This is a genomic window from Paragemmobacter ruber (assembly GCF_009908315.1).
Lineage (GTDB): Bacteria > Pseudomonadota > Alphaproteobacteria > Rhodobacterales > Rhodobacteraceae > Paragemmobacter > Paragemmobacter ruber.
Genome location: NZ_JAAATW010000003.1, coordinates 728,650 through 784,632 on the forward strand (window position 1 = coordinate 728,650; position 55,983 = coordinate 784,632).

Sequence of the window (55,983 nt, forward strand, 5' to 3'; positions counted from 1 at the left end):
CGCGGCTATGACAGCGCCGGGATCGCCACGGTGAATGGCGGACGGCTGGACCGCCGCCGCGCGGTCGGAAAGCTGGTGAACCTGTCGGATCTTCTGGTGCATGAGCCGCTCGCCGGGAAGGCGGGCATCGGACATACCCGCTGGGCCACACATGGGGCGGCAACGGTTACCAATGCCCATCCCCACCGTGCGGGGCCGGTGGCAGTGGTCCATAACGGGATCATCGAGAACTTCCGCGAGCTGCGCGAGGAACTGGCGGCGGCGGGCTATGTGCAGGAAAGCCAGACGGACACCGAAACTATCGCCCTGCTGGCGCAGATGCACATGGCGCGCGGGATGACCCCGGTCGAGGCCGCGCGCGAGACGTTGAAGCGGCTGCACGGGGCCTTTGCGCTGTGCTTCCTGTTCGATGGCGAGGATGACCTGATGATCGCCGCCCGCAAGGGCAGCCCGCTGGCCATAGGCCATGGCAAGGGCGAGATGTTCGTGGGATCGGATGCCATCGCGCTGGCGCCCATGACCGACCGGATCACCTATCTGGAAGAGGGCGACTGGGCCGTAATCACCCGCGCAGGGGCCGAGATTTTCGATGCCGCCGACCGCCGCGCCAACCGTGCCGAGACGCGCATCCAGATTGATCAGGCCCGGGTGGAGAAGGCGGGCTACAAGCATTTCATGGCGAAGGAGATCGCCGAACAGCCCGTGGTGATCGCGGACGCGCTGAAGCATTATACCGGCGGCGGCGTGAACCCCGCCCTGCATCTGCCTGAAGGCGTTGACTTTTCCGGCGTGGACCGGATCACGATGGTGGCCTGCGGCACGGCGTCATTCGCCTGCCATGTTGCGAAATACTGGTTCGAACAGATCGCGGGGCTGCCTGCGGAAATCGACATCGCGTCCGAATTCCGCTATCGCGAACCGCCCCTGTCGGACAAATCCTGGGCGATCTTTGTCAGCCAATCGGGGGAGACGGCGGATACCCTTGCCGCGCTGCGCTATGCCAAGGAGCGGGTGGCGAAGGTCGTGTCGGTGGTGAATGTGCCGACATCGTCGATCGCGCGGGAAAGCGACCTGAGCCTGCCCATTCTGGCGGGGGTGGAGGTGGGGGTCGCTTCAACCAAGGCCTTCACCTGCCAGCTGACGGTGCTGGCGCTGCTGGCGATCAAGGCAGGGCTCGACCGGGGGCGGCTGGATGCGGAGGCGGCGCGGGAACTGCTGGGCGCCTTGCGCAATCTGCCGGGCCTGATGAACCACGCGCTGGCGCTGTCGGCCCCCATCGCGGCGATTGCCGAGGAACTGGCCGAGGCGCAGGATGTGCTGTTCCTCGGGCGTGGGGCGATGTATCCGCTGGCGCTGGAAGGGGCACTGAAACTGAAGGAAATCAGTTACATACATGCCGAAGGCTATGCGTCGGGCGAGTTGAAGCATGGCCCCATCGCGCTGATTGACGCGCGCGTGCCGGTGATCGTGCTGGCCCCGCGCGACGGGCTGTTCGACAAGACCGTGTCGAACATGCAGGAGGTGATGGCGCGGCATGGCAAGGTGCTGCTGATCTCGGACGCGGCGGGGGTGGCCGAGGCGGGTGCGGGGACCTGGCGGACGTTGACCCTGCCCGAGGTGCCGGCGGCCTTTGCCCCGATCCTTTATGCCGTTCCGGCGCAGCTTCTGGCCTATCACACGGCGATCGCGAAGGGCACGGATGTGGACCAGCCGCGCAATCTGGCGAAATCGGTGACCGTCGAATGAAAAAGGCGGTGGAATGATAGACACGGCGCTGGCGCGGATGGAGGCTTTGGCCGATGCGGGCAAGGCCGCCGAAATGGCGGCCTATCACAAGGTTTCCCGGCGATATCTTGGGGTTACGGTGCCGCAGGTGGAGGAACTGGTCGCCGAATGGCGGGCCGGGCTGGACGTGGAGGGGCGCGTCGCGCTGGCGGCAGGGCTGTGGGACAGCGGCATCCACGAGGCGATGGTGGCGGCGGCGAAGCTGCTGACGCAGGCGCGCATCCGGCCGGACGGGGCGGTGTGGGATCTGATCGCGGGCTGGAGCCTTGGCTTTGAGGGCTGGGCGGTGGCGGATCACGCGACGAGCGCCGGGCAGAAGCGGCTGGTGGCGGAGCCTGCGCGGATCGAGGTGGTTGCGGGCTGGACGGGCAGTACCAACATGTGGACGCGGCGCGCGGCGCTGATCATCACCCTGCCCTATGCAAAGATGAATTTCCCGAAGGAACAAGACCTTGCGATCCGCGAGCGGGCGCTGGGATGGGCGGCGGACTATGTGGCGGACCGCGACTGGTTCATCCAGAAGGCGGTAGCCTGGTGGGTGCGTGACCTGTCAAAGCACGATGCCGCGCGGGCGCGGGCGTTCCTCGACGGCCCCGGGGCGGGGTTGAAGGCCTTTGCCCGGAAGGAAGCGGGACGCCACCTCTGAGCGGTGCGCGGGGTGGTTCGCCGCCGGCGGTTCCCCCCGGACCCCCAGGGTATTTTTGCCAAGATGAAGGGGCTTGGACGCGGGGGCGTTAACCTTAATGCGGGGTTGCAGGATTAGACGCGGGTTGGCCTGCGGTGTTTTCAATGGCGCGCGCTGGGGAGGCGCGGGATATGCGACGAAAGAGTGATGCAGGAAAGCGGAAAGCGGGTGCGTCCTGCCTTGCGAGGGCGACGCGGAGTTCTTAACACTGTGTCATGGATGCGCGCCCTGCCCCGCTGATCGACCCTTTTGCCCGACCGATTTCCTATCTGCGGGTGTCGGTGACGGATCGCTGCGATTTCCGCTGTGTCTATTGCATGGCGGAGAACATGACCTTCCTGCCCAAGGCGGATCTTCTGTCGCTGGAGGAGTTGGACCGGCTGTGTTCGGCCTTCGTGCGGCTGGGGGTGGAAAAGTTGCGGATCACCGGGGGCGAGCCCCTTGTGCGCAAGGGGATCATGACGTTTTTCCGCGCCATGTCGCGGCATCTGGAAAGCGGCGCGCTGCGGGAGCTGACGCTGACCACGAACGGATCGCAGCTGCGCAAGCATGCCGCCGAATTGGCCGCCTGCGGGGTGCGGCGGATCAATGTGTCGCTCGACACGCTGGATGATGCGAAGTTCGCGCGGATCACCCGTTGGGGGCGGCTGGCGCAGGTGATGGACGGGATTGCCGCCGCGAAAGAGGCCGGGCTGCGGGTGAAGATCAATGCCGTGGCCCTGAAAGGGTTCAACGAAGACGAGCTTTTTCAGATGGTTGACTGGTGCGCCGCCGAGGGGCACGACCTGACCTTCATCGAGGTGATGCCGATGGGGGATCTGGGGAATGAGGACCGGCTGGATCAGTACTGGTCGCTCAAGGACTTGCGCGCGCGGCTGGCGGAGCGCTTCACGCTGACCGATCTGGCCGAGCGGACGGGGGGGCCTGCGCGCTATGTCCGGCTGGGCGAGACGGGCTCGAGGGTGGGGTTCATCACGCCGCTCACGCATAATTTCTGCGAAAGCTGCAACCGGGTGCGGCTGACCTGCACGGGCGAGTTGTACATGTGCCTTGGTCAGGAGGACATGGCCGATCTGCGCGCGCCGCTGCGCGCGAGCGCGGATGACGCGGTGGTGGAGGCGGCGATTCGGGCGGCCATCGCGCGCAAGCCCAAGGGCCATGATTTCGACTATTCCCGCGCCCGGGTGCAGGGGACGATGTCGCGGCATATGAGCCATACGGGCGGTTGAGGGGCGGGCGGTTGAGCGGCGGAGCCAAGCCCTTGGGAACGCAGCATTAACCCCTCGATTTCGGTGGTTCCGGATGTGCCGTAACGCGTGCCGTTGCGCGTGCAGAAGGATGTGCAGACGCGCGCCAGGGAGAGGCATCATTAACTTTTCCCCGTTACGGACAGGCTGTCGCATGGGGCAGCCGGTCGCATACCCCTCGAATCCCGCAAGAGGCACCCTAGATGGGGGAGGAAAGGAAAAGGTGCATCATGGATACCCTGTTACTCTCACGCATCCAGTTCGCGGCCAACATTTCGTTCCACATCCTCTTCCCGACGATCACCATCGCCCTGGGGTGGGTGCTTTTGTTCTTCAAGCTGCGGTTCAACCGCACGGGAGAGCGGAAGTGGATGGATCTTTACATGTTCTGGGTGAAGGTCTTCGCCCTGTCCTTCGCGCTGGGTGTCGTGTCAGGGATCACCATGTCGTTCCAGTTCGGCACGAATTGGCCGGGCTTCATGGAAACGGTGGGCAACATCGCGGGCCCGCTGCTGGCCTATGAGGTGCTGACGGCCTTTTTCCTTGAGGCGGTCTTTCTTGGGATCATGCTGTTCGGGGCAAGCCGGGTGCCCGGCTGGCTGCATACGACGGCGACCTTCCTTGTTGCCTTCGGCACGACGATGAGCGCATTCTGGATCCTTGTCCTGAACAGCTGGATGCACACGCCTGCAGGCCATGAGGTGGTGGATGGCGTGGTCGTCGCACGGGATTGGTGGGCGATCATCTTCAACCCGTCCATGCCCTATCGCCTGGCGCATATGCTCTTGGCCAGCGGGTTGACGGTGGCCTTCCTGATCGCGGGTCTGTCGGCCTATCGCTGGCTGCGCGGTGACCGCGCGCCCGCCACGGCGACAGGCCTGCGCGTCGGCGTGATGCTGGGCGCGGTGCTGATCCCCATCCAGATCCTCGCAGGGGACATGCACGGGCTGAACACGCTGGAACATCAACCGCAGAAAGTGGCGGCAATGGAGGGCAACTGGGAGACGCAGGGCAACGTGCCGCTGCTGCTGTTCGCCCTGCCGGATGAAGACACGCGCAGCAACGCCTTCGAGATCGGGATCCCGTCGATGGCATCCGTCATCCTGAAGCATGATCCTGCGGGCGTGGTGCCGGGCCTGAACGATTTCGTGGCGGAGGATGGCACGGTGATGCACCCGCCGGTGGCGCCTGTCTTCTGGTCCTTCCGCGTGATGGTGGGCGTGGGCATGTTGATGCTGGTTGTCGCTTGGGCCGGGGCCTTCCTGATGTGGCGGCGCGGGGCGGAAAGCCTGCCGCGGCCCTATCTGTGGGGTCTGACGGGGATGACCTTTGCCGGATGGGTGGCCACGCTGGCCGGTTGGTACACGACCGAGATCGGCCGTCAGCCCTGGCTGGTGCAGGGGGTGCTGACCGTGGAACAGGCGGTGGGTGACATCGCGAGCGGGATGGTGCTGTCGACCCTGCTTGCCTACATGGCCATCTATGTGGCGCTGCTGGCGGCCTACATCGGGGTGCTGTTCCACCTCGCACGGCGGGGCGGGGTTCTGTATGAACCCGTGTCCAGCCCCGGCATGCAGCCGGCGGAGTGACGGGCGATGTTTGATCCGGTTGTCCTGCCCTTCATCTTTGCCGCGCTGATGGGCGTGTCGATCCTGCTCTATGTCGTGCTGGACGGGTTCGATCTGGGGGTGGGCCTGTTGTTCCCCTTCGCCGATGAGGCGGAGCGGGATCGGATGATCGCCTCGATCGGGCCGTTCTGGGATGCCAACGAGACATGGCTGGTGCTGGCGATCGGGCTGCTGCTGGTGGCCTTTCCGGTGGCGCATGGCGACATCCTGACGGCGCTTTACCTGCCAGTCGCCGTGATGCTGATCGGGCTGATCCTGCGCGGGGTGGCGTTTGAGTTCCGCGCCAAGGCGCCCTTGGGGCATAAACGGCCCTGGGATGTGGCCTTCTGGGCAGGGTCGTCGATGACGGCGCTTTCGCAGGGCTTCATGCTGGGCATGTATATCATGGGCCTGCAATGGACATGGCCCACAGTGGCCTTTGCCACGCTGACGGCCGGCGCACTTGCCGTTGCCTATTCCTTCATCGGGGCGGGCTGGATTATCCTGAAGACCGACGGCGCCTTGCAGCGCAAGGCGGTGGACTGGGCCAAGGGCGGCATCTGGGGCGTTGTGCTGGGCATGGGGGCGGTATCGGCGGCGACGCCGCTGGTGTCGCAGCGCATCTTCGACAAGTGGTTCAGCTTCCCCGAGGTGGCGCTGCTGGCGCCGCTGCCGCTGTTGTCGGGGGCCTTGGTGGTATCGCTGTGGTGGGCGCTGCGCCGCCTGCCGATGGAGGGGGACCGCTTTGCCTGGTACCCGTTCGTGGGGGCGACCGCGCTGATGGTGCTGGGGTTTGGCGGCATGGCCTACAGCTTTTACCCCTATATCGTGCCTGAACAGCTGACGATCTGGGAAGCGGCATCCAGCACGGAGGCGCTGTCGATCATCCTTGTGGGCACGCTTTTCGTGCTGCCGGTGATCCTTGGCTATACGGTGCTGGCCTATTTCATCTTCCGCGGCAAGGCCACGAAGCTGAGCTACGACTAGACACCTGCCCGAACGGCCGCGATGGCGATGGCGGCAGGAAGCGCCTGAATGAACAGGATCCGGCGAGAGGCGGTGGCGGCCCCGTAAAGGCCCGCAACAAACACGCAGCCAAGGAAGAACAGCGCAAGGGGGCGGCCAGCGCCCCCTGCCCCTTCGATCAGCGCCCAGAACAGGCCCGCGGCGAGAAACCCATTGTAGAGCCCCTGATTGGCGGCCAGAACCTTGGTCGCACGGGCGAAATCCTCGGTGGTGCCAAAGGCGCGGCGGGTGCGGGGATGCTCCCAGCGGAACATCTCAAGCAGCATGATATAGACATGCAGCGCCCCGATGGCGGCGGTCAGCCCGGCGCCGATCATGCGGCGGGCATCCGCGCCTCGACCATGCCCGCATACCAGCTGGCGCCGAAGGGGATGACGTTGTCATCGAACGTATAGGCCGGGTGGTGAACCATGGCCGTGTCGCCATTGCCCACGAAGATATAGGCGCCGGGGCGTTCGTTGAGCATGAAGCTGAAATCCTCGGCCCCCATCAGGGGGGCGGTGTCGGGGTCCACCTGACCCGAGATCTGGCGCGCCACCTCGACCGCATAATCGGTGTTCTCGGGCGCGTTGACGGTGACGGGATAGCCGCGGGCATAATGCACCTCGGCCCGCGCGCCCAGGGCGAGGGCCGTGCCAGAGGCCACCTCGGACAGGCGGCGTTCGACGAAATCCTGAACCGCAGGATCCATGGTGCGGACGGTGCCTTTCATCTTCACCACCTGCGGGATCACGTTATGGGCGGTGCTGTCGGTTTCGACCGTGCAGACAGAAACGACGACCTGTTTCAGCGGGTCCACGTTGCGGCTGGCAATGGTCTGCAACGCCACGATGATATGGGCGGCGACCACGGTGGTGTCGATGCAGTCATGCGGCTTGGCGGCGTGGCCGCCCTTGCCGGTGACCACGATTTCGAACTGGTCGGCGGCGGCCATCAGCGCGCCCTTGCGGATGGCGAATTTTCCCACAGGGATGCCGGGCATGTTGTGCATGCCGTAAACTTCCTGGATCCCCCAGCGGTCCATCATGCCATCGGCCACCATCTCGCGCCCGCCGCCGCCGCCCTCTTCGGCGGGCTGGAAGATCACGACGGTCGTTCCATCGAAATTCCGCGTCTCGGCCAGATATTTGGCCGCGCCCAGCAGCATCGCGGTATGGCCGTCATGGCCGCAGGCGTGCATCTTGCCGGGGATCGTGGACGCATAGGGAAGCCCGGTCTGTTCCTTGATCGGCAGCGCGTCCATGTCGGCGCGCAGGCCCACGACGCGGCCCGCCGTATCGGTCTTGCCCCGGATCACGCCCACCACGCCGGTGCGGCCGATGCCTTCCACCACCTCGTCACAGCCGAAAGAGCGCAGCAGTTCGGCCACGCGCGCCGCCGTGCGGTGGACATCAAACAGCAGTTCGGGATGTGCGTGGAAATCGTGGCGCCAGGCGGTAATCTCGGGCAGCAGTTCGGCGAAGCGGTTCTTGACGGGCATGGCGGTCTCCTTTCCTGCCAGCCTAGCCCGTGGCGGGCCGGGTGCAAGCGCGATCAGCCAAAGCGGCGGCGGGCGTCCATCGCAAGGCCGGTGCCGACCGATCCCAGCATGTCGCCGGTGGCGAGCCTTGCCGCAGGCAGCGCCGCGGCCAGCGTGGCGCGCAAGAGGGGCATCTGCGATGACCCGCCGGTGAGGAAGGCGGTGGCGATGCGGTCCGGGGTCAGGCCTGCGGCGGCCACCGTGTCGTCGATCAGCGTGCGGATGCGGGCCACGGGCGCGGCGACGGCGGCCTCGAACCGGTCGCGCCGGGCCACGGGGTTCGGCCCGCCGGTGAGGGTGGACAGCGACAGACGCGCGGCGTCATCGCCCGAGAGGGCGATCTTGGCGCCTTCCACCTGCATGGCCAGCGCATGGCCGTGGCGATGGGCCAGAACATGCCGCATCCGCGCCAGCCGTTCGGGATGGTCGGCCTCTTGCCACAGCGCCTTGATGTCGGCGGCGATGCGGGGCGTGTAAAGCGTGTTGATCCGGTGCCATGTCGCCAGATCCTGCCAGTAATGGCGCGGCATGGTCCCCTGCCCGCCCCGCGTGGTGGACAGATAGCCCAGATGCGGCATGACCTCGGCCAGCGACAGCAGGCGGTCGAAATCCGTGCCACCCACGCGGATCCCGCCATTGGCAAGGATATCCGCCGCCCGATCCGCCGCCCGGGCGCGGTCGGGCGACAGGCGCAGCACCGATATGTCGGAGGTGCCGCCGCCGATGTCGAAGACCAGCACGATCTCTTCGGCGCTCAGCCGCTGTTCATAGTCCAGCGCGGCGGCGACGGGTTCGAACTGAAACTCCACCTCGCGGAAGCCGCAGGCGCGGGCGATCTCTTCCAGCACGGCCTGCGCGGCAGCATCGCCCGCCGGATCATCATCGACGAAATGGACAGGCCGCCCGAAGACCGCCTGGGTCAGCCCCGGCTGCGCCGCGTCCAGACCCTGCCGCAGATGGGCGATGAACCGCTGCAGGATGTCGCGAAAGGCCACCGCCCGCCCCCCTACGGCGGTGCGTTCCTGCACCAGCCCCGATCCCAGCGTGGATTTGAGCCCCCGCATCAGGCGGCCCTCCTCGCCCTCCAGATAGGCGGCCATGGCTGCGCGGCCGAAGACGGGCGCCCCCTCATCTGGAAAGAACACGGCCGAGGGCAGCGTGACCTGATCCCCTTCCAGCGCGATCAGCCGCGCGCCATCGGCATCGGCAAGCCCGACGGTGGAGTTGGAGGTGCCAAAGTCGATCCCTGCGAATGCCATCACCCTGCCCCCCTGATCAGGCCGCGCGACCTAGCCCGGCACCGTCGCGAAGTAAAGCGGAACCAAGCCCCTTCATCTTGGTCCAAATACCCCGGGGGTTTGGGGGTGGAACCCCCATCAGCCGAGCCAAGCGCGCAGGCGCGCAGGCGAGACAAAAGACTTGCGCAAGCCCCCTTGGTGGCGCGCTCCATCTGGCTACAGCGACGGGCCGGGAACGAGGGTGGATCCGTCGGTGAAGCGCGACAGGCGGAAGCGGCGCAGGTCGTGGCCGGGGTCGTGACCTGCCACCAGATCGGCCACCACCCGGCCCATGCCGGGGCCGATGCCAAAGCCATGGCCGCTCATCCCCGTGGCGATGGTCAGGCCGGGGATCGCGGCCACCCGGTCCACCACGGGCACCACATCGGGCATGGTGTCGATCATCCCGCCCCAGGCCGCGCGCAGGCGCGGGCGGCCCAGCCCCGGGAAGGCCTGTGCGAAGAAGGCCTGCACTTTGGCGATCCTGTCCATGTTGGGCGCGGGATTGAGGACGCGGGTCCGCTCGAAAGGCGAGACGTCATCCCCGCCCCAGCGGCGCGGGGTTCCCCAAGCATCGGGATATCCCGCAGGCGCCATCGGGCGAAAGCCGGTAGAGCGGAAATCCTTTTTCAGGACGGGCAGATAGGTGCCAAAGTTGCGAAAGGCATCAGGGCCGATCCAGAAATCATGCCCCGATCCCGGCGCGATGGAATAGCCGCCATCGGCGCGGCGGCGGAAGGCGAAATCGTCGTCGCAGGCATTGCCGGGGAAGATCTCGGCCATGGGTTCGGTCGCCGCGACCGAGGCGAGGACGGAAAGCTGCGGGATCGCCACGCCCTCGGCGCGCAGGAACAGCGCCGACCACGCGCCGCCCGCCACCACCACCTGATCGCAGGCAATGCGGCCCTGTTCGGTGAATACCCCCGTCACGCGGCCCGCCTGCACATCCAGCCGCCGCACGGCGCAGTTCTCCACGATCACCGCCCCGCGCGCGGCGGCACCCGTCGCCAGCAGGGGCACCGATTGCCACGGCTCGCCCCGCGCGTCCGATGGCGTGTGCAGCGCGCCGACCCAGGCCTTGGCCGACCCTTTCAGCCGCTCTGCCACCGCGCCGCCCGACATCATGTGGCTGTCCACGCCATGGGGGCGCGCCTCGGCAAGCCATGCCGCGAACCGGCCCATCTCGGCCTCGGTCTTGGCCAGATAGAGCACGCCCTCCTGCCGGAAGCCCAAGGCTTCGCCGAATTCCTGTGCGAGCGATTTCCAGATGCGCAAGGATTCCATCATGATGGGCAATTCGCCCATGTCGCGGCCCTGCTGGCGGATCCAGCCCCAGTTGCGGCTGGATTGTTCGCCCGCGATGCGGCCCTTTTCGCAGAGCGTGACCTTCAGGCCCCGCTCGGCCAGAAACCATGCCGTCATCACCCCGATCACGCCGCCGCCCAGCACCACAACGTCGCAGGCGGCGGGCGGGGGCCCGGGAAAGCGGAGGGGCGAGGCTTCCGAGATCGGGAAACGCATCATCGGGCCAGTTCCTCCACCAGTCTTTGCATGAAGCGGTGGCCCGCCTGGAATTCCGACAGGGCCAGCCATTCATCTGCCTGATGGGCCTGCGCGATATCGCCGGGGCCGCAGATGGCGGCGGAATAGCCCGCCTCCTGAAACTGGCCGGCTTCGGTGCCATAGGACACGACGCCGGCGGCATTGTCGCCGGTCAGGCGGCGGACCAGCGCCTCGGCCTCGCCCCCCGGTTCGGGGGTCAGCGCGGGGACACCAAAGAAACGGTCCAGATGGATGGCGGCCTCGGGGCGGATCGCCTGCATCGCGGCCTCTATCCGGGCCACTTCCGCGATGAAGGCCTGCGCGTGGGTTTCCACTTCTTCCCCCGGCACGACGCGCATTTCCAGCGCAAAGCGGCAATCGGCGGCGGTGATGTTATGGGCGGTGCCGCCCGCGATCATGCCCACATGCAGCGTGGTGAAGGGCGGATCAAAGGCCAGCGCCTGCGGGCTGCGCGGGGCGGCCTGAATGGCGGCGTTGCGGTCATTGGCCCACTGGATCAGCCGCGCGCCTTCCATGATGGCCGACACGCCATAGGGCAGGAGCGAGGAATGGACCTCGAACCCCTTCACATGGACATGAAAGCCCGTGCCACCCTTGTGGCCGTTGATCACCTTCATCAGCGACGGCTCGCCGATGATGGCGGCGGCGCCTTTCGGCAGCACGCCTTGCATGGCGGCGATCATGGGGGGGGCACCGGTGCAGCCCACCTCTTCATCGTAGCTGAGCGCGATCTGCAGCGGGCGCTTCACGCCGCGCTGATGCGCCTCGACCAGCGCCCAGAGCGCGAGGGCATCGAATCCCTTCATGTCGCAGGTGCCGCGCCCGTAGAGGCGGCCGTCGCGTTCCGTCACCGTCCATGGGTCAGAGGTCCAGGTCTGCCCATCCACCGGCACCACATCCGTATGGCCGGACAGCACCACCGCCCCCTCTTCCCACGGCCCGACATGGGCGAACAGCGCGGCTTTCCGCCGATCCTCGTTCCAGTGGCGATGCGACATGATGCCGTGCGAGGCGAGGTAATCCTCGACCCAGTCCACGAGCGGCAGGTTGCTGTCCCGGCTGACGGTGGGAAATTTGACCAGATGATCAAGTATTTGCCGGGGAGAGAGGGTGGGTGCGGCGGGCATATGCGGCTTTCCTGATTGCTTTGCGCAGGTTGGCGGCTGTTCTTCGGGCGGTCAAGGCATCCGCCACTGACGCAAGGTCATGCCGAACAAGCGGCTTGCGGGATTGCGCAAAATCTCTAACACTCTGCCTCAGTCGCCGGGCATCCGCACCGATCCAAGATCGGGCCGCATCGGAAAAACAAGAATAAACACATGACCTTGGGGGGTCTTTATATGCCCGATGGGGCGGAACCTGTCCTCGATGTGCGGGGTCTCAAGACCGTTTTCAAAACGCGCGGCGGCGAAGTTCATGCCGTGAATTCCGTGAGCTTCCATCTGCGCCCGGGCGAGCTTTTGGGCGTGGTGGGGGAAAGCGGATCGGGCAAGTCGGTCACCATGATGTCGCTGATCGGGCTGTTGCCTTCGCCCCCGGCCGAGGTGCGGGCGGGCGAGGTGCTGTTGGGGGGGCGCGACCTGCTGAAGCTGTCGCCGCGCGATCTGCAGGCGGTGCGGGGCGCGAAGGTGGGCTTTGTGTTCCAAGACCCGATGACAAGCCTGAACCCCGTCTTCACCGTGGGCAACCAGATCATGGAGCCCCTGATCAAGCATATGGGGATGACCAAGCCGCAGGCCGAGCAGCGCGCGGCAGAGCTTTTGGCGCTGGTGGGGATTCCGGATGCGAAGAAGCGGCTGAAATCCTATCCGCATCAGTTTTCGGGCGGGATGCGGCAGCGGGTGATGATCGCCATCGCGTTGGCCTGTGATCCGGATGTTCTGATCGCGGATGAGCCGACGACGGCGCTGGATGTGACGATTCAGGCGCAGATCATCGAATTGGTGAAGGATCTGCGCCAGAAGCTGGGCATGGCCATCGTCTGGATCACCCATGATCTGGGGGTGATCGCGGGCATCGCGGACCGGGTGATGGTGATGTATGGCGGCCAGGTGGTGGAGCAGGCCCCGGTGCGGGAATTGTTCACCAATCCCCGGCACCCCTATACCCGCGCGCTGCTGAAAACCGTGCCATCGCTGACCGGCGAACGCGCGGCGCGGCTGGAGGTGATCCAAGGCCAGCCGCCGCTTTTGCTGGGGGCGCCGGTGGCCTGCCCGTTCCGGGCGCGCTGCGCCCATGCCTTTGACCGCTGCGAGGCGGAAAATCCGCAGCGCCGCGCGGTGGATGGCCTGCCCGTGGGACAAGGCCATGACGTGGCCTGTCACTGGACGCCGGAGGCGGCGCATGGCTGACGGGGGGGGCGCAGAGGGCGGGCGCATGACGCAGGGCCAGCCCTTGGTGCAGGTGCGGAACCTGAAGATGCATTTTCCCATCTACGCGGGGATCCTGCGCCGCAAGGTGGGCGCGGTGAAGGCCGTGGATGGTGTGAGCTTTGACATCCTGACCGGCGAAACGCTGGGGCTGGTGGGGGAATCGGGCTGCGGCAAATCCACCGTGGGGCGCGCCCTGCTCAGGCTTTATGAACCGACTGCCGGATCGGTGGTGATCGACGGCGAAGATATCGCCGCCCTGCCCCCTGATGCGCTGCGCAAAAAGCGCCCCACCATGCAGATGGTGTTCCAGGACCCGCAGGCGAGCCTGAACCCGCGCATGACCGTGGCCGCGATCATCGGTGAGCCGTTGGACGAACATACCGACTGGACCGAGGCGCGCAAATCCGAGCGGGTCTATGAGTTGATGGATCAGGTCGGGCTGAACCGGCGTTTCGCCAACCGCTACCCGCATGAATTTTCGGGCGGGCAGCGGCAGCGGATCGGGATCGCCCGCGCGCTGGCCCTGAACCCCAAGTTCATCGTCTGCGACGAACCCATCGCCGCGCTGGACGTGTCGATCCAGGCGCAGGTGGTGAACCTCCTCGAGGATCTGCAGGACAGGCTGGGGCTGACCTATCTGTTCATCAGCCATGACCTTTCGATGGTGCGCCATATCGCGGACCGGGTGGCGGTGATGTATCTGGGCCAGATCGCGGAACTGTCCCCGCGCGATGCGCTTTATGCCCGGCCCCTGCATCCTTATGCCAAGGCGCTGCTCTCTGCCGTGCCCGAGGCCGATCCGGCGCTGGAGGCGCAGCGGCAGCGGATCATCCTGCGGGGCGATGTGCCATCGCCCGCCAACCCGCCCAAGGGATGCAATTTCTGCACGCGCTGCCCGGTCGTGATGCCGGTCTGCCGTGACGTGGAACCGGTCCTGACCGAGGTGGAGCCCGGGCGCTTTGTCGCCTGCCATCTGGTCAGCCCGAACAATGCCGGGGGGCACGCATCCCCCGGTGCCGAGGTGCGTGAGCACAACCAACAAGGAGAAGCGAAATGAAATTCAAGACCGCCCTTCTGGGCGCTGCGGCGGCCTTCGTGCTGGCCCCGGCGGCCCATGCCGAACGGGGTTCCGACGGCGAGGTCAGGATCCTTTACTATCAGGCTGTTTCCACGCTGAACGCATATCTGTCTTCCGGGACCAAGGACGTGGAGGCCGGGTCGCTGGTGCTGGAGCCGCTGGCCGGGTTCGATCAGGACGGCCAGCTGTTCCCGCGCCTCGCCGCCGAAATCCCGACGGTCGAGAATGGCGGCGTGGCCGCTGACCTGACCTCGATCACCTGGAAGCTGAAGGAAGGTCTGGTCTGGTCGGATGGCACGCCGGTCACCAGCGCCGATGTGAAATTCACCTGGGAATACTGCACCCATCCCGAGGGCGGCTGCGCGCAAGGCGCGAAATATGAAGGCATCGCCTCGATCGACACGCCCGATGACCTGACGGTGGTGGTGAATTTCGAAGGGCCGAAGCCCTATCCCTATCAGCCCTTCACCGGCGGCACTGCGCCGATCCTGCAAAAGGCGCAGTTCGAGGCCTGCCTCGGCCCGGCGGCGCAGACCTGCACCGAGCAGAACTCCAAGCCGATCGGGACCGGCCCCTTCGTCGTGACCGATTTCAAGGTGAATGACGTGGTCACCCTTGAGGCCAACCCGAACTATCGCGACCCGGCCAAGCCCGCCTTTGCGACCGTCACGCTGAAGGGCGGCGGGGATGCGCTGGCGGCGGCCTCGGCCGTGATGGAGACGGGCGAGTTCGACTATGCCTGGAACACCCAGATCAACCCCGAACAGCAGGCCCAGATGGAAGCCGGCGGCAAGGGCAAGTTCGTCAACGCCTTCGGCACGCTGGTGGAGCGCATCGAGATCAACCTCACCGATCCGTCGGCCGATCTACCCGAAGGCGAGCGGTCCACGGTCAAGCATCCGCACCCGATCCTGAGCGATGCCAATGTGCGCAAGGCGCTGTCGATGGCGATCGACCGGCAGACGCTGGTGGATGTGGGCTATGGTGGCGCGGGTCGCCCGACCTGCAACCTCGTGCCCGCCCCGGCCTTCCAGGCATCGGACAACACCGGCTGCCTGACGCAGGACATGGAAGGCGCCAAGGCCCTGCTGGAAGGCGCGGGCTGGACCGACAGCGATGGCGACGGCATCCGCGACAAGGACGGCAAGAAGCTGAGCCTTGTCTACCAGACCACCGTCAACCCCGTGCGTCAGGATTTCCAGGCGCTGGTCAAGGGCTGGTGGAACGAGCTGGGCGTGGAAGTGGAGCTGAAGGCCATTGATCCGGCGGTGTTCTTCGGCGGCGATGCCGCATCGCCCGACACGTTCCAGAAGTTCTATGCGGACGTGGAAATGTACGCCAACAACTTCGATGGCACGGATGCCGAGCCCTACATGTCGCAATACCTGTGCGACAAGATCCCAGGGCCGGAAAACCAGTGGCAGGGCGAGAACATCAACCGCTTCTGCGACCCGGCCTATGACGCGCTGGTGAAGGAGCTTTCCACCACCTCGGGCATCGAGGCGCGCGGCGCGCTGGTGATGAAGCTGAACGACATGCTGACCAAGGACAGCAACGTGATCATCCCGCTGGTGGATCGTGGCCGGTTCTCGGCGCAGTCCAACACGCTGGGCGGGTTCGTCATGAACTCGTGGGATACCGAGCTGTGGAACGCGCAGGACTGGACCCGCGCGGAATGAGCCGGGCCTGAACACGGGGGCGCGGCGGGATGTTTCCCGCCGCGCCCTTCATTCACCTCGTGCATCCCTTTGGCGTGATCGTCTAGCGGACAGGTAACCCATGCTTTCCTTCACCATACGGCGCTTGCTGACGGCGATCCCGACGCTTTTGCTGATCAGTCTGGTCATCTTCCTGCTGGTCGATCTGGCACCGGGAAGCCCGCTGTCGGATGTGCCGCTGACCGTGCCGCCCGAGGTGCGCCAGAAGATGCTGGAGGCGATGGGGGCCGACCAGCCGGTGATGGTGCGTTATCTGTTGTGGTTGAAGCAGTTCTTCTGGATCGAGCCGCTCTATGGCATTGACGCGCTGTTCGGCACCGATTTCGCGCAAGGGGCGCAGCGGATCATCAGCTGGCAGTCCAAGGTGCCGGTGTTCCAGATCATTGGCGAACGCCTGCCCCAGACCCTGACCGTGGTGGGGACGGCCTATCTGATCGGGGTGCTGATCGCGCTGCCCATCGGCATCTATTCGGCCTATCGGCAATATTCGTGGTTCGATCAGGCGGGCACCTTCTTTGCCATGGCGGGATTTTCGGTGCCCACCTTCTTTACCGGCAACCTCTTGATCCTGATCTTTGCGGTGAACCTTGGCTGGTTCCCGACGATCTATGACACCAATCTTGAGGTGGTGGACTGGGCCAGCTTCAAGGAGATGCTGGCGCAGATGGCGCTGCCCGTCACGGTGCTGGCGCTGTTCAACGCGGCCGAGATCAGCCGCTACACGCGGTCTTCGGTGCTGGAGAACCTTGGGCAGGATTATGTGCGCACGGCGCGGGCCAAGGGGATGGGCGAAGGCCGGGTGGTGCTGAAACATGTGCTGCGCAATTCGCTGATCCCGGTCGTGACGGTGGTGGCGCTGGGGCTGCCCACGGTGTTCGGGGGCGCAATCGTGACCGAGCAGATCTTCAAGATCAACGGCATCGGCGCGGCGCTGATCGGGGCGATCAACGTGTCCGACCTGCCCACGGTGCAGACCGTGACCTTCATCTTTGCGGTGCTGATCGTGCTGTTCAACCTGATTGCCGATATCCTATACGGCATCCTTGATCCGAGGATCCGCTATGACTGAGATCACGCTGCAGACCGAAAAGGTGCGTGGCCCTTGGGCCGATGTCTGGGCGCAGTTCCGCAAGCACAAGGGCGCGATGTTCGCGCTGTGGACCTTAGGCACGCTGGCGGTGGTCTGCCTCTTGGGGCCGCTGGTTTGGCGGATCGACCCGAACTTCATCGAAAGCGATACGGTGAAGATGTTCCGGATGCGCAATCAGGGGCCGTCGCTGGCCCATCCCCTTGGCACCGATCAGCTGGGCCGCGACATGCTGGCGCGGATGATGTTCGGGGGGCGTATCTCGCTGGCGGTGGGGCTGGTGGCGATGCTGGTCGCCATCTTCATCGGCACGACGGTGGGGGTGATCGCGGGCTATTTCCGGCGGCTGGACGGGCTGTTGATGCGGCTGACCGATCTGTTCCTTGCGCTGCCGCTGCTGCCTTTGCTGCTGGTCATGATCTTTCTGTTCCGCGATCCGGTAGCCGGCGTGCTGGGCCCCCGGCTGGGGACGTTCCTGCTGATCGTGATGGCGATCGGGCTGACAAGCTGGATGCAGGCCGCGCGCGTGGTGCGGGGCGAGGTGCTGGCGCTGAAGGAGCGGGAATTCGTGCTGGCGGCGCGGTCCATCGGCACGCCGTCGCGCCGGATCATCACCCGCCACATCCTGCCCAATGTGCTGTCGCCCGTCCTCGTGGCGGCGACGCTGGGGATCGCCGCGGCGATCATCACGGAATCGGTGCTGTCCTTCCTTGGCCTTGGCTTTCCGCCGGATTTCCCGACCTGGGGGCGGCTCTTGTATGACGGGATCGCCGAGATCCGCACCTATCCGGAGCGCGTGATGTGGCCCGGCATCGCCATTTCGCTGACGGTGCTGAGCGTGAACTACATCGGCGATGGCCTGCGCGACGCGCTGGACCCGCGGATCCGCGGGCGGTAGGCGGCGGAGAGGGCGATTTTCCTACGAAAAATCGGTGAAGGGGGCTGTCTGCCCCCTCTGGGCGCAGGGCGCCCATTCACCCCCGAGGATATTTGACCAACGGGGAAGACCGAAGGTGGGGCGTCAGTCGAAATGGTTGCGGATGCGGCGCACCATCAGCCAGACCCCCACCAGGACGACGGGCGTCAGGATCGCGAGGAGCGCGCCGTGGGACAGGTGCACGCGATCGGCGAGCGGTTCGAGCGCGTAGGCCGCGAGGTTGACGGCGTAATAGCTGATGGCCACGGTGGACAGGCCTTCGACCGTGCGCTGCAGGCGCAGTTGCAGATCGGCGCGTTTGTCCATGCTTTCCAGAAGTTTCTGGTTCTGCGCGCTGCGTTCCACATCCACCCGGGTGCGCAAAAGTTCCGCCGCGCGCTGCGCGCGTTCGGCCATGCTTTTCAGCCTGGCTTCAGCCGATTTCACCGTGCGCATCGCCGGATCGTAGCGGCGCATCATGAATTCGCCGAAGGTCTGGCGGCCCTGGATGCGGGCCTCGCGCATCACCTCGATCCGCTGGTTGACGATCGCCTCATAGGCGGCCGTCGCGCCGAAGCGGAAGGAGAACTGCACGGCGAGGCTTTCGAGTTCCGAGGAGATCGTGAGAAGCTCGTGCAGCGCCTCTTCGGGCGAGCGTTCGGAGGTGTCGAGCGCGGAGACGAGGCCCATCAGTTGGGGATCCAGCGCGTTGAGGCGGCCGGTGAGCTGGCGCGCGCGCATCAGGCCCAGCATGGACATGGAGCGGTAGGTTTCCACCTCGCACAGGCGCTGCACGATGCGGCCCACACGGCGCGAGCCGGTGCCGGGACGGACAAACACGGCAAAGCGCATGTGACCGGCAGGGTCGATGCGGAAATCGCCCGCGACGATGGCCGCGCCGTCCACGACACGGCTGACGGCGAGGCTTTCGGGAACGAACCAGTCTTCCAGCTTGGCCATGACGGCATCGTCAGCGTCGGGCAATTCCTCGACCCGGATCAGGACGGAGCAGATGCGCTTGCCCGGCGCGGCGGCGAGCCAGTCTTCGGGGAAGACTTCGGCTTCGGCCGGATCGAAGGGGCGGGTAGAGACACCGGGGCCGAAGGCGGAATAGGTGACGAACTCGGTATGGCTTTCCCATTTCAGGTCATGCCGCCCGATGGGGCCGGAGAAATGCGTGGCATCGGGCTGCGGATGGGCGGAGGCGTGGCGGTCGAGCAGCGAAAGAAGATGCGCGCGGTCCTTCGACCGGTCGCGGTTGGCCGCATCCACCGGTTCCTTGAAGGCCATGTAGACGGCGTGACAGGGCACATCCAGCGCGGGGAAGGGGCGCGCATGCAGTTCGTTCACAAGCGAGTAGCGAAGCGGGTGGTCCATGGAAGCGGGCATGATCGTCCTGTCGGTCCTTGCAAGCGAGGTAGGATGCACGCGCCGCAGGGGCCAGTGATTTGGTGGAATACCGGGGTATGCCGGGCGGATGTTGCAGAAAAGCCCGGCAAAGGCGGGGCGGGTTGCACAAGAAAACGGCCCCGCCCTTGCGGGCCGGGGCAGGTAGGATGGGCAGGACTGCCCATCCTACGAGAAGATGTCCTGCGTAGGATGGGCAATCCTGCCCATCCCCTGTTCAGTCGATCATCGGCAGCAGCGCGTCGATGCTCTTTTTCGCATCGCCATAGAACATGCGCGTGTTCTCTTTGAAGAACAGCGGGTTCTCGATGCCCGAATAGCCCGTGCCCTGCCCGCGCTTGGAGACGAACACCTGCTTGGCCTTCCAGCATTCCAACACCGGCATCCCGGCGATGGGGCTGTTGGGGTCTTCCTGCGCGGCGGGGTTCACGATGTCATTCGACCCGATCACGATCGCCACGTCGGTTTCGGGGAAGTCCTCGTTGATCTCGTCCATCTCCAGAACGATGTCGTAGGGCACCTTCGCCTCTGCCAGAAGCACGTTCATGTGGCCGGGCAGACGGCCCGCCACCGGGTGGATGGCGAAGCGGACGTTCTTGCCCTTGGCGCGCAGCTTCCGCGTCAGTTCCGACACCGATTGCTGCGCCTGCGCCACCGCCATCCCGTAGCCGGGGATGATGATGATGCTGTCGGCATCGTTCAGGGCCGCGGCCACGCCTTCGGCGTCAATTGCGATCTGTTCGCCCGTCACTTCCATCGCGGGGCCGGTGGTGCCACCGAAACCGCCGAGGATCACGCTGATGAAGGACCGGTTCATCGCCTTGCACATGATGTAGGAGAGGATCGCGCCCGAAGACCCCACCAGCGCGCCCACAACGATCAGGAGGTCATTGGACAGCGAGAAGCCGATCGCCGCCGCCGCCCAGCCGGAATAGCTGTTCAGCATCGACACGACGACGGGCATGTCCGCCCCGCCGATCCCCATGATCAGGTGATAGCCGATGAACAGCGCGGCCAGCGTCATCACCAGAAGCGCCAGCGTGGAGCCGGACTGCAGGTAGACGAACAGCAGCACCAGCGAGATGATCGCCGCGCCCGCGTTCAGCACATGGCCGCCGGGCAGTTTCTTGGCCTTGCCGTCCACCTTGCCCGCAAGCTTGCCGAAGGCGATGACCGACCCGGTGAAGGTGACCGCGCCGATGAAGACGCCAAGGAAGGTTTCCACCCGCAGGATCGCCACTTCCACGGCCGTCTTTTCGGCGACCTTGGCAGCGAAACCGGTCAGCGCGGCGCGCGCGGTTTCATCCATCCCCGCGATGGAGGCCAGTTCGATATGGGTGTTGAAGCCGATGAAGACCGCGGCCAGACCGACAAGGCTGTGCATCGCGGCGACAAGCTGGGGCATCTCGGTCATCTGCACGCGCTGCGCCACGACATAGCCGATGGCGCCGCCGACCGCGATCATGATCAGGCTGAGGAACCAGTTGCCCGCGCCGGGGCCGATCAGCGTGGCGGCAATCGCCAGCGCCATGCCGACGATGCCATACCAGACGGCGCGCTTGGCGCTTTCCTGCCCCGAAAGGCCGCCCAGAGACTGGATGATGAGGACCGCGGCCACGACATAGGCGGCGGTGGTGAATCCGTATTCCATCGCGCGAGCCTCCTTACGACTTCTGGAACATGGCGAGCATGCGCCGGGTGACGAGGAAGCCGCCGAAGATGTTGATGCCGGCCATGAAGACCGACAGCGCGGCGAGGATCACCACCAGCCAGTTGCCCGATCCGATCTGCATCAGGGCACCCAGAATGATGATCGACGAGATGGCGTTGGTGATCGCCATCAGCGGGGTGTGCAGCGAGTGCGACACGTTCCAGATGACCTGCACGCCGACATAGACCGACAGCACGAAGACAATGAAATGCGACATGAAGCTGGCCGGGGTATAGAGCCCCGCCAGCAGGATCAGCGCGCCTCCCGCCACCAGCATGGCGACCTGATCGCGGGTCTGCTTCTTGAAGGCCGCCAGTTCCTGCGCGCGTTTTTCTTCGGGCGTGAGTTCCTTGGGCTTTTCCTTTGGCTTCGCTGCCGCGATGGCCGCGATCTTGGGGGGCGGCGGCGGATAGGTCACCGCGCCCTCATGCGCCACGGTCGCGCCGCGGATCACGTCATCCTCCATGTTGTGGTGGATCACGCCGTCCTTCTTGGGCGTCAGGTCCGTCAGCATGTGGCGGATGTTGGTGGCATAGAGCGTCGAGGCCTGCGCCGCCATCCGGCTGGGGAAATCGGTGTAACCCACGATGGTCACGCCGTTTTCCGTGACGATCTTTTGATCCGGCACCGTCAGGTCGCAGTTGCCGCCGCGTTCGGCGGCAAGGTCGATGATCACGCTGCCGCGCTTCATCATCTTGACCATGTCCTCGGTCCACAGCTTGGGCGCGGGGCGACCGGGGATCAGGGCGGTGGTGATGACGATGTCCATCTCGGGCGCAAGCTCGCGGAACTTGGCAAGCTGCTTTTCGCGGAACTCGGGGCTGGAGGGGGCTGCGTAGCCGCCCGTCGCCGCGCCGTCCTGCGCCTGTTCGAATTCGAGAAAGACGAATTCCGCCCCCATCGATTCGATCTGTTCGGCCACTTCGGGGCGCACGTCGAAGGCATAGGTGATCGCGCCGAGCGAGACGGAGGTGCCGATGGCGGCAAGGCCCGCCACGCCCGCCCCCACGATCAGCACCTTGGCGGGCGGGATCTTGCCCGCTGCTGTGACCTGCCCGGTGAAGAAGCGGCCGAAATTATTGCCTGCCTCGATCACCGCGCGGTAGCCCGCGATATTGGCCATGGACGACAGGGCATCCATCTTCTGCGCGCGGGAGATGCGCGGCACCATGTCCATCGCGACGACCGTCGCGCCCTGATCGGCCACCTGCTTCAGGAGCGCCTCGTTCTGGGCGGGCCAGAAGAAGCTGATCAGCGTCTGGCCGCGCTTGAGCAGCGCCGCCTCTGCGGCTTCCGGCCCGCGAACCTTGACCACCACATCGGCGGCGTCGAACACGGCCTTGGCACTGGGCAGAACCTCGGCCCCCGCCGCACGGTAGGCGTCGTCGGAGAAGCCGGCCTTGGCGCCCGCGCCCGCCTCGATCACCGACGTATGGCCCAGCTTGGCCAGCGCCACCACGGAGTCGGGCGTCATCGCCACCCGGTTCTCGCCTTCGAATATCTCTCTTGGTGCCCCGATCTTCACGCTCTCTCCCCCGTTCTTCGCCGCAGGCGCGGCCCCCGGATGTTCAACCTTGCGCCACTTATCACCGCGCAAGAATATTTCAAACCCCTGCATCCCCTTTTCCGACTGTTGCCGGATTATCGGGTGCCGCGCGCATCATAGCCAGCGCCGCACGCGGGCGGCCCAATCGTCAAACGCATCGCCGAAGGCAGCGCGCAGGCGCGCCTCCTCCCCCCGGATAAAGCGGTTGCGGATCAGGATCATGAACAGCGGCACGAGGGGCAGCGCATGGGGCGCGTCCCACCACAGGATTGCCGCCGTCAGAAAGCCCGCATCGGCCAGATAGATGGGGTTGCGCGACAGCCGGAACACGCCCGATGTGATCAGCGCCTGCGGCAGGCGGTGCGGGATCACCGTGGTGCGCGCCCGCGCAAAGGCCCGCAGCGCGCCGCCGAACAAAAGCGCCCCCGCCCCCGCCAGCCCCGCCGCCAGAAGATCGCCCAGCGCGCCGAAGAGGTTGACCGGGATCAACCGGTCCAACCCCCAGACGGCCGCCACGAAGGCCACCAGCCAGACCGGCGGCAGGTCGATCCATTTCGGCACGCACGCCCCCTCTTCGCCTCTTGCGCCGTTTGTTCCGTTCCGGGGCGGGAATGGCAAGCCCCCCGGGGGCGGAAATCGACATTCCAGCCCCCGAAACCGGCATCCTGCCGGTTGCAGGGGCAGTTGTGGCGGGCGCAGCGACGCGGCATTGTGCACCCGCAAGAGGAGAGACACCCATGACCACCGATTTCGCCGCCACGCGCGCCGCCTTTGTGCTGCCCGAGGGGATCATCTACCTCGATGGCAATTCGCTGGGCCCCCTGCCCAAGGCGGCGGCAACACGCGTCGCACAGGCGGTAGAGGCGGAATGGGGCCAGATGCTGATCACCGGCTGGAACCGCGCCGGGTGGATGGAGCAACCCGCCCGCGTGGGCGACCGGATCGCCCGGCTGATCGGGGCGGAACCCGGCACGGTGGTGATGGGGGATACGCTGTCGATCAAGGTCTATCAGGCGCTGGCCTCGGCCTTGGAGATGAACCCCGGGCGGCGGGTGATCCTGTCGGATACCGGGAATTTCCCGTCCGATCTGTACATGGCGGATGGCTTGGTGCGGACCTTGGGCGATGGCTATACCCTGCGCACCGTGGCGCCCGAAGAGGTGCTGGACGCCATCGATGAAACCGTCGCCGTGACGATGATCACCGAGGTGGATTATCGCACGGGCCGCAAGCATGACATGGCGGCGATCACGGCGCGGGCGCATCAGATGGGCGCGCTGACGGTGTGGGATCTGGCCCATTCGGCGGGCGCGCTGCCGGTCGATCTGGCCGGGGTGGGCGCGGATTTCGCGGTGGGCTGCACCTACAAATACCTCAATTCCGGCCCCGGTGGCCCCGCCTTTATCTATGTGGCCCCCCGCCATGCCGACCGCGCGCGCCCTGCCCTTTCGGGCTGGCTGGGGCATGAGGCGCCCTTCGCCTTTGACCTTGCCTATCGCCCCGGCCGCGGGGTGGAGCGGATGCGCGTCGGCACCCCGCCGGTGCTGCAACTCGCCGCGCTGGAGGCGGCGATGGATGTCTGGGACATGACAACCATGGCCGATGTGCGCGCCCGGTCCATCGAACTGACCGAAGCCTTCATCAAGGGGGTAGAGGCCGCCTGCCCCAGCCTGACACTCGCCAGCCCGCGCGACCCCGAAAGCCGGGGATCGCAGGTAAGCTTCCGCCACCCCGAAGGCTATGCCATCATGCAGGCGCTGATCGCGCGGGGCGTGATCGGGGATTTCCGCGCGCCCGACATCCTGCGCTTCGGGTTCACGCCGCTCTATATCGGGCCGGAAGAGGTGGCCGCTGCCGTGGCCGTTCTGGCCGAGGTGATGGACAAGGGCCTGTGGGACCGCCCGGAATACAAGACCCGCGCCCGCGTGACTTGAGGGCGAGTGACCTGCCCGTCTGACCTGACCCTGTGACCTGACCGCGAGAGGACAGCATGACCACGATCCGCCGCTGGAACCCCGAAGGCATCGCCGCGCCCGCCTCGCGCTATGCCCATGCCGTGCTGGTCGAGGGGGCGGTGCGCTGGCTGCATCTTTCGGGGCAGATCGGCACCCTACCCGATGGGCGCGTGGCCGAGGGGTTGGCGGCGCAGCTCGATGCCTGTTTCGCCAATGTGGCGGCGGGGCTTGCGGCAGCGGGCATGGGCAAGGGCGATCTGGTGAAGCTGACCATCTATCTGACGGACGGCACGCCCGAGGCGGTGGCCACCTACCGCGCCCGGCGCGACGCCTGGGTGGGCGACGGCCCCTTGCCGGCCGCCACCCTGCTGATCGTCGCGGGCCTGGCCAGCCCGGCGCTGCTGGCCGAGGTGGACGCGGTGGCGGCAAGCTGATGCACGGCCCGGACTGTGGCCAAAGGGCGACTCTGGCCGCACCAGATGCCCTGCGCCACGGGGGAATGCCCGGCTGGCCCGCTTTGTTTCTTTGACGCAAGACCTTGCAAACGATACCGTTGCGCCCGGAAACCCCCGTGCAGGCGCTGCTCGCCCTGCCGAACATATGGACCAATGACGTTATGCGCGCCCGTTTTGCTGCCCTGCTCCGCCTTTTGACTGTCGGCGCCTTTGCCGGCCTTCTGTCTGCCTGCGTGCCCGATCCGGCCATGATCGAGGCGGGCCTTGCACAGGCGCCGGCCCCGAAGGAGGTGCCGAACGCCTATCTGGCCACCAAGGATGCCAATATCGACATCCCCGCCCTGCCAGTGGAGGAAATCCCCCAGCAGTTCCGTCGCCAGACCGTCTATTTCCCGACGGATGAGGTGCCGGGAACGATCATCATCAACCCGTCGCAGCGCGTGCTGCATTATGTGACCGGCAAGAATCAGGCGATCCGCTATGGCATTGCCGTGGGCCGGGCCGGGTTCGAATGGTCGGGCACCGCGATTGTCAGCGAGAAGAAGCCCTGGCCCACCTGGACCCCGCCGGCCGAGATGATCGCGCGCGATCCGAAGCTGGCGAAGTGGAAGGATGGCCAGCCGGGCGGGCCGACCAACCCCTTGGGTGCGCGGGCGATCTACCTGACGACGAATGGCGTGGATTACGGCTATCGCATCCACGGCACGCCGGAATGGCGGTCGATCGGGCGCAATGCCTCATCGGGCTGCATCCGCATGATCAATCAGGATGTGATCGACCTGTATAACCGCCTGAAGGGCGGGGAGAAGGTCGTCGTGCTGACGCGGGATGGGCAGTATCCCACCCGTCTGGTGCTGCCGCCGCCCGCGCCGAAACCCGCTGCCGTGGCTGCCGCGCCCGCGCCCGCGCCGGTGGTGGTGCCCGCCGCGATGCCCACGTTCAATCCGATGCTGCAGGGCGTGCCTGCCGCGCTGCAGACGCCGCCCGCCGCCCCGGCGACCAGCGGCTGAGGCCCTGCATGAAAAAAAAAGGCGCGACGGGGGACCGTCGCGCCCTTTTCCTTTTGGCCGGCGCCTCAGGCCAGCCAGCGATCGTAATCGGCCACCAGCAGGTGGGTGGGGGCCACATCCTCTTCGATCTGCGAGAAGCGGCCGATCTTCTTTGACACGAAGACATTGTCGGTCACGTCGTCATTGACGGTGGACACCTCACCGATCAGCACATCGCCACCTTCGCCCCAGAAGGCGTGCCAGTCGCCGGGCATCAGCGTGACGCTTTCGCCGGGTGCAAGCAGGATCACCTCACCCCCGGTGAAGGGGCGCGGGATGCCGTCGCACAGGACCACGCCGCCCTGCGTTTCGGAGAATGTGCCGTCGGGGTTCGATCCGTTCAGCCGGACGGCCAGCTTGGCCCCGCCCCGGTTGATGATGTCCTCGGCCTTGACCACATGGGTGTGGCAGGGGGAATGCTGATCCTTGCGCGAGATCAGCAGTTTCTCGGCATAGCACATGCCGCCGCCGCGCTGCAGGTCGGCCAGCCGCCCGTTGCGCAGGGTAAAGAGGAAAAGGCCAAGCTCGTCGAACGCGCCTTGCCCGTAATCGGTGATGTCCCAGCCCATCCGCGCGGTGATGATGGCCTGCGCCTGCCCCTTGCGGGCCTTGAATTCGTCGGGCGACCAATAGGCGAAGGGCGGCAGGACAAACCCGAAATGGCGGATCATGTCATCCGCCGCCGCCATGATGTCATTGATGCGCGAGCGTTTCATCGCTTCCTCCCCCCGCCTTGCGTTGCGCGCATCTAGGCAGAGGCGGGCGCCTCCAACAAGGCCGTTTTGCGCCAGAACCGCACCGCCAGCGCCGCCCCTGCGCCCGCCAGCGCAAGGATATAGCCCGCCCAGATGCCCGACGGCCCCATCCCGCCCCAATGGGCCAGCGCATAGCCCAAGGGCAGTGCCACCGGCCAATAGGCGATGGCCGATACCATGGCGGGCCATGCCGTATCCGACAGGCCGCGCAGGGCGCCCAGCATGGCCGATTGCACCGCATCGCTGATCTGCATCGGCGCGAAGACAAGGAAGATCGCCGCCGCCACCGCCACCACTTCCGGGTCATCCGTCACAAGCCGCGCGATGGCCTCTCCCCGCAGCGCCAGCGTCAGCGCCGCCGCCACAAGCCAGACCCCCGCGACCGCCACCGCAGCCAGCGCGATGGGGCGCAGCGCGGCGGCATTGCCCGCCCCGCGTTCTTGCGCCACGCGGATCGCCACCGCCCCCGCCACGCCAAGCGGAAGCATGTAAAGCAACCCCCACCCCACCGCCTGCGCCACCTGATTGCCGGCCAACGCCACGGTGCCGAAGGCCCCGATCATCAGCGTGGCCACGCTGACCGAGGCGGTCTCCACCACATACATCGCGCCAAGCGGTGCGCCTTCGCGGAAGGTCAGCCCCATCTCGCCCAGCGCCACTTGCCGCCGCAGGCGCAGGCGGCGCATGGATGGCGCGGAACGCCACCACAGGAAGGCCGCGCCAAGCGCGATGGTCTCGGCAAGGAAAGAGGCCAGCCCCGCCCCCGTCAGCCCCAGTTGCGGCAAGGGGCCAAGGCCCCAGATCAGCGCATAGTTCAGCGGCACGTTCACGACCACGCCCAGAAAGGCGAAGGCGGTGCCGAGCCATGGCTTTTCCACCGCCTCGAAGGCTGATTTGAAGGCCGTCAGGATCGCAAAGGGAACAAGGAAGGCGCAGATCCAGAACCAATAGGCGCGCATCGCGCCGATCACCTCTTCCGGTTGCCCCAAAAGCGGCAGCAGCGGCCAGAGCGCGGCCATGACCAAGGCCGACCCGATGCCCACCAGCGCGCCCAGCGCAAGGCCCGACCGCAGGATGCCGGAAATCGCGCGCCCCTCGCCCGCGCCCCATGCCGCCCCGATCCGCACCGACAGCGCTGACAGAAGGCCGTAGATCGCCGCATAGAACAGCGCTGCCACCGCCCCCGTCAGACCGACCGCCGCAAGGGGCACTGGCCCCAGCGGCGCAAGCATCAGCGAATCCGTGACCCCGATCAGGGTGCTTGCGGCAAGGCCCATCACGATGGGCAGCGCCAGACCCACGATCCCCGGCACCTCGCGCCAGATCGCCGCCACCCGTCCCGCCCGCTGCACTTGCCCTCGCCGTCCGTTTCACATACGCTTCGTATGTGAACCAACTAACTCACATACGGACCGTATGTCAACTGGACCAACCCCCACCCCGCCACGCCCGCAGGGCCGCGCCGAGGCTGCGGAACTGACCGCGCTCCGCCTTGTCGCGACGGCCCGCCGGGCCTTTGCCGTGCAGGGTTTCGCGCAGGTCTCGCTGGACGCGCTGGCGGCCGAGGCCGGGGTCACCCGCGGCGCGCTGCATCACCATTTCCAGAACCAGGCCGGGCTTTTCGAGGCCGTCTTCCGCGCCGTGGATGCCGAGATCGGCACCGAACTCGATGTGGTATACGAAGCGCAATCCGATCCTTGGGCGGGGATGAAGGCCTGCTATCACGCCTATCTCGACCTTGCCTTGCGCCCCGATAGGGCGCGCATCCTGTTCCGCGATGCGCCTGCCGTGATGGGCGCGCGGGCGATGGACATCCTGATGAATTCGGGCTTTGCCACCATCGTCGAGGATCTGGCCGATCTGATCGCCCATGGACGCCTGCGCCCGCTCGACCCGGTGGCGACGGCGCATCTCCTGAACGGGGCGGTCATGGCGCAGGCGCTCTGGCTTGCGGGATGCGAGGGGGGGACCGACGCGCAGCGCAGCGCCGCCCATACCGCGCTGGAGGCCGTCTTCGACGGGCTGACGCTGCCGCCCTATGCCACCCAAACCGCGCTGGACGTCTTTCTCGACAGCCTGTCCGAGCAGCCCTGACCGCGCGTTCAGGCCTGCCGCAGATGGCGCGCGGGCATCCCGCGCCGCGTGCCCGCCCATTCCGCCACGGCCTGCCCGAAGGCGGTGAACAAGGGCCGCGATACCGGATCGCCCGCCGCGTTCCATTCCGGGTGCCACTGCACCGAAAGGGTGAAACCCGGCGCATCCTTCACATAGATCGCCTCGGGCGTGCCATCGGGGGCCTCGCCGTCGATCACGATGCGGGGGCCGGGGCGGTTGATCCCCTGCCCGTGCAGCGTGTTGGTCATCACCTCTTCCGCCCCCATCAGGCGGTGGAACACGCCCCCCTTGGTGAAGCGCACCGTGTGGCGCAGGGCGAATTTCTCCTCCAGCGTGCCGTCGGGCGGCATGCGGTGGTTCATCCGCCCCGGCAGATCGCGGATTTCGGGGTAGAGCGTGCCGCCCATGGCGACGTTCACCTCTTGGAAACCCCGGCAGATGCCGAGGAAGGGCTGGCCCCGCTCCACGCAGGCGCGGACCAGGGGCAGCGTGATCGCATCGCGGCAGCGGTCAAAACAGCCATGGGCGGGGGTTTCCTCTTCGCCATATTCGCTGGGATGCACATTGGGGCGCCCCCCGGTCAGCAGGAAACCGTCGCAAAGCTCCAGCAGTTCGGCGACGCCCACGAAGCGCGGATCGGTGGGGATGATCAGGGGCAGACATCCGGCCACACCGGCCACGGCTTCCGAATTCAGGGTGCCGCTGGCATGGACGGGGTATTCCTGATTCATCAGGCCCATATTGCCGATGATGCCGACAACCGGGCGGCGCGGGGCGTGCGTCATGGTTCTGTCATCCCTCCGTTGCCTCAAGGATAGGCAGAGCGCGCGTCCAAGCAAAGGGCCGATCCGCCGCATCTTTGTGCCTGAGCGCAGGGTTTGGGTGCGGATCGGGCATCGCGCGGGCGGTCTGCCCGGAAAACGACCGGGAAAACGGCCCCGTTGCGGCTCACGCCGCCGTGACTTGCCTTCCGGCGGGGGGAAGGTTGCACAACGGGCCTTGCATATGTTCCAAAAGGAGGAAACCCGATGTCCCGCGCCCTGATCCTTTCGGTGGCCCTTCTGGCCGCCGCCCCCCTTGCCGCGCAGGAAGCGGGCCATGGTGGGCATGGTGGGCATGGCGACCATGCCGGGTCGATGATGGGCGAGGAGGCCCCCTCGACCCAAGCCTACAGGGCGGCGAATGATCGGATGCACGCCGGCATGGGCATCGCATTCACCGGCGATGCCGATGTGGATTTCGTGCGCGGCATGATCGCCCATCACCAAGGCGCCATCGACATGGCGCGCGTGGTGCTGGAGCATGGCGATGACCCGCAGGTGAAGAAACTGGCCGAAGAGATCATCGCCGCGCAAGAGGCCGAGATCGGCTGGATGACCGAATGGCTGGCCAAGAACGGCGGCTGACGGCCTGCTGAACGGTGCCGGGCGCCGCCCTAGCGCGCGCCCTCGGCCACCACGGCAGCGGCGGCCGACAGCGCGCCCGGCCCGAAGGGAATGGAAAGCGCGGTCATCCCCGCCTCCATCACCGCCAGCGCGCCCAGCGTCATATGGGCATTCACATGCCCCATATGCGCCACCCGCAGAAAGCCGTGATAGGCGGGATCGTTCGGCGCGGCCATGCCCAGCCCGATGCCCAGCGTGACGCCGCCCTTATGCTCCGTCCACTCCCGCAGGCGCGTGGCGTGGGGTGCGCCAAGCCGCGCTGCCGTGACGGACCGCCCGCGATGGGCGGGATCGGCCACGTTCAGCGCGATGTCGGGATTGCCCGCAGACCAGCGGTCAAAGGCCGCCCAGACCGCCTGCGCCAGAACCTCATGCCGATGCCAGACGGCGGGCAGCCCTTCCTCATCCAGCAGCATGGTCAGGCTTTCGCGCAAGCCGAACAGGTGATGCGTGGGCGCGGTGCCGTTCCAGTATTGCCAGAACTCCGCCGCATCGGCGCGCGGCGTCCAATCCCAATAGGGCGTGCGCAGGTCCGACGCGCGGCACCGCTCCCGCGCCTTTTCCGAAAACCAGACAAAGCCGATCCCCGGCGGCACCATCAGCCCCTTCTGACTGGCCGCGACCAGCACATCCACGCCCCAGGCATCCATATGAAATTCGTCGCACCCCAGCGAGGCGATGCAATCCACCGCCAGAAGCGCGGGATGGCCCACCGAATCCATCACGGCCCGCAGGCGGGGGATATCGGTGCGCACGGTGCTGGCCGTATCGACATGGGTGGTCAGCACGGCCTTGTAGCGATGCGCGGCGTCCGCGCGCAGCGCAGCCTCGACCTGGGCGAAATCGACAGGGGCGGATTTGCCGAAATCCAGCACCTCCACCTCCACCCCCAAGGCACGCACCGATTCCGCCCAGGACAGGCCAAAGCGACCGGTGGCCAGAACCAGCGCGCGGTCGCCGCGCGAGAACAGGTTCATATTGGCCGCCTCCCACACCCCGTGGCCATTGGCGATATACAGCGCCACGTTCTGCGTCGTCCCCGCCACCCGGCGCAGATCGGGCCAGAGCGTTTCCACCATCTCGGGCAGGGCGCCGTCATAGATGTTGGGCGCGGCGCGGTGCATGGCCGACAGCACCCGGTCGGGCATCACCGATGGGCCGGGAATGGCAAGATAGGGGCGGCCATGGGCAAGGGTCATCGTCATCTCCGAATGGGTGAGGAATGGCTATGCCCCTGACGGGCGAAGGTCAACCGGACCTGCATCGCTTGCCCCGGGCGGGCAATCGCGCTAGTCAACGGCTTGACAGGCCCCCTCCGGCGGGCCGCCAGAGCAAAGGCCGCCCTGCCCCGTGCCCGATCCGCACAAGCCACCCTCCAGCATCGCCGACGCGCAGCCCATCGACCGTACCGGCGACGGCGATCCGGCCTATGCCTCGCGCCCGCTGTTCCGCAGGCTGTGGGCGGGCTACCTGCGGCCGCATGTCGGGCTGATGGTGCTGGCCTTTATCGTGATGTCGATCGAAGGCAGCACGCTGGGCCTTCTGTCCTGGATGATCGAGCCGCTGTTCGATCGCGTCTTTGCCCCCGGGGGCGAGGGCGCGCTGGTCTGGGTGGGGGCGGGCATCCTTGGCCTGTTCCTGTTGCGCGCGGTCACCACGGTGGTGTCGCGGTCGCTGCTGACGCTGATCTCGGTGCGCATCGCATCGGCCATGCAGATGGACATGCTGCGCCACATCCTGCGGCAGGATGGCGGCTTCTTTCAACGCAACCCGCCCGGCGCGCTGATGGACCGGGTGCAGGGCGACACGGGCGCGGTGCAGGGCATCTGGCAGACGGTGATCGTGGCGGCGGGGCGCGATCTGGTGGCGCTGGTGGGCCTGTTTGCCGTGGCCATCGGGATCGACTGGCGCTGGACGCTGGCCGCGCTGGTGGGGGCGCCGCTTCTGATCGTGCCATCGGTCATCCTGCAGCGCTATCTGCGGCGCAAATCGGCGCAGATGCGCGACGCGGCGGCGGCACGCTCCACCCGGCTGGACGAGATCTTTCACGGCGTGAACGCGATCAAGCTGAACCGGCAGGAAGACTATCAGACCGGGCGCTTCCGTCAGGTCCTGAGCCTGTTGAACCGCGCCTACGGCAAATCGGTCGTCGCCGCGCAGACCATGCCCGCCATGATCGACATCGTCACCGGCGTGGGCTTTTTCGCCGTGCTCATGTTGGGCGGGCGCGAGGTGGCGGAAGGCGAGCGCACGGTGGGCGAGTTCATGTCCTTCTTCACGGCCATGACGCTGACCTTCCAGCCGATCCGGAGGCTGGGCGAAATGGCCGGCACATGGCAGATCGCGGCAGCAAGCCTTGAGCGGATCTTTCGCCTGCTCGATACCGATACGGCCGAGACCCGGCCCGCGGTGGGCGCGCCGCTGCCCGCGGGCGTGCCGGGGATCGAACTGGCCGATGTGCGTTTCGCCTATCCCGGCGTGCCGGTGCTGAACGGGCTGACCTTCACCGCCGAGGCGGGCCGGATGACGGCGATCGTCGGCCCGTCCGGCGCGGGCAAGAGCACGGTCTTCCACCTGCTCACGGGGCTGGCCGAACCCGATGCCGGGGTAATCCGCATCGGCGGGCAGGATGTGCGGGCGCTGTCGCTGTCCGACCAGCGGTCGCTTTTCGCCACGGTGTCGCAGGACACTGCGTTGTTCGACGAATCCCTGCGCGAGAACATCCTGATGGGCCGCGACGGGGTTTCGCCGGACGAGCTTGCCTCTGTCGTGCAGGCGGCGAACCTGACCGATGTGGTGGCAGGCCTGCCCGGTGGCCTTGACAGCCCGGCCGGGCCGCGCGGATCGGCGCTGTCGGGTGGACAACGCCAGCGCGTGGCCATCGCGCGCGCCTTGGTGGCCGATGCGCCCGTGTTGCTGCTCGACGAGGCGACATCCGCGCTGGACGCGCAATCCGAAGCGGCGGTGGCGGCGGCGCTGTCTTCGCTGGCGCAGGGGCGCACGACGCTGGTGATTGCGCATCGCCTGTCCACCGTGCGCGAGGCCGACAAGATCGTGGTGCTGGACCGGGGCCGCGTGGTGGAAGAGGGCCGCCATGACGACCTGATCGCGCAAGGCGGGCTTTATGCCAGCCTCCATGCCTTGCAGTTCAAGGATTGATCCCACATCTTCACGGCCCATCTTGACCGGGCAGGAGACAGCGATGACGGGTGAGGCAGCGGCGGATCGGCGTGTGGTGGCCCTGACGGGGGCGGATGTCCTGCCCTTCCTGCAGGGTCTGGTGACGAATGATGTCCTGCCTCTGGCCAAGGGGCGGGGGATCGTCTGGGCCGCGCTGCTGACGCCGCAGGGGAAGTATCTTGCGGATTTCTTCGTGGTGAATACGGGCGCAGCGCTGCTTCTGGACCTGCCCGAGGCGCTGGCCGATGCGACCCTGCGCCGCCTGACCATGTATCGCCTGCGCGCCGATGTGCAGCTCGCGGCCAGCCCGCTGCAGGTGCAGCGCGGCCTTGGCGCGGCGCCTGCCGATGCGCTGCCCGATCCGCGCCACCCCGCGCTTGGCTGGCGGCGCTATGCGGATGCGCCCGGCACTGCGCCCAGCACTGGCCCCGCCATCGACTGGGACGCGATCCGCGTGGCCCATGTCATCCCCGAGGCCGCGCGCGAATTGCTGGTCGATGACAGCTATATCCTCGAGGCGGGGTTCGAACGCCTGCATGGCGTAGATTTCCGCAAGGGCTGCTATGTCGGGCAAGAGGTGACCGCGCGGATGAAGCACAAGACGGAACTGCGCAAGGGGCTGGTCCGGGTGCGCCTGCACGGCGAGGCCGGTTTCGGGGCCGAGATCACGGCGGATGGCAAGGCGGCGGGTACGCTTTTCACCCGCGCAGGCGATCACGCCATCGCTTATCTGCGGCTGGACCGCGCCACGGGGCCGATGCAGGCGGGCAGCGCCACGGTCACGCTGGACCCCGCGCCTTAATCCGCCGCCGCCCCCATCGTCCAGCCATGGGTGGCCGCGAAATGCGCCTCCAGCGCCGCGACCACGGCATCATTGCCGCCGCCCCGGTTGAAGGCGCGCCACAGGCTGGGGCCGCCTGTGGCCACCTCGGGCAGGGCCACGCCCTGCCCCACCACCTGCGCCCTCACGCCCGCCCGCGCCATATGCCAGCGCAACCACAGGTCATCCGCCGTCGGGGCGATGGCCTGCGCGGTGGCGATGTCCAGCATCTCGGGCGGGAAGTCGCGGCCGGAATACAGCACCCCGTCCTTGCCGATGGGCAGAACGCGCAGCGCAGGGCCATCGGGCAGCGCCGCGCCGAACCAGCGGCCATATCCTGCCACCGCCCCGCGCCGAACCACGATCGGATGCCCGCTCCACGCCGTGACCGCGCCGGTGGACAGCCGCCCGGCCACCAGCCGCGCCAGCCAGCCCGGCGGATAGGCCGTGTCGTCATCCGCCGTCACCACCCAGCGGTCGGTCCCTGCGTTCTGCGCCGCCCAAGGCAGGATCTTGCGATAGGGGCCGGTATTTTCCACCCAGATCACCTGCACGCGCACGCCATCCACCAGCGCGGCCAGAGCGGCGGGCAGGTCGCTGATCCCCTCATCCAGAAGGTAGGGCCCGCGCGACAGATGGATCAGCACCCGCGCCGGCGCGGGGTCCTGCGCCAGAAGCGAGGTGATGACCGGGGCAAGGCGGGCGATGCGCGGGCTGATCGCTGTCAGGCTTATGTCAATCTCTGGCACCACGCGCATACTCCACACCATCCGCGCGGATCATGGCCGAGCCTGCGCAAAAGAAAAAGGCCGGTCACGCGGACCGGCCCCTGTGTGCAAGGCACCCGCTCAGGCGCGTTCGGAATATTCCATCAATTCGGTATGCACGATGATGTCTTCCTCTGCCCCGATGAAGGGCGGGATCATGATCCGCACGCCGTTATCAAGGATCGCGGGCTTGAAGCTGTTGGCCGCCGTCTGCCCCTTGACCACCGGCTCGGTCTCCACCACCCGGCAGCGCACCTTTTGGGGCAGCGTCACGGCCAGCGCCTCATCGCCGTAATAGCGCACCGTCGCGGTCATGCCGTCCTGCAGAAAGGGGCGGCGGTCGCCCAGCAGTTCGGCATCCAGTTCGATCTGTTCATAGGTTTCGGCATCCATGAACACCAGCCGCCCGTCGGTTTCATAGAGGAACTGCTGATCCTTGTTCTCCAGCCGAACCTCTTCCACCTTGTCCTCGGATCGGAAGCGTTCGTTCAGCTTGCGCCCATCGCGCAGGTTCTTCAGTTCCACCTGTGCAAAAGCGCCACCCTTGCCGGGTTTCACATGATTGGCCTTAACAGCCGCCCAGAGCCCGCCGTCATGTTCCAACACCATGCCGGGCTTGATTTCGTTACCGTTGATCTTGGGCATGTCGGAAATCCGTCCTGATTGGGCCGCAAATGGTTGAAGAATGATGAAGCTGGCCTATATCTTGCAGGCTGATCCGAGGCAAGCCGACGATATATTGTACCGATACAGGAAAGACATGCGGCAAATGCATGGCGGTCCTGATAAAAGAACAATACCGAATCGTGACCAAATGGTCATATTCGCCGGACGCCAGAAAAGACAAGACAAGAACAGGAAAACGACGAGATGCTCGATTTCGTTGATGGCACCGCCTTCAATTACGAACAAGGCCAGCGGGCGCGGAAGCTCTTTGCTGCCGTGGTCCTTGCCGCGCTGGATGACGCGATTGCAGACGACAAGAAATACGGCAACGGGCCGGAACAGATCGCCCGCTGGGCGCGGTCGCGCGACGGGCGCGAAGTGCTGTCCTGCGCCGGGATTGATCCGAACGAACGCGTGGTCAAGGGCCTGATGGAATTCGTGGCCAAAGGCGTGCGCACCTCGGTCGCGCTGTCGCGCGAGGAATCCGAACGCCGCCACGCGCTGGAGGCGGATCAGGCCGAAGCGGCCTGATCGTTCCACCGAACGGCACAAAGCAAAACGCGCCCCCAGGGGCGCGTTTTTCGTTCAAAGCCTGCCTTAACATCGCCCCGCAAGGCTGCGGCAAGGCGCGCTTATTCGAAATCGCGCACGGCCAGCGCCCGGGCAATTTCGGCCCTGACCAGCTTGCGCACATTGCGCGTGATCCGTTCACCCAGCGCGCCCTGCAATTCTTCGCGGATGATGTCGCGCACCAGATCGCGCAGCATGTCCTCATCGAAGGGGCGGTCATCGAGATCGTCATCGGCAAAGCGCGCAAAGGCGGAAGCGGTCACCTCTTCCTCAAGCTCGCGCCGGATCTCGGCCTCGGCCGCATCTGCCCAGCGCGGGTCGCGCGCGGCGGGGTCGGGATCGGGCCTAGTGGGGGCCGCGGTCTCTGCCTGCGCCCAGTCGGCCAGATCCTCGGCAAAGGCATCACCCGCCCGCGCCATGCGCGGCGAAAGGGTGTCGGGGTCGTCCTTGTCGATCATCGCAGCCTCCTCGGCCATGGCGACAGGCGCAATCGGTTCGGCAGCCGTCAGGTCGGGCGCCGTCCATTCGGGCGCGGCCCAAGCCGGCGCGGGCGCATCGGCCATGGCTGCGGCGGGCGAAGGCTCGGCCCAATCGGGCGTCAGGAGATCGGGCGCGGGCCAATCGGGATTTGGCCAGTCGGGCGTGGGCCAACTGCCGGGAAGGCGATCCTCGGCCCCGGCCTCCGCGCCAGGCAGGAACTCCACCTCGCCCGGGCGGGCCGACAGATCGCCCCCGTCCCCGGCGGCCAGCACCTCGCCTGCGTCCCGGGTGGTCCCGAAATCGGTGTCGGGCTCTGCCGACAGATCGGCAAAGGGCGCCTCGGGGCCAAGATCGCCGCCCCTATCTGCATGCATATCTGCAAGCCCATCAGACACAGCGTCGGGCCGGGCATCGGCGGCCTGCGCCGCCGCGCGGTCCTCTGGCGTGGCTGACCAGTCCGATGCGAAATGCGATGGCGGCTCTGCCGGGGCTTCCCAGTCGCCCTGCCCGGGGGCAAGCCCGCGCGCCACCTCCCCCATCACGGCATCCAGCCGTGCCGTGGCGGGCGGCGCCCGGCGATCGGCGCGGATCGACGAAAAGGACATGGGCGCATCCGCAGCGGCCAGCGGCGCGGCGGCGGGTGCCGGATCCGCGGCCGGTTCCGGCTCTGGCGCGATGCGCAGCGCAGGCGTCAGGATCAGCTTGTCGGCCTGCGGATCGACCACAGGCTTGGGGCCTGCCGCCGCGGGCGATGTCACCGGTGCAGTGACCGGCGCGTCGGATGGCCCTACCGCCGGTGCCGCCCCCTGCCCCATGGGCCGCTTGTCATCCGACACAAGACGACGGATCGACGACAGCACATCTTCGATATCGACGGAATTCAACCGTTCGGACATTTCGGGTCGAACCTCCTCGGCATTCGGGCCGTTATGGCTGATTCTATCGCCCACAACCAAGGCGATATCAAGGAACACGCAAAGGCGAGGCGTTCATCACGCCCCGCCGTGACCGGGTTGCACCCGATCAGTTGTCGATCTTGTCGAGGATGCGCTGCAGACGTTTGCCCTGCGTGCTGGTCGCCGGGGCATTCTTCACGGCGTTGTAGTAGACCGACGGGTCATAGGTCGGCACCCCGAGGTTCAGATGCTCCACCGTCAGCAGCCCCATCTGCGACAGAAGGGTATAGACGCCCACATAACGCTGCGCCTCGGCCTGCAGGCGGGTGTTGCGGGCGTCGAGCAGTTCCTGTTCGGCGTTCAGCACATCCAGCGTCGTCCGCGCGCCCAGCGTCGCCTCTTCCCGCACGCCGTCAAAGGCGGTCTGCGCCGCCTGCACCTGCAGCGCACCCGCCTGAATGGAGGCCGCCGCCACTTCCAGCGCGGTCCAGGCATTGCCGACGTTTTCGCCCACGGTGATCGTCGTCTGCAAAAGGTTGGCCTCTGCCGCCTCTTTCTGGGCCAGCGCCGCGCGATAGGCCGATGACAGCGACCCGCCCGCATAAAGCGTCTGGTTGAAGGACAGCGACAGGCTGTCACGGCGCACATCCTCATCCAGCCCCTGGCTGATCGAGGCATTGAGGTCGATGCTGGGGCGCGTCGCGGCCTTTGCGGCCTCGGTCCCCAGCTGGGCGACCGTCACCTGACGCTGCGCCTGCAGGATGCTGGAATTGGTGCGCAGCGCGATCATCCGAGCCTCTTCCATCGACCGGGCGGTGGCAGGCAGCGGCGGAAGGCCCGCCAGATTGCCCGGATAATCCCCGACCACCGCGCGATAGCGTTCGCGCGCCACCTGGAAATCGCCCTGCGCGGCGGCAAGGCCCGACCGCGCGGCCGCCAGCCGCGCCTCGGCGATGGCCACATCGGTGCGCGTCACCTCGCCCACCTCGAACCGATCCTGCGCGGCGCGCAATTCCTGTGTGATCAGGCGCACGTTGGATTGGCGCAGCGCCACGATCTCGGCCTGCAGGCGGACATCGACAAAGGCGCTGACCGCCGACAAAAGGACCTGCGATTCCAGACCTTTGAGCGCCTCGCGCGTGGCGAGCACGGTTTCCTTGGCAATCTCGACGCCCAGCCGGTTGCGGCCGAAGTCGAACAGCGTCCATTGCGCGGCCAGCGACAGGGTCGATTGCAGCCCATCCGTCGCCAGATCGGGTGTGGTCTGGGTGTTCTGCGCCTGCGCCACAAAGCTCACCACCGGGCGCAACCGGGCCACGGCCTGCGCCACGTCCTCATCCGCCGCGCGCAAGAGCGCCTCGTTCTGGTCGAGAAGTTGCGAGTTTTTGTAAGCCGATGCCAGCGCATCGGCCAGCGTCTCTGCCTGCGCCGGGGGCGCCGCAAACCCAAGGACGGACACCGCGACCGCTGCCAAGAAACCACGCATAGAATGACCTGCCTATCCGAAATGGGCGGGGACCCCGCCGTCGTTATCCTTGCGCGCCGTTCTGCCTGGCCCGCGAACGGGCATGGGGGCGGCGTCCCGTATCACCACATCACAGCACGAAGCCGCGCGGTGCCGCAAATCCCGGCAGCACCGGCGCCGCCGCGTTGAAGGCCGGGCGCCACGACACGATACCATCAATCTTGTAACCGATCTTCACGGTCCCCAGCGCGCCTTCCATGAAGACGGCACCGATCCGGCCCCCTTCGCGCAGCTGCGCCAAAAGTGCCTCTGGCACCACCTCGACACCGCCCTGGATCGTGATCACGTCAAACGGCGCGTGGCGGGCATCGCCCGCCGCCAGCGGGCCCACCACCACGGCGGCATTGTCGGCCCCTTCCGCGGAAAGCGCGCGCTGTGCATCGGCGGCCAGCGCCTCATCCTCTTCCACGGCCACGACCGCATCGGCCAGCCGCGCGATCACCGCCGTCGAATAGCCAAGGCCGCATCCCAGATCGAGGACGAGCTCCGTCGGCTGCACATCCAGCGCATCCAGCATCTTGGCCAGCGTCCGCGCCTCAAGCACCACACGCCCCGGCCCGATGTCGAGGTTCTCGCCCACATAGGCCGCCTCGCGCCGGGCATGGGGCACGAACACCTCGCGCGGGATGGTCAGCATCGCCTCGATGATCGGGAATTTGGTCACGTCAGACGGGCGCACCTGCGTGTCCACCATCATCACCCGCCGGGTCGCGAAATCGCTCATCATCGGAACTCATCTGTATGGTCGCGTTCAATAACTCTCTGCCACACTTCCCGAAAGGGGGCAACGGGCCAGACGCTTTGGGATCGCGCAGGCTGTTCACCATGTCGTAGGAAGGACACGCCGGAGGTCCATCGCTTATGGGGTTGCAAATACTGCCGCTTCGCGTTTCCCTGCCGCCGCTGATTTCGGGGAGGATGACATGAAATTGTTGCGCGTGGGCGAAGCTGGGGCCGAAGTGCCGGCCATGATGGATGCGGGCGGGACGCTGCGCAGCCTTGCGGGCGTGGTGCCCGACATCGCCGGTGCGGTGCTGACGCCGGAAGGGCTGGACCGTCTGCGCGCCATCGACCCCTCCACCCTGCCCGCCCTGCCCGCCGACGCCCGCATCGGCCCCTGCGTGGGCAATGTCGGCAAGTTCATCTGCATCGGCCTGAACTATGCCGATCACGCGGCGGAATCGGGCTTGCCCGTCCCGCAGGAACCAGTGGTCTTCCTCAAGGCCAATTCCGCCATCACCGGCCCGAATGACGACGTGCTCATCCCGCGCGGATCGGAAAAGACCGATTGGGAGGTGGAACTGGGCGTGATCATCGGCAAGCGCGCCTCCTATGTGTCCGAGGCAGAGGCAATGGATCACGTCGCGGGCTATTGCGTGATCAACGACGTGTCCGAACGCGCCTTCCAGATCGAACGCGGCGGCACCTGGGACAAGGGCAAGGGCTGCGACACCTTCGGCCCCATCGGCCCGTGGCTGGTGACGGCCGACGAGGTGGCCGATCCGCAGAACCTGTCGATGTGGCTGGAGGTGGACGGCCACCGCTACCAGAACGGGACGACCCGGACGATGGTCTTTGGCGTGCGTCATCTGGTGCATTACGTGAGCCAGTTCATGACGTTGCATACGGGCGACGTGATCTCCACCGGCACGCCGCCGGGCGTGGGCATGGGCCAGAAGCCCGAGCCCATCTACCTGAAAGGCGGCGAGGTGATGCGACTGGGGATCGAAGGCCTCGGCGTGCAGACCCAGCGCGTCGGTCGCGCCTGAGGTCGGGCGTCAGGCGGCCCCCACGAATTTCCTGCGAAAATTCAGGGGCCGCCACGCATCATCCGGCGCTGCCTGATTTTTCGCAGGAAAATCGTAGGCGGCGCTAGATGATGCGCAGCCCGGGACGGGTGATCGTTTCGACCCGCCCCAGTGCGGCGCGGATCGTGGCCGCGATATCCTTTGCTGTCAGCCCCGCCCAGGCATACATCTGCGCGGGGCTTGCCTGATCTATGAACCGGTCGGGCAGCGTCATCGTGCGGATCGCGCGGCCCTTCTCCAGCCCGCCCGTCTTGGCCAGATGGTGCAGCACCAGCGCGCCGAAGCCGCCTGTCGCCCCTGTCTCCAGCGTTATCAGCGCGGGATGATCCTCGACCAGAAGGTCGATCAGCGCGGTATCCAGCGGCTTGGCAAAGCGGGCATCGGCCACGGTCACCGAAATTCTCTCTGCCTCCAGCAGTTCTGCTGCCGCCAGCGCCTCGGCCAGGTGCGCGCCATAGGACAGGATCGCCGCATCCGACCCCACCTTCATCACGCGGCCTTTGCCGATCTCCAGCGGCACGCCGCGCGCGGGCAGGTCCACCCCCATCCCCTCTCCGCGCGGATAGCGGAAGGCGATGGGACCTTCGTCATGGGCGATGGCGGTAGCCAGCATATGCACCAGATCCGCCTCATCCCCCGCCGCCATCACGGTGAAGCCCGGCAGGTTGGCCAGAAAGCCGATGTCGAAGGCCCCGGCATGGGTGGCCCCGTCCTGCCCCACCAGACCCGCCCGGTCGATGGCAAAGCGCACGGGCAGGCCCTGCAGCGCCACGTCATGGACGATCTGGTCATATCCCCGCTGCAGGAAGGTGGAATAGATCGCGCAGACCGGGCGCAGGCCCGCTGCCGCCATGCCTGCGGCAAAGGTGACGCCATGCTGTTCGGCGATGCCCACATCGAACACCCGCGCGGCAAAGCGCTTCGCCATGATGTCGAGCCCCGTCCCCGACGGCATCGCCGCTGTGATCGCCACAACGCGCGGGTCGCGCGCGGCCTCGTCCGTCAGGGCATTGCCGAAGACGGTGGTATAGGCAGGCGCATTGGATTTGGCCTTGGCCTGTTCGCCTGTCTCGGGGTCGAACTTCGACACGCCGTGATACTTGTCCGCCGCGCTTTCGGCCGGGGCGAAACCCTTGCCCTTGACCGTCACCGCATGGATCAGGACCGGCCCCGTCGCCCGCGCCCGCGCCGCGCGCAGGGTGGCCAGCACCTGCCCCATGTCATGCCCGTCGATGGGGCCGACATAGGAGAAGCCCAACTCTTCGAACAAGGTCCCGCCACCGGGCATCCCCGTCACCAGCGCCCGCGCTCGGCGCGCGCCATCGCGCACGGGGCCGGGAAGGTGGCTTTCGAACTCTTCTGCCGCCGCCTTGAACAGCGCCAGCGGCCCCTTGGCCGCGATCTCGTTCAGGTATTTGGACAGCGCCCCCACCGGTGGGGCGATGCTCATGTCATTGTCGTTCAGGATCACGAACAATCGCTTGCCCAAGTGGCCCGCGTGATTCATCGCCTCATAGGCCATGCCTGCCGTGATCGCGCCATCGCCGATCACCGCGATGGTGTCGCCCACGGGCATCCCCATCTCGCGCCCCATGGCAAAACCCAAGGCCGCGCTGATCGAGGTCGAACTATGCGCCGCGCCGAAAGGATCGAAATCCGATTCCGACCGTTTGGTGAAGCCCGACAACCCGCCGCCCTGCCGCAGCGTGGCCATCCGGTCGCGCCGCCCGGTCAGGATCTTGTGGGGATAGCATTGGTGCCCCACGTCCCAGATCAGCTTGTCACGCGGCGTGTCGAAGACGGCATGAATCGCCACCGTCAACTCCACCACGCCCAACGAGGATCCCAGATGCCCCCCGGTCTGGGCCACGGTGTTGATCACGTCGCGCCGCACCTCATGGGCCAGCCGCGCCAGTTCGCCATCCGTCAGCGCCTTGAGATCGGCCGGGCCGGACACGCGGTCAAGAAGCGGGGTATCGGTCATGGTCATTCTCCCTTTCGCGGAAGAAAAAAGTGCCGTGTGGAGGAACCCACACGGCACCAGGTCCCTGTCGCCAACAGGAAGGGAACCGGGCAGTGGTTGCGCCCCGGATCCGGGCCGGCGTATGGCCCGAATGTGAAAGGCCCGGGCGGGTGCGCCGCCCGGGCCGATTGCGTCAGGCCTGCCGCACTTCGGCGGGGGCCGTGATCAGATATGCGTTGGGATCAGGCGCCTGCTTGCTTTCCTCGGGCAGGAGAAGCCCCACCCCCCAGACCGCCAGCAGGATCGCGCCAACCGCGAGCAGGAAGAGCGCCGCCCACCCCGCCCCGGCGAGCATCTGGTAGAGTGCCCAGGATCTGAGGGCGCTACCGGGTTTCTGGTCGTAAAAGTTGTCAGACATGGTTCTCCCCTCAATCCAGCGGCGCGTAGCCGTGGTCCTGTGCCCAGACATACCAGTTGTCCACGACCGTCCCCGTGATCAGGATGCCGATCCCGCCTGTCAGCGTCACCAGCACCGCAAACCACCAGGCCCAGCGGTGGATGCCTTCCATCGTCGCGTTGAACCCCATGGTCCAGCGCCAGAACAGCGCCGCACGTTCCGATGCGGTGCCCCGGTCGGCAATCTGCTCCAACTCGCGGTCGCCACCGAAGCGCGACACCGCAAGAATGGTGGCCCCGTGCATCGCGAACAAGAGGGCCGACCCGTAGAGGAAGGCGATGGAGAGCGCGTGGAACGGGTTATAGAACAGATTGCCGTAGGTCAGGCTGAAGTTGTTGGTCCAGTCGAGATGGGTGAAGATCCCGTAAGGCACCGCCTCCGACCACGACCCCATCAGGATCGGGCGGAACAGGCCCAGCACCAGAAACAGCCAGATCGCGCTGGCAAAGGCCCAGCTCACATGCTTGCCCATGCCCAGCGCCTGCGCGCGCAGATAGGTGCGCACCCACCACGACAGGACCGAGATCAGCAGGAAGAAGGACGCGATCAGCCACAGCCCGCCTTCGGCGATGGGCGCAAAGCCCAGACCGTATTCGGATGATGGCGGCTCGAGCGAGAACCAGAACAGGTCACGCAGGAACACAGCCGGGTTGAACCCCGCCTGATACCAGTACCACCCGCCCACCAGCATGAACCAGACCGCGCCGGACATCAGCGAGATCACCCCCATCGTGCCCAGATAGACGGGGCCAAGCTGGGCGTTGCCGAACCAGCCTGCCAGCGTCGAGAAACGCGCGCTCTTGCTGCGGTTGGAAAGCTCCACCTCTTCGACCATGCCCATCTCGGGCGTGGCCTGCACCTGCACTTGGGTGAAGATGTTCTGATACTCAGCCATTTACGCCTCCTGCGATGTCGGCCCACCACGGCAGTTGCAGCCACCAATCCCACCAGACCACCCACTGGTCGAACCAGATGGTGCCGGAGATGACGATGCAGACCGCGCTCCAGAACCCGGCATTCAGCGCCAGAAGCAGGCCAAGCCGGTGGATGCCGAGGGTACCCACCGAATAGCCGATCAGGTCGCGGAAATAGGTGTCCTCGTGATCGGGGGTCCGCATCTCCTTGCCCTTTTCGGGATTGGCGGCGGACAGGATCAGGGCACCGTGCAGCGACAGGGCCAGCGCCGTCGTGAAGAAGAAGGTCACGGCGATCATGTGGGCGGGGTTGTAGTGGAAGTTGCCATAAGTGTAGCCGACATTGGACACCCAGTTCAGGTGGGTCCAGATGCCGTAGGGAAAGCCGTGGCCCCAGGCGCCCATCAGAAGCGGGCGGAAGACGACCAGCGTCGAATAGGCAAAGATCGCGACACCAAAGGCGAAGGGCACATGATAGCCCATCCCCAGCTTGCGGCAGATCTCCACCTCACGCAGCGCCCAAGAGATGAAGGCACCATGCGCGCAGATCGTGATCAGCTGCCACAGTCCCCCCTCCATCAGGGGCGCCCAAGCCAGCCCGTTTTCCACGGGCGGGGGTTCGATTGAAATGAGCCACGGGTTCCAGACGCCTTCCATGGCGGTGCCGTAGAAGATCAGGATCGTGCCAAGCGCCGCGAAGAAGAATGTCGTGACGCCAAAGAAGCCGACGTAGAAAGGCCCGACCCAGAAGTCGAACAGGTTCCCGCCGATCAGCGTGCCTCCCGGCACGCGGTATTTTCGTTCGAAGCTGAGCAGTGCCATGCTTCCCTCTCCGCTGTGTTGCGCCCGGCGGTCGCTGGTGCCGTCGGAAAAACCCGTTCGGGGTCGCCGCGGGCGAAGGGGTCAGCCCTCCGCCCGCAGCCAGTGCCTTGCGGCAAGGTCACTCGGTTGCTGCGACGGGCGCGCCACCAGCCGCGGCTGCGGTCTGGAACCAGTTCACGCCGTTGCTCAGAACCACCAAGTGGATCATCGCAGCCAGCAGGAACAGGAAAACGCCCTGCGCGACAAACACGCGACGGGGATCGAAGATGAGCCAGATCTTGTAGAATTTGGACATTGCTTGATCCTCCTCAGAACCACGGGCGCCAGATGAACGTCGCGATATGAGCAACGACAGCGATGGCCGTGAACAGCCAAAGCCCGCTCATATACACCGAATGCAGTTCCTGCGCCTGCTCGTCGGTCAGACCTGTGAAGCTCAGGTCACTCTTATCAGCCATAACTATCCTCCGGATGGACTAGACTGAGCCGCAAACCCTGCGGCGGGGTTACGGTCGGGCGGAATGCCGTTCCGTTTTTTTCACCGTCCCGCGATGGTCTGCGGGGCGGCGAAGCGGTGACGGGCTGGGCGCAACCCGGTAGTGTCGTCTCGCCTTGGTTAGGGGCGAAAGATATTGGGCGTGATCGACCCCGCCTCGCGCCAGGCGCGGGCCAAGGGTCCATGCACGGGCAACCGCCGTTCGGTGATCGTCTGGAGGATCCAGGCGACCAGCGCGAAGGGGATCACCGCGAGGAAGATCACGGCGAAATAGGCGTAGAATTCGACACGCGGCGCGCGGTGGCTGTGATGCCCATGGCCGCCTGCGGAATGATCGCTCATGCTGTTCCTCCCTGTGTTGTCGGGCCGAGCGCGCCGCGAAGCGCCTCGACGGTTTCGCGCACCACGCGTTCGGCCCCCTGATCGAGCGCGGCCTTCTCGGCCGCATCGCGCAGGGTGCGCGCGGCGGAAATGCGGGTCAGGATCGGATGTTCGGAAACGATCCGGTCCAGTTCCGCCTGCGCATCGACATCCCAGGGGAAATCGCGGCGCAGGGTCGTGGGGGTGGCGGCGGCACTGTCCATCTCGGACCCGAGGGGCAGGATGTGGAACAGCGCCTCGAACAGGCCGTTGCACACCTCTTGCAGCAGCCAGACGCAACCCGCATAGCCCATGAAGGGCGTGCCGGTATGGCGGCGGATGGCGGCCCCGGGGAAGGAGGCCGCGATGAAATGCGGCTGCGGTCCGTGACCGGCTTTCAGTTCGGCCAGATACATCTTCTCGTTGATCGACCCCATCACCACCAGCGGGCGGTGCTGGCGGATCAGCGCGCGCACCTGTTCGTTGTTGGTCTTGGCCCCCGCCATGCGCGCCACGGCAAAGGCGCAGGGAAGGCCCAGATCATTCTCGAGGAAGTTGCGGATGCCGCGGGCATAGGTCTCATTCGCGACGATGGCGAAATTCGCGGTCGCAAAGAAATCCTGCGTCACCGACCGCCACAGATCCCACAGGGGCTTCAACGTGGAATGTTTCTCGCGCGCGATGAAGGGCTCGGGGTCCAGACCCAGAAGCTCCCCCAGCTTGCGCAGGAATTTCGTGGTGCTGTCCAGCCCGATGGGCGCCTGCAGATAGGGCTTGCCCAGCACTTCCGCGAGGCCCCGCCCGAACTCGCGGTACATGACGATGTTCACATCCGCATTCACAAGGTTGCGCATCTCGGCCAGATGCGCGCCCAAGGGCATGACCATGTTCACCTCGGCCCCGATCCCTTCGACCAGACGGCGGATCTCGTGCAGGTCGGACGCCATGTTGAAGGTGCCATACATGGGGCCAAGGATGTTGACGCGCGGCTTGTCTCCCGCTTCGCGCTTCTTCTCCACCGGCATCCGGCCCTTGGTCATGCCGAATTCGGTGAAGATCCAGGTCATCGCGCGGTCCGCGCATTGCCACTGATCCTCGTCGATGGTGCGCGGCAGGAAGCGCTGGATATTCGTGCCCATGGGCGTGACGCCACCGCCGATCATCTCGGCGATCGAACCTGTCACCACCACGGCGGGCAGCGCCGGATCGAGCGTCTTCCACGCCCGGCGCATCGCGCCCTCAGTCCCGTCGCGGCCCAGTTCTTCCTCGCCCAGACCCGTCACCACGATGGGCAATTCATGCGGCGGCAGCGCGTCGGTGTAATGCAGCACGGATGTCACCGGCAGGTTCTCGCAGCCCACGGGGCCGTCGATCACCACCTGCAATCCCTTGACGGCGCAGAAGGCATAGATCGCCCCCCAATAGCCGCCCGCGCGATCATGATCCTGGATCAGCATGCGCGCCCCCAAGACCCACGATTTTCCTGCGAAAAATCGGCACCCGGCAGAAACCGCGCCCGAATTTTCGCAGAAAATTCCTTGCTCTGAATTTTCGAAGGAATATCGTGGCGACGGTTCATATCATCGCCTCCGCTGCCGCCACCTTGGCGGCCTTTTCCAGCTTCTTCTGATGCGCGGCGCGGAAATCGGGCCGCAGGTTCGGCGCGCCTTCCCAGATGCCCGCGGTATCGCCCTCGCCCACGCCTTCGAAGAAGGCCTGCATCCCGTCCATCCGCCCCTTGTTGGCAATGGCGGCATTGACGACCTGCCCAAGGCTTCCCGCCCCCGCCGGCCCCATCAGGGGCCGCGCCGAGATCAGGTTGGTGAAATAGAGCGCAGGGATGGCCAGCTCCTTGGCCTTCTGCACCACCGGCGTGGTGCCGATGGCCAGATCGGGGCGGAAGGCCTCCATCGCGGCGCAGTCATCCTCCAGCGAGGCGCGGTATTTCACCGCCACGCCGCGCGCCTCCAGCCAGGCGCGATCGGCCTCGCTCCACTCATTCCTCGCGCAGGCGGTGCCGACATAGGCCACCTCCGCCCCGCTTTCGATCAGCAGCCGCGCAACGAGGAGTTCGGACCCCTCATAGCCCGACAGCGTGATCCGGCCCTTGACCGGGTTCGCCGCCAAGGCCGCCTTGATCGCCGCGCCAAAGGCATTCTGCGCCGCCGCCACCTGCGCGGGCGCCACGCCATAAGCATCACCTATGGCCGCGAGCCAGGCCATCGTGCCGTCATGGCCCACCGGGGCCGATCCCACGATCTTGCGCCCCGCCGCCTGAAACTCGCGGATCGCCGCCGTGTAGAAGGGGTGAATCGCCGCCGCCACGCCGCAATCGAGCGCGGCATAAAGTTCGCGCCATTCGCGGCACGGCACGACCGGCCCGGCGGCAAGGCCCATGGGCGCCAGCATCGCGCCGATCATCATCGGATCGGCGGGGAACATCTCGCCCAGCAGGGCCACGGTCGGGCGGTCCGAGCGGCCACGTTCCGGCGCGGCCACGGGGCCGGCCTGCACTTCAGCGCGGGCATACTTCAGCATCGCGCCCGCCAGCACATCCTTGGCCTCGGCATGGGTCGGCACGCCAAAGCCCGGCACGTCGATCCCCACGATGCGCACACCGTTGATCTCATCCGGCAACAGCTTCAGCGGCACGCCGCTGGCCGTAGGCACGCACAGGTTCGTCACCACCACCGCGTCATAACGGTCGGGATCGGCCAGTTCATGCACGGCGTCGCGGATATCCTCGAACAGCTTGCCCGTGACCAGCGTTTCCGAATTGAACGGGACATAGCCTACCGACCGCCGCGCGCCGTAGAAATGGCTCACGAAGGTCAGGCCATAGACACAGCAGGCCGATCCCGAAAGCACCGTCGCCACCCGCCGCATCCGCAGCCCCACGCGCAAGCTGCCAAAAGCCGGGCACATGCTCTGCGGCTTGTCATGGGGGCCTTGCGGATAGTCGGCGGCGTAGCGATCAAGGATTTCGGAATTCCCCGCCGCGCGCGCCGCGGCCTCCATCTCGGCCGCCCCGGCATGGCATCCCATGCCATCGGCCGGCGCACCCGCCGCGACAGGCTGCGCCTGATCCCGGACCCCTTCGGTCACCGGGGTCTGGTCTGCCATGTCATAGCGGGCCTCGATGGTCATTCCTTGGTGCCTTTCCGGGCAAGGACGCGCAGGGCTTCTTCCAGTTTTTCAAGGGCATGCAGATCAAACATCGTCGTAGACCACTTCCAGCGACTTCACCTCGCCCGCGAAACTGCCGCGCATGTCGGCGTCATTGGCAGGCTCCAGCACGAAATCCGCGCCCGTCGTCTCGGCGTCGAACAGGCCCAGCAGCCCATCCTGCGTCAGCGGCTTGGGGCGCAGCGGCGGCGCCTCGCCCACGTTCTGGGCCAGTTCGGTGAACAGCCCGCCCCATTGCGTCGCGTTGGTGCCGACGATCTGGTAATTGGCCGATTTGCGGCGCAGGTCGTCATCGGCGGGGATCGAGGCCAGCACCGGGATATTCACCGCTGCCGCAAAGGCCGCGGCTTCGCCCGTGCCGTCATCCTTGTTGATGACCATGCCCGCGACGCCCACATTCCCGCCCAGCTTGCGGAAATACTCCACCGCCGAGCAGACGTTGTTCGCCACGTAAAGCGATTGCAGGTCGTTCGAGGCGACCACGATCACCTTCTGCGCCATGTCCCGCGCGATGGGCAGGCCAAACCCACCACAGACCACGTCGCCTAGGAAATCCAAGAGCACATAGTCGAAATCCCAGTCATGGAACCCCAGCTTTTCCAGCAGTTCGAACCCGTGGATGATCCCGCGCCCGCCGCAGCCCCGGCCCACTTCCGGGCCGCCCAGTTCCATCGCGAAGACCCCGCCCCGCTTGAAGCAGACATCGCCGATCTTCACCTCTTCCCCCGCCAGCTTCTTGCGGGTGGAGGTCTCGATGATCGTGGGGCAGGCCTTGCCGCCAAACAGCAGCGAGGTCGTGTCCGACTTCGGATCGCAGCCGATCAGCAGCACGCGCTTGCCCATCTCGGCCATCATGTGGCTCAGGTTGGCCAGCGTGAAGCTTTTGCCGATCCCGCCCTTGCCGTAGATCGCGATGATCTGCGTCTTCTTCGACGGCGGATCGCTGGGCACTTCCAGTGAGGGCTCCTCATGCGCCTCGTCCCGCAGGCGGGTGTCGAAGTCCTTCAGGTTCGGAACGTCGTTCATGCGTGGCCCTTCCAGTCGAGGATCATCTTCAGGCAGGCCGCATCCTCGAACGCGGTTGCATAGGCTTCGGGTGCCGCCGTGGCGGGCCGGGTGTGGGTGATCAGGCCCGCCAGCGACAGCGCGCCGGATTCGATCAGCGCGCGGGTGGCGGTCAGATCCTCGGCATTCCATTCGGAAGCGATGCGGATGCGCGCCTCTTTCATGAAGGCCGGGGGAAAGACGAAAGAGACAGGTTCGGTATAGAACCCGGCCAGCACCACCTCGCCGCCCTTGGCCAGGCGCTGGATCAACTGATCCAGCAGGCCCTTGGCCCCGCTGGCATCATAGATGGCGCGATAGTCGCGGCGCGGGTCATCCTCGGGCGCGATGCAGGCATAGCCTGCGGCACCCTCGCGCCGCGCGGGGTTGGTCTCCCAAACGGTCGGCGCTGGCGCGCCCGCCGCAATCGTCAGCCGCGCCAGCAGGCGGCCCAGCGTGCCATGGCCCACGATCAGATCGGGCAGCGCGGTGTCAAATCCCGCCAGCGCATGGCGCGCGGTCGCGGCCAGCGCCAGAAGCGCACCCTCTGCCCCCATGCCCCGGTCGATCCGGCCCACGCGATGCGCAGGCGTCACCAGATGGCGCGAGGCGCCACCAAAGAGGCCCTTCACATCGCCGGTAAAGCAGTTGGCCCCCGGCACGAAGACATGATCGCCCACCTTGAAGCCGCTGCCCGCGCCCGCCTCCACCACCTCGCCCGCGGCCTCGTAGCCGGGGACAAGCGGATAGCCCATGCCCGGGAAGGGCGGCATGGTGCCGGTGTAGAACAGCTTTTCCGTGCCGGTGGAGATGCCCGTATGGGCGATCTCGACCACCAGATCCCCGTCGCCGGGGGCAACAAGCCCCAGCGTGGCAAGGGAAAGCTCCCTCGGCCCGGACAGGATGACGGCGGTCGTTCTCAACGTGGTATCCCCCAGCGCGCACGCACCCGACGGTTGGGTGCTATCACGGCTATGTGTAAGTGTAGACTTACAGAGCGTAGTGTCAATTTAATTAGACACTTTTTTAGACTTCTCCGACATTCGGCCGTCTGGCTGTGACAACAGAGGTGACGAAAGACCGAAATCCCGGCCGGATCTGGATGTCGGCAAAGCCCGCATCCCCCAGCATCCGTGCGATTTCGGCGCCGGAACGGGTTCGCCCTGTCTGCATCGCAAGGGTGTACAGCGAAAAGTACACATCCGTGGCCGGATCGGGCCGCGCGCCGCCCGACATGGGCTCGGACACCACGACTCGCCCCCCCGGCGGCAGCGCGTCATGCACCGCCCGCAACAGCGCGGCGACCGTGGCATCGGCATGGTCATAAAGCACCCGGACGAGCGAGATCGCCTCCGCTCCGCGCGGCAGGGGATCGTCGCGGAAAGAGCCGGGGCAGATCGTTACCCGATCCGCCACCCCCGCCGCCGCCAGCCGCGCGGTCGCCCCCGGCACCACGGCGGGCAGATCGAACAGCGTCATCCGCAGCGACGGATGCGCCGCCCCGATAGCGGCCAGAAAGGCCCCCGTCCCGCCGCCCACATCCATCAGATGCGTCACACCACCGAAATCCACCAGCCGCAGCGTATCCGCTGCCACCAGACCCTGACTGTCGGCCATCAGATCGGAATAGCGCTGCGCCAGCCCCGGATCGGCCGCACCCCCCGCGCCAAAGACATAGGGCCAGAACCCCGCCAGTTCCGGCTGCGTTTCGCCCCGGAAAAAGGCCACGGGATCCGCCAGATCGCGGTAAAGCACCGGGTGATGGCGCACCATCGCCTCCAGCCCCGGCACAGCGAGGAACGCCGCCCCCCGCACTGTCAGCCGCCACAGGCCCCGCCGTTCGGCCATCAGGCCCAGCCCCGCCCCGGCCCGGGCGAGGATCGCCATCCGTTCCAGCGGCACGCGCGCAGGCCCCGCCAGCGCGGCAAGGGCGGCCGGCCCCTCGGCCAGCCGGTGCAGCACGCGCAACTCCACCAGCGCCAGCAGGGCCTGCGACTGCACGAATCCCTGCACGATGTCGAACAGCGCCGCCCCTTCCGCCCGCGCGATGTGGCGCAAGCCCGGCACCCGGGCGCAAAAGGCATGAAAGCGCGGCGACAGGCCCAGCCGCACCGCTAAAGGCTGCCGGCGCCGCCGCGATGGCGCCGCCGGGCCTGCGGCTGCGTCCGTCATCCCCGCACCGCCCCGCGCGCAGGCTGCAGATCGACCGGCGTCATGCGTTCGGCATAGGCGCGCACCATGGCGGCCAGCATCGCCTCGCCCGGGCAGGACGGGATAGAGGCGATCGCACCCCCCAGAATATCCTTCAGATGGCGCACCGCCCCCTGCACGCCCAGTTCCCGCACCGCCGAGGGCCGCGCATGGGCCGCATCCTGCCCCGCAGGCTTGCCCATCTCGGCCTCGGTCAGCAGCGCATCCTTCAGGTCATCGGCCACCTGAAAGGCCGCGCCGATCCGCGCGCCCAGTTCTTCCCAGGGCTCGGCCTCCTGCCCCGCGGCGATGGCCCCCATCTGGGTGGCCGCGATGAACAGCGCCCCGGTCTTGGCCCGGTGATAGGCGGCGAGGTTCACCTCTGCCTCGCTCTCCCAGCCCTGACCCGCGCAGATGCCACCCGGCATCCCCGTCCGCTGCGCCAGCACGCGGATCAACTCCACTGCGCGCCGCGGATGATCGCCGGCCGCCCGCGCCAGCACCTCGAAGGCCAGCACGATCAGCGAATCCCCCGTCAGCACCGCCACCGGCTCGCCATAGGCGCGATGCACCGTGGGCTTGCCGCGCCGGATATCGGCATCGTCGAAACAGGGCAGATCGTCATGGACCAGCGACGCGCAATGGATCAGTTCCAGCGCCGCCGCCGCCGCATCCGTCAAGGCCGGGCGGTCATCGCCACAGGCCCGCGCGACCGAGATCAGGATGGTCGGCCGGATGCGCGCGCCGCCCGGAAAGACCGCGTGATCGAGGGCCGCGCGCAGCTTTCCCGGCGCCTCCGCCCCGTCCGCAGGCCCCTGCCCCAGCGCCAGTGCCGCCGCCACCGCCGCCTCGATCCGCACGTCGATTCCGCCGATCTGGCCCATGACCCGCCCCTTTCGCTAAGTTGGCTTAGTCTCGCACCGCCGCCGCAAGGTGTAAACTAAATCTTACACCTTGTTGTAATTCATGATGGACAACTTCAAGGGCTTGCCTAAACTCCCCCCATGGATCAGGACCGCGTCATCGTGATCGGGGCGGGGATGGGGGGGCTTGCCGCCGCCATCCGGCTGGCGGCCAATGGCCTGAAGGTCACGGTCCTCGAAGCGGCCACCGGCCCCGGCGGCAAGGCGCGCGCCATCCCCTCGCCCGCCGGGCCGGTAGATACCGGCCCCACCGTGCTGACGCTGCGCCACGTCTTCGACGCGCTTTTCGCGCTGAACGGCGAAAGGCTGGACGACCACCTCACCCTGATCCCGCAGCGCCTGCTGGCCCGCCACTGGTGGCCGGGGTCGGACGCGCTCGACCTGACCCCCGACCGCGACGAGAACGCCGCCAGCATCCGCGCCTTCGCCGGCCCGCAAGAGGCCGAGGCCTTCCTGCGCTTCGATGCGCTGGCCGAAGAGATGTTCACCGCCTTCGACGCCCCCGTGATGCAGGCCGCCCGCCCCGATCTGCCCGCCATCGCCCGCGCCGCACTGGCCCGCCCGCGGCTCTGGCCTGCCCTGCGGCCCGGCCTGTCGCTGGAGCGCTGGCTAAAAGGCCAGTTCCGCGATCCCCGTCTGATCCAGCTTTTCGCCCGATACGCCACCTATGTGGGCGGGCGCCCCGGCCATGCGCCCGCCGTGCTCGCCCTCATCTGGCGGGCCGAGGCGCGGGGCGTCTGGGCGGTAGAGGGGGGGATGCACCGCCTTGCCGCCGCGCTGGCCGCCTTGGCCGAACGCATGGGCGTGACCTTCCGCTATGCCACTCCCGCCACGCGGATCCAGCGCCAGAACGGCCGCGTCACGGGCGTGCAGATCGCCGATGGCCGCACCCTGCCCTGCAGCGCCGTGGTCTTCAACGGCGACCCGGCCGCACTGGTGACGGGCCGGATGGGCAGCGCTGCCGCTGCCGCCCTGCCCCGCGCCGCTGCGCAACCGCGCAGCCTGTCGGCCCTCGTCTGGGCCTTCGCCGCCACGCCCGACGGGCCAAAGGCGCCCGCGCTCGCCCATCACAACCTCTTCTTCACCGATGACCCCGCCCGCGAATGGGGCCCCATCGGGCAGGGCCGCATGCCCGAGGCGCCCACGCTCTATCTCTGCGCCGAAGACCGCATCCACGGCCCCGGCAGCGTCGCGCCCGCCCAAACGCCCGAACGCTTCGAGATCATCCTGAACGCCCCCGCCGCCCTGCCCGCCCTGCGCCCCGAGGAGTTCCGCCAATGCCGACAGATCACCTTCGACCGCCTCTCCCGCATGGGTCTGACGCTGGCCGCGCCGGGGCCGGAGGCGCTTCTGTCACCCGCTGCGTTGGATCGGCTGTTTCCGGGCTCTCAGGGCGCGATCTATGGCCGCTCGCCCGAAGGGACGTGGGCGAGCTTCCAGCGCCCACCCGCCCGGACGGCGCTGCCGGGGCTCTATCTCGCGGGGGGCGGGGCGCATCCGGGGGCGGGGGTGCCGATGGCAGCCCTCTCCGCGATGCACGCGGCCGAGGCGATCATGCAGGACCGGATTTCCGCGTCGAGGTCGGCCCCGACGGCTATGCCTGGTGGTATGTCGATGGCATCTCGGATGACGGGCGGCGCGCGGTCTCGGTCATAGGGTTCATCGGATCGGTCTTCTCGCCGTGGTATGCCTGGTCGGGCCGCCGGAACCCGCAGAACCATGTCTGCCTGAACGTCGCCACCTACGGCCCCGGCGGGCGCTTCACCATGACCGACCGCGGCACCGCCGCCCTGCACCAGTCGAAAGACACCCTCACCATCGGCCCCTCGCGCATGCACTGGACGGGGCGCGAACTGGTGATCGACGTGGACGAGGTCTCCTCGCCCCCCCTCATCTCCCGCGTGAAAGGCCGGATCACACTGACGCCCAGCGCCGTCACCGGCGTGGAACTGGCGCTGCATCCCCGGCACCAGTGGCGCCCCTTCGCCCCCACCGCCCGGATCCGGGTGGACCTGACCCAAGGCCAGACCTGGGAAGGCCACGGCTATTTCGACGCCAATTTCGGCACCACCGCGCTGGAGCGGGATTTCGATTTCTGGACATGGGGCCGCTTTCCCATGCGCGACCGCGCGCTCTGCCTTTACGATGCCACATGGCGCGATGGCACCCAGCAGGATTTCGCCCTCGAAGTCACCCCCTCGGGCGAGGCGCGCGAGGTGGCGGCCCCGCCCCGCACCCCTTTCGCCCGCACCGGCTGGCTCGTCCGGCGCGAAACCCGCGCCGATCCGGGCACCCGGCCCCGGCAGGTGCTGCCCATGCTGGATGCGCCCTTCTACAGCCGCAGCGTGGTGGAAACCCGGCTGGATGGCGAGACGACCCAAGGCGTGCACGAGGCGCTCGACCTCACCCGTTTCCGCCAGCCGCTCTTGAAGCCCATGCTCGCCGTCCGCGTACCAAGGCGGGCAGGCTGGGCCTTCTGACCCAAATTTCTTCGAAGAAATTTGCAAAGTTCTTCAAAGAATTTTGGTCAGTCCTGCCGAGGGCCGTAGCGCGCCAGCCCGGCAGACCGCACGCCGTGCGGAACGGGCCGTGGCCACG

General features: G+C 66.8%; 53 protein-coding genes (1 of these 53 only partly in view). 21 read left to right on the plus strand and 32 right to left on the minus strand.

The genetic code is table 11. The features are described from left to right. From glmS to GU920_RS15795, 5 genes are all read left to right on the plus strand, one after another. Positions 1-1,746: the 3' portion of a glutamine--fructose-6-phosphate transaminase (isomerizing) gene (glmS, locus tag GU920_RS15775; protein ID WP_161768018.1), read on the plus strand. The gene continues 78 nt to the left of window position 1, outside the view; only the last 1,746 of its 1,824 coding nucleotides appear in the window; its start codon lies off the left edge, out of view; its stop codon occupies positions 1,744-1,746. A gap of 13 nt (positions 1,747-1,759) precedes the next feature. Beyond that, entirely contained in the window at positions 1,760-2,431 is a 672-nt protein-coding gene (locus GU920_RS15780; RefSeq protein WP_161768019.1) for a DNA alkylation repair protein, read from the plus strand. Positions 2,432-2,685: 254 nt separating this feature from the next. Further along, a complete protein-coding gene (gene moaA / locus GU920_RS15785; RefSeq protein ID WP_161768020.1) occupies positions 2,686-3,699 on the plus strand; it encodes a GTP 3',8-cyclase MoaA in 1,014 nt (337 codons plus the stop codon). A gap of 248 nt (positions 3,700-3,947) precedes the next feature. Then, entirely contained in the window at positions 3,948-5,306 is a 1,359-nt protein-coding gene (locus GU920_RS15790) for a cytochrome ubiquinol oxidase subunit I (protein ID WP_161768021.1), read from the plus strand. A gap of 6 nt (positions 5,307-5,312) precedes the next feature. After that, positions 5,313-6,311: a cytochrome d ubiquinol oxidase subunit II gene (locus tag GU920_RS15795; RefSeq protein WP_161768022.1), complete on the plus strand. Its 999-nt coding sequence runs from the start codon at positions 5,313-5,315 to the stop codon at positions 6,309-6,311. On the opposite strand, the gene GU920_RS15800 is transcribed toward GU920_RS15795, so the two are convergent. The 6 genes from GU920_RS15800 to GU920_RS19370 all read right to left on the minus strand — a co-directional run bounded on the left by GU920_RS15800 (position 6,308) and on the right by GU920_RS19370 (position 12,127). Next, the gene (locus tag GU920_RS15800) at positions 6,308-6,667 is read right to left on the minus strand and encodes a DUF1304 domain-containing protein (RefSeq protein WP_161768023.1); all 360 of its coding nucleotides are present in this window, start codon (positions 6,665-6,667) and stop codon (positions 6,308-6,310) included. The genes GU920_RS15795 and GU920_RS15800 overlap by 4 nt on opposite strands. Then, positions 6,664-7,830 (minus strand): M20 aminoacylase family protein, encoded by a 1,167-nt coding sequence (locus tag GU920_RS15805; protein ID WP_161768024.1) that lies wholly within the window; start codon positions 7,828-7,830, stop codon positions 6,664-6,666. The genes GU920_RS15800 and GU920_RS15805 overlap by 4 nt, the downstream gene beginning before the upstream one ends. Before the next feature lie 53 nt (positions 7,831-7,883). Beyond that, positions 7,884-9,128, minus strand: coding sequence for an Hsp70 family protein (locus GU920_RS15810; protein ID WP_161768025.1), 1,245 nt, complete (start codon positions 9,126-9,128; stop codon positions 7,884-7,886). Between the two features lie 195 nt (positions 9,129-9,323). Continuing rightward, positions 9,324-10,667 (minus strand): NAD(P)/FAD-dependent oxidoreductase, encoded by a 1,344-nt coding sequence (locus GU920_RS15815; protein ID WP_201744194.1) that lies wholly within the window; start codon positions 10,665-10,667, stop codon positions 9,324-9,326. After that, positions 10,667-11,836 (minus strand): acetylornithine deacetylase, encoded by a 1,170-nt coding sequence (gene argE / locus GU920_RS15820; protein ID WP_161768027.1) that lies wholly within the window; start codon positions 11,834-11,836, stop codon positions 10,667-10,669. The genes GU920_RS15815 and argE overlap by 1 nt, the downstream gene beginning before the upstream one ends. Before the next feature lie 129 nt (positions 11,837-11,965). Beyond that, entirely contained in the window at positions 11,966-12,127 is a 162-nt protein-coding gene (locus GU920_RS19370) for a hypothetical protein (RefSeq protein ID WP_201744199.1), read from the minus strand. On the opposite strand from GU920_RS19370, the gene GU920_RS15825 reads away from it, so the two are divergent. From GU920_RS15825 to GU920_RS15845, 5 genes are all read left to right on the plus strand, one after another. Further along, positions 12,050-13,060, plus strand: a complete 1,011-nt coding sequence (locus tag GU920_RS15825; protein WP_161768129.1) for an ABC transporter ATP-binding protein — start codon at positions 12,050-12,052, stop codon at positions 13,058-13,060. The two genes, GU920_RS19370 and GU920_RS15825, sit on opposite strands and share 78 nt — an antisense overlap. Beyond that, the gene (locus tag GU920_RS15830) at positions 13,053-14,138 is read left to right on the plus strand and encodes an ABC transporter ATP-binding protein (RefSeq protein WP_328799299.1); all 1,086 of its coding nucleotides are present in this window, start codon (positions 13,053-13,055) and stop codon (positions 14,136-14,138) included. Before GU920_RS15825 ends, GU920_RS15830 begins: the two co-directional genes overlap by 8 nt. Continuing rightward, entirely contained in the window at positions 14,135-15,838 is a 1,704-nt protein-coding gene (locus GU920_RS15835; RefSeq protein ID WP_161768028.1) for a peptide ABC transporter substrate-binding protein, read from the plus strand. The genes GU920_RS15830 and GU920_RS15835 overlap by 4 nt, the downstream gene beginning before the upstream one ends. A gap of 100 nt (positions 15,839-15,938) precedes the next feature. Further along, positions 15,939-16,946, plus strand: a complete 1,008-nt coding sequence (locus tag GU920_RS15840) for an ABC transporter permease (protein WP_161768029.1) — start codon at positions 15,939-15,941, stop codon at positions 16,944-16,946. Next, positions 16,939-17,862: an ABC transporter permease gene (locus tag GU920_RS15845; RefSeq protein WP_161768030.1), complete on the plus strand. Its 924-nt coding sequence runs from the start codon at positions 16,939-16,941 to the stop codon at positions 17,860-17,862. The genes GU920_RS15840 and GU920_RS15845 overlap by 8 nt, the downstream gene beginning before the upstream one ends. Before the next feature lie 123 nt (positions 17,863-17,985). Here GU920_RS15845 and GU920_RS15850 read toward each other — a convergent pair whose 3' ends face one another. From GU920_RS15850 to GU920_RS15865, 4 genes are all read right to left on the minus strand, one after another. Further along, positions 17,986-19,269 (minus strand): DUF3422 family protein, encoded by a 1,284-nt coding sequence (locus GU920_RS15850; RefSeq protein WP_161768031.1) that lies wholly within the window; start codon positions 19,267-19,269, stop codon positions 17,986-17,988. 235 nt (positions 19,270-19,504) lie between these two features. Then, on the minus strand, positions 19,505-20,938 hold the full coding sequence (locus GU920_RS15855) for an NAD(P)(+) transhydrogenase (Re/Si-specific) subunit beta (RefSeq protein WP_161768032.1): 1,434 nt from the start codon (positions 20,936-20,938) through the stop codon (positions 19,505-19,507). A gap of 13 nt (positions 20,939-20,951) precedes the next feature. Continuing rightward, a complete protein-coding gene (locus GU920_RS15860; protein ID WP_161768131.1) occupies positions 20,952-22,523 on the minus strand; it encodes a Re/Si-specific NAD(P)(+) transhydrogenase subunit alpha in 1,572 nt (523 codons plus the stop codon). Between the two features lie 135 nt (positions 22,524-22,658). Continuing rightward, entirely contained in the window at positions 22,659-23,105 is a 447-nt protein-coding gene (locus GU920_RS15865) for a methyltransferase family protein (RefSeq protein WP_161768033.1), read from the minus strand. Positions 23,106-23,281: 176 nt separating this feature from the next. Between GU920_RS15865 and kynU the strand changes: the two genes are divergently transcribed. The 3 genes from kynU to GU920_RS15880 all read left to right on the plus strand — a co-directional run bounded on the left by kynU (position 23,282) and on the right by GU920_RS15880 (position 25,964). Then, positions 23,282-24,478, plus strand: a complete 1,197-nt coding sequence (kynU, locus tag GU920_RS15870) for a kynureninase (protein WP_161768034.1) — start codon at positions 23,282-23,284, stop codon at positions 24,476-24,478. A gap of 56 nt (positions 24,479-24,534) precedes the next feature. Next, positions 24,535-24,933 (plus strand): RidA family protein, encoded by a 399-nt coding sequence (locus GU920_RS15875; RefSeq protein WP_161768035.1) that lies wholly within the window; start codon positions 24,535-24,537, stop codon positions 24,931-24,933. Positions 24,934-25,037: 104 nt separating this feature from the next. After that, positions 25,038-25,964 (plus strand): L,D-transpeptidase, encoded by a 927-nt coding sequence (locus tag GU920_RS15880; protein ID WP_235933330.1) that lies wholly within the window; start codon positions 25,038-25,040, stop codon positions 25,962-25,964. 65 nt (positions 25,965-26,029) lie between these two features. Here GU920_RS15880 and GU920_RS15885 read toward each other — a convergent pair whose 3' ends face one another. Then, entirely contained in the window at positions 26,030-26,719 is a 690-nt protein-coding gene (locus tag GU920_RS15885) for a D-lyxose/D-mannose family sugar isomerase (RefSeq protein WP_161768036.1), read from the minus strand. A 32-nt stretch (positions 26,720-26,751) separates the two neighbouring features. Then, positions 26,752-28,110 carry an MATE family efflux transporter gene (locus GU920_RS15890; RefSeq protein WP_161768037.1) on the minus strand — a complete coding sequence of 453 codons (1,359 nt, stop codon included), beginning with the start codon at positions 28,108-28,110 and terminating at the stop codon, positions 26,752-26,754. Positions 28,111-28,174: 64 nt separating this feature from the next. Between GU920_RS15890 and GU920_RS15895 the strand changes: the two genes are divergently transcribed. Beyond that, complete coding sequence (locus GU920_RS15895; RefSeq protein ID WP_161768038.1) at positions 28,175-28,852, plus strand: TetR/AcrR family transcriptional regulator; 678 nt, start codon at positions 28,175-28,177, stop codon at positions 28,850-28,852. Positions 28,853-28,860: 8 nt separating this feature from the next. Here the strand turns inward: GU920_RS15895 and GU920_RS15900 are convergent, their stop codons facing one another. After that, positions 28,861-29,658 (minus strand): gamma-glutamyl-gamma-aminobutyrate hydrolase family protein, encoded by a 798-nt coding sequence (locus tag GU920_RS15900; RefSeq protein WP_161768039.1) that lies wholly within the window; start codon positions 29,656-29,658, stop codon positions 28,861-28,863. A 243-nt stretch (positions 29,659-29,901) separates the two neighbouring features. Here GU920_RS15900 and copM point away from each other — a divergent pair, with 243 nt between their 5' ends. After that, the gene (copM, locus tag GU920_RS15905; RefSeq protein ID WP_161768040.1) at positions 29,902-30,279 is read left to right on the plus strand and encodes a CopM family metallochaperone; all 378 of its coding nucleotides are present in this window, start codon (positions 29,902-29,904) and stop codon (positions 30,277-30,279) included. A 29-nt stretch (positions 30,280-30,308) separates the two neighbouring features. Here copM and GU920_RS15910 read toward each other — a convergent pair whose 3' ends face one another. Beyond that, positions 30,309-31,517, minus strand: a complete 1,209-nt coding sequence (locus GU920_RS15910) for a pyridoxal-phosphate-dependent aminotransferase family protein (RefSeq protein ID WP_161768133.1) — start codon at positions 31,515-31,517, stop codon at positions 30,309-30,311. A gap of 199 nt (positions 31,518-31,716) precedes the next feature. On the opposite strand from GU920_RS15910, the gene GU920_RS15915 reads away from it, so the two are divergent. Both GU920_RS15915 and ygfZ read left to right on the plus strand, forming a co-directional pair. Next, positions 31,717-33,477, plus strand: coding sequence for an ABC transporter ATP-binding protein (locus GU920_RS15915; RefSeq protein WP_394351570.1), 1,761 nt, complete (start codon positions 31,717-31,719; stop codon positions 33,475-33,477). A 43-nt stretch (positions 33,478-33,520) separates the two neighbouring features. Further along, positions 33,521-34,300 carry a CAF17-like 4Fe-4S cluster assembly/insertion protein YgfZ gene (ygfZ, locus tag GU920_RS15920; protein WP_161768041.1) on the plus strand — a complete coding sequence of 260 codons (780 nt, stop codon included), beginning with the start codon at positions 33,521-33,523 and terminating at the stop codon, positions 34,298-34,300. On the opposite strand, the gene GU920_RS15925 is transcribed toward ygfZ, so the two are convergent. Continuing rightward, a complete protein-coding gene (locus GU920_RS15925; protein ID WP_161768042.1) occupies positions 34,297-35,088 on the minus strand; it encodes a glycosyltransferase family A protein in 792 nt (263 codons plus the stop codon). The two genes, ygfZ and GU920_RS15925, sit on opposite strands and share 4 nt — an antisense overlap. A 78-nt stretch (positions 35,089-35,166) precedes the next feature. Then, a complete protein-coding gene (gene efp / locus GU920_RS15930; RefSeq protein WP_161768043.1) occupies positions 35,167-35,730 on the minus strand; it encodes an elongation factor P in 564 nt (187 codons plus the stop codon). Between the two features lie 225 nt (positions 35,731-35,955). On the opposite strand from efp, the gene GU920_RS15935 reads away from it, so the two are divergent. Then, positions 35,956-36,282 carry a DUF6280 family protein gene (locus GU920_RS15935; RefSeq protein WP_161768044.1) on the plus strand — a complete coding sequence of 109 codons (327 nt, stop codon included), beginning with the start codon at positions 35,956-35,958 and terminating at the stop codon, positions 36,280-36,282. A 101-nt stretch (positions 36,283-36,383) separates the two neighbouring features. Here GU920_RS15935 and GU920_RS15940 read toward each other — a convergent pair whose 3' ends face one another. The 3 genes from GU920_RS15940 to GU920_RS15950 all read right to left on the minus strand — a co-directional run bounded on the left by GU920_RS15940 (position 36,384) and on the right by GU920_RS15950 (position 39,946). Further along, positions 36,384-37,751, minus strand: coding sequence for a hypothetical protein (locus tag GU920_RS15940; protein ID WP_161768045.1), 1,368 nt, complete (start codon positions 37,749-37,751; stop codon positions 36,384-36,386). A gap of 73 nt (positions 37,752-37,824) precedes the next feature. Continuing rightward, entirely contained in the window at positions 37,825-39,183 is a 1,359-nt protein-coding gene (locus GU920_RS15945; protein ID WP_161768046.1) for a TolC family outer membrane protein, read from the minus strand. Positions 39,184-39,292: 109 nt separating this feature from the next. Beyond that, positions 39,293-39,946, minus strand: coding sequence for a protein-L-isoaspartate O-methyltransferase family protein (locus tag GU920_RS15950; protein WP_161768135.1), 654 nt, complete (start codon positions 39,944-39,946; stop codon positions 39,293-39,295). A gap of 199 nt (positions 39,947-40,145) precedes the next feature. On the opposite strand from GU920_RS15950, the gene GU920_RS15955 reads away from it, so the two are divergent. Then, a complete protein-coding gene (locus GU920_RS15955; protein ID WP_161768047.1) occupies positions 40,146-40,991 on the plus strand; it encodes a fumarylacetoacetate hydrolase family protein in 846 nt (281 codons plus the stop codon). A gap of 103 nt (positions 40,992-41,094) precedes the next feature. On the opposite strand, the gene dxs is transcribed toward GU920_RS15955, so the two are convergent. The 13 genes from dxs to GU920_RS16020 all read right to left on the minus strand — a co-directional run bounded on the left by dxs (position 41,095) and on the right by GU920_RS16020 (position 53,346). Continuing rightward, the gene (gene dxs, locus GU920_RS15960; RefSeq protein WP_394351568.1) at positions 41,095-43,020 is read right to left on the minus strand and encodes a 1-deoxy-D-xylulose-5-phosphate synthase; all 1,926 of its coding nucleotides are present in this window, start codon (positions 43,018-43,020) and stop codon (positions 41,095-41,097) included. 166 nt (positions 43,021-43,186) lie between these two features. Beyond that, positions 43,187-43,411, minus strand: a complete 225-nt coding sequence (gene pufX, locus GU920_RS15965; protein ID WP_161768049.1) for an RC-LH1 core complex protein PufX — start codon at positions 43,409-43,411, stop codon at positions 43,187-43,189. Positions 43,412-43,421: 10 nt separating this feature from the next. Next, positions 43,422-44,345 (minus strand): photosynthetic reaction center subunit M, encoded by a 924-nt coding sequence (pufM, locus tag GU920_RS15970; RefSeq protein WP_161768050.1) that lies wholly within the window; start codon positions 44,343-44,345, stop codon positions 43,422-43,424. Further along, positions 44,338-45,186, minus strand: coding sequence for a photosynthetic reaction center subunit L (gene pufL, locus GU920_RS15975; RefSeq protein WP_161768051.1), 849 nt, complete (start codon positions 45,184-45,186; stop codon positions 44,338-44,340). Before pufL ends, pufM begins: the two co-directional genes overlap by 8 nt. A gap of 118 nt (positions 45,187-45,304) precedes the next feature. Beyond that, entirely contained in the window at positions 45,305-45,481 is a 177-nt protein-coding gene (gene pufA, locus GU920_RS15980) for a light-harvesting antenna LH1, alpha subunit (protein WP_161768052.1), read from the minus strand. A gap of 13 nt (positions 45,482-45,494) precedes the next feature. Further along, positions 45,495-45,644, minus strand: coding sequence for a light-harvesting antenna LH1, beta subunit (gene pufB, locus GU920_RS15985; RefSeq protein WP_161768053.1), 150 nt, complete (start codon positions 45,642-45,644; stop codon positions 45,495-45,497). Between the two features lie 158 nt (positions 45,645-45,802). Then, positions 45,803-46,024: a cytochrome PufQ gene (gene pufQ / locus GU920_RS15990; protein ID WP_161768054.1), complete on the minus strand. Its 222-nt coding sequence runs from the start codon at positions 46,022-46,024 to the stop codon at positions 45,803-45,805. Beyond that, positions 46,021-47,499 (minus strand): chlorophyllide a reductase subunit Z, encoded by a 1,479-nt coding sequence (bchZ, locus tag GU920_RS15995; RefSeq protein ID WP_161768055.1) that lies wholly within the window; start codon positions 47,497-47,499, stop codon positions 46,021-46,023. Before bchZ ends, pufQ begins: the two co-directional genes overlap by 4 nt. Positions 47,500-47,617: 118 nt before the next feature. Next, on the minus strand, positions 47,618-49,165 hold the full coding sequence (gene bchY / locus GU920_RS16000; protein WP_161768136.1) for a chlorophyllide a reductase subunit Y: 1,548 nt from the start codon (positions 49,163-49,165) through the stop codon (positions 47,618-47,620). A gap of 87 nt (positions 49,166-49,252) precedes the next feature. Continuing rightward, positions 49,253-50,254, minus strand: coding sequence for a chlorophyllide a reductase iron protein subunit X (locus tag GU920_RS16005; RefSeq protein WP_161768056.1), 1,002 nt, complete (start codon positions 50,252-50,254; stop codon positions 49,253-49,255). Further along, positions 50,251-51,195 (minus strand): chlorophyll synthesis pathway protein BchC, encoded by a 945-nt coding sequence (gene bchC, locus GU920_RS16010; protein WP_161768057.1) that lies wholly within the window; start codon positions 51,193-51,195, stop codon positions 50,251-50,253. Before bchC ends, GU920_RS16005 begins: the two co-directional genes overlap by 4 nt. 103 nt (positions 51,196-51,298) lie before the next feature. Continuing rightward, positions 51,299-52,444 carry a methyltransferase gene (locus GU920_RS16015; protein WP_161768058.1) on the minus strand — a complete coding sequence of 382 codons (1,146 nt, stop codon included), beginning with the start codon at positions 52,442-52,444 and terminating at the stop codon, positions 51,299-51,301. Continuing rightward, entirely contained in the window at positions 52,441-53,346 is a 906-nt protein-coding gene (locus GU920_RS16020) for a polyprenyl synthetase family protein (RefSeq protein WP_161768059.1), read from the minus strand. The genes GU920_RS16015 and GU920_RS16020 overlap by 4 nt, the downstream gene beginning before the upstream one ends. Positions 53,347-53,466: 120 nt before the next feature. Here GU920_RS16020 and crtD point away from each other — a divergent pair, with 120 nt between their 5' ends. Further along, positions 53,467-55,041 (plus strand): 1-hydroxycarotenoid 3,4-desaturase CrtD, encoded by a 1,575-nt coding sequence (crtD, locus tag GU920_RS16025; RefSeq protein ID WP_161768060.1) that lies wholly within the window; start codon positions 53,467-53,469, stop codon positions 55,039-55,041. Beyond that, positions 55,005-55,865: a carotenoid 1,2-hydratase gene (crtC, locus tag GU920_RS16030; RefSeq protein ID WP_161768137.1), complete on the plus strand. Its 861-nt coding sequence runs from the start codon at positions 55,005-55,007 to the stop codon at positions 55,863-55,865. The genes crtD and crtC overlap by 37 nt, the downstream gene beginning before the upstream one ends. The last annotated feature ends 118 nt before the right edge of the window (positions 55,866-55,983 follow it).

Bases quoted from the DNA above. Each gene is read 5' to 3' on its own strand.
- GU920_RS15780 (WP_161768019.1), top strand. From the start codon at position 1,760: ATGATAGACACGGCGCTGGCGCGGATGGAGGCTTTGGCCGATGCGGGC.
- moaA (WP_161768020.1), top strand. From the start codon at position 2,686: ATGGATGCGCGCCCTGCCCCGCTGATCGACCCTTTTGCCCGACCGATT.
- GU920_RS15790 (WP_161768021.1), top strand. From the start codon at position 3,948: ATGGATACCCTGTTACTCTCACGCATCCAGTTCGCGGCCAACATTTCG.
- GU920_RS15795 (WP_161768022.1), top strand. From the start codon at position 5,313: ATGTTTGATCCGGTTGTCCTGCCCTTCATCTTTGCCGCGCTGATGGGC.
- GU920_RS15800 (WP_161768023.1), bottom strand. From the start codon at position 6,667: ATGATCGGCGCCGGGCTGACCGCCGCCATCGGGGCGCTGCATGTCTAT.
- GU920_RS15805 (WP_161768024.1), bottom strand. From the start codon at position 7,830: ATGCCCGTCAAGAACCGCTTCGCCGAACTGCTGCCCGAGATTACCGCC.
- GU920_RS15810 (WP_161768025.1), bottom strand. From the start codon at position 9,128: ATGGCATTCGCAGGGATCGACTTTGGCACCTCCAACTCCACCGTCGGG.
- GU920_RS15815 (WP_201744194.1), bottom strand. From the start codon at position 10,667: ATGCGTTTCCCGATCTCGGAAGCCTCGCCCCTCCGCTTTCCCGGGCCC.
- argE (WP_161768027.1), bottom strand. From the start codon at position 11,836: ATGCCCGCCGCACCCACCCTCTCTCCCCGGCAAATACTTGATCATCTG.
- GU920_RS15825 (WP_161768129.1), top strand. From the start codon at position 12,050: ATGCCCGATGGGGCGGAACCTGTCCTCGATGTGCGGGGTCTCAAGACC.
- GU920_RS19370 (WP_201744199.1), bottom strand. From the start codon at position 12,127: ATGAACTTCGCCGCCGCGCGTTTTGAAAACGGTCTTGAGACCCCGCAC.
- GU920_RS15830 (WP_328799299.1), top strand. From the start codon at position 13,053: ATGGCTGACGGGGGGGGCGCAGAGGGCGGGCGCATGACGCAGGGCCAG.
- GU920_RS15835 (WP_161768028.1), top strand. From the start codon at position 14,135: ATGAAATTCAAGACCGCCCTTCTGGGCGCTGCGGCGGCCTTCGTGCTG.
- GU920_RS15840 (WP_161768029.1), top strand. From the start codon at position 15,939: ATGCTTTCCTTCACCATACGGCGCTTGCTGACGGCGATCCCGACGCTT.
- GU920_RS15845 (WP_161768030.1), top strand. From the start codon at position 16,939: ATGACTGAGATCACGCTGCAGACCGAAAAGGTGCGTGGCCCTTGGGCC.
- GU920_RS15850 (WP_161768031.1), bottom strand. From the start codon at position 19,269: ATGCCCGCTTCCATGGACCACCCGCTTCGCTACTCGCTTGTGAACGAA.
- GU920_RS15855 (WP_161768032.1), bottom strand. From the start codon at position 20,938: ATGGAATACGGATTCACCACCGCCGCCTATGTCGTGGCCGCGGTCCTC.
- kynU (WP_161768034.1), top strand. From the start codon at position 23,282: ATGACCACCGATTTCGCCGCCACGCGCGCCGCCTTTGTGCTGCCCGAG.
- GU920_RS15875 (WP_161768035.1), top strand. From the start codon at position 24,535: ATGACCACGATCCGCCGCTGGAACCCCGAAGGCATCGCCGCGCCCGCC.
- GU920_RS15885 (WP_161768036.1), bottom strand. From the start codon at position 26,719: ATGAAACGCTCGCGCATCAATGACATCATGGCGGCGGCGGATGACATG.
- GU920_RS15895 (WP_161768038.1), top strand. From the start codon at position 28,175: ATGTCAACTGGACCAACCCCCACCCCGCCACGCCCGCAGGGCCGCGCC.
- GU920_RS15900 (WP_161768039.1), bottom strand. From the start codon at position 29,658: ATGACGCACGCCCCGCGCCGCCCGGTTGTCGGCATCATCGGCAATATG.
- copM (WP_161768040.1), top strand. From the start codon at position 29,902: ATGTCCCGCGCCCTGATCCTTTCGGTGGCCCTTCTGGCCGCCGCCCCC.
- GU920_RS15910 (WP_161768133.1), bottom strand. From the start codon at position 31,517: ATGACCCTTGCCCATGGCCGCCCCTATCTTGCCATTCCCGGCCCATCG.
- ygfZ (WP_161768041.1), top strand. From the start codon at position 33,521: ATGACGGGTGAGGCAGCGGCGGATCGGCGTGTGGTGGCCCTGACGGGG.
- GU920_RS15925 (WP_161768042.1), bottom strand. From the start codon at position 35,088: ATGGTGTGGAGTATGCGCGTGGTGCCAGAGATTGACATAAGCCTGACA.
- efp (WP_161768043.1), bottom strand. From the start codon at position 35,730: ATGCCCAAGATCAACGGTAACGAAATCAAGCCCGGCATGGTGTTGGAA.
- GU920_RS15935 (WP_161768044.1), top strand. From the start codon at position 35,956: ATGCTCGATTTCGTTGATGGCACCGCCTTCAATTACGAACAAGGCCAG.
- GU920_RS15945 (WP_161768046.1), bottom strand. From the start codon at position 39,183: ATGCGTGGTTTCTTGGCAGCGGTCGCGGTGTCCGTCCTTGGGTTTGCG.
- GU920_RS15950 (WP_161768135.1), bottom strand. From the start codon at position 39,946: ATGAGCGATTTCGCGACCCGGCGGGTGATGATGGTGGACACGCAGGTG.
- GU920_RS15955 (WP_161768047.1), top strand. From the start codon at position 40,146: ATGAAATTGTTGCGCGTGGGCGAAGCTGGGGCCGAAGTGCCGGCCATG.
- dxs (WP_394351568.1), bottom strand. From the start codon at position 43,020: ATGACCATGACCGATACCCCGCTTCTTGACCGCGTGTCCGGCCCGGCC.
- pufX (WP_161768049.1), bottom strand. From the start codon at position 43,411: ATGTCTGACAACTTTTACGACCAGAAACCCGGTAGCGCCCTCAGATCC.
- pufM (WP_161768050.1), bottom strand. From the start codon at position 44,345: ATGGCTGAGTATCAGAACATCTTCACCCAAGTGCAGGTGCAGGCCACG.
- pufL (WP_161768051.1), bottom strand. From the start codon at position 45,186: ATGGCACTGCTCAGCTTCGAACGAAAATACCGCGTGCCGGGAGGCACG.
- pufA (WP_161768052.1), bottom strand. From the start codon at position 45,481: ATGTCCAAATTCTACAAGATCTGGCTCATCTTCGATCCCCGTCGCGTG.
- pufB (WP_161768053.1), bottom strand. From the start codon at position 45,644: ATGGCTGATAAGAGTGACCTGAGCTTCACAGGTCTGACCGACGAGCAG.
- pufQ (WP_161768054.1), bottom strand. From the start codon at position 46,024: ATGAGCGATCATTCCGCAGGCGGCCATGGGCATCACAGCCACCGCGCG.
- bchZ (WP_161768055.1), bottom strand. From the start codon at position 47,499: ATGCTGATCCAGGATCATGATCGCGCGGGCGGCTATTGGGGGGCGATC.
- bchY (WP_161768136.1), bottom strand. From the start codon at position 49,165: ATGGCAGACCAGACCCCGGTGACCGAAGGGGTCCGGGATCAGGCGCAG.
- GU920_RS16005 (WP_161768056.1), bottom strand. From the start codon at position 50,254: ATGAACGACGTTCCGAACCTGAAGGACTTCGACACCCGCCTGCGGGAC.
- GU920_RS16015 (WP_161768058.1), bottom strand. From the start codon at position 52,444: ATGACGGACGCAGCCGCAGGCCCGGCGGCGCCATCGCGGCGGCGCCGG.
- GU920_RS16020 (WP_161768059.1), bottom strand. From the start codon at position 53,346: ATGGGCCAGATCGGCGGAATCGACGTGCGGATCGAGGCGGCGGTGGCG.
- crtD (WP_161768060.1), top strand. From the start codon at position 53,467: ATGGATCAGGACCGCGTCATCGTGATCGGGGCGGGGATGGGGGGGCTT.